Raw genomic sequence first — 57,671 nt, 5'->3', positions numbered from 1 at the left:
GGCGCAAAAGCACAGCGGCAAGGCGTGGGTTTCGCGTGGCGGATACGCCCGCCATGATGTCGCCCTCCGTAAGGCCCTGCGCCAATCCTCCCGTGGAGATGAACTCGATGCGATTGGCGAACACGTTGATGATAATGGGGGCGTTGTAGTCGTAGTCTTTGTGCATAACGGCATTGAGCAGGGCTTCACGCATTGCTCGGGGTGGTACGGCATGGGAATCGTTGCGGCGCAGCCCTTCGAATGACGCATGAAGCGTGTTGTTGAGCTCAAGAAACGAGAGGGCATCTTGCATTTGAGAGAAAACCGACCCCGTAAACTCCCGCCTGTCATGGTAGTCCAGGCCGTCCTCGTCGTCATAAACTGCGCATTTGATTGAGAAAGGGCACTCGTCCGAGAGCAGTAATCCTAGATTCGTGCAATACCCGTCAAGGCCGATGGCATGGAGCGTTTTCAGGTTTTCGCGAGTGCACGACACGTTTGCGTCGGAGAAAAAAGCCTGTGCCGCATTGAACGTGATTTGCTGGTTTTCACTCCGCCGATTTTCGAACACGTCGCCATCATTTGTTCGGATCATAGATCTGATGGCGTCAACGCTTGCGGGGGTATTGCCCGATCCCTTGCGCAGATAAACGCCTGCAGGGGAGAATCCCTTGTTGGCGAGGCAATAGGGTTTTCTGTCGCCTTCTTCCACAATGACCTCAACGACAGGTTTGCCTTCTATCTCAAGCGTGTTGATGGAAACGAAGGGGAGTATCTCTGGGCATATAGAATCTGCGATTGCGTGCGACGCTTGGAGCATGACGACATCGGGATTTTCGACCCCTAATGGCGTGCCGCCGTCGCTCACACCCACGAGAATACGCCCGCCGTCGCTATTGGCGAATGCGACAACGGTGGTACAGAACGATTTGGAAATCTCGCGCTTGAATTCCAAGGTGGCCGATTCTCGAAGCAAGGTACCCACGATATATCCTTTCGTCGAAAATACGTCGTAATCATATCATATACGACGAAAAATCGACGAAACAGATTCTTTGCGAAATGAAGTTCCAACTTCCCTCAATCCATAGGTTCTATGCCGTTTATCGGACGCTCTTTTACGGTAAACTCTATACATTCGAAAATACGCCGCCCTGCGCAAGGGAGGCTTGGTGCTCTTAAGTATGTCGATTTGCACGATGTTCGCAGGAGGTCAAGCAATCCGCAAGGGGGCGGCTTGCAGCTCGGGTTGGCGGCGCTCCGGCTTTGCTTCTGCAAGGCGGATGCGCAGCGGGCGTCAGGCTTATCGGCGCGACCCCGCCCGTCCCCTGCAAACCGTCCTCGGCGCCACAGCGTGGGGCGCGTGAGTTCTATGCGGCCGCGCGCCGCGACGGGGGCGCATGCCCCAGAAAGGGACGGTGGTAACAATGGCAGCACCTGAGACCTTGCATGTCCGCAACATCGTGTTGGTCGGACAGGATGGTGCGGGCAAGACCTCTCTGGCTGAAGCGATGCTTCATATTTCCGGCCAGACTCCGCGCATGGGAACCACGCACGACGGCAAGTCTTACATGGATTACGACGCGGAGGAAATCAAGCGCAAGTTCACGCTGGGCACCTCCATCGCCCCCATCCCTTACAAGGATTACAAGATCAACCTGCTTGACACCTCGGGCCACCCCGACTTCATCGGCGATACGCTTGCCACCATGCAGGCGGCCGAGATGGCTATGTTCGTGATCGACGCCGTGGCCGGTCCGCAGGTCATGACCACCAAGCTCTGGCACGAGGCGGAGAACATGCGCCTGTCGCGCTCGGTGTTCATCAACCACATCGACCGCGAGAACGCCAACTTCGACGTGATCATGGCCACGCTGCATGCGCGTTTTGGCAGCCGTTTGGGCGCGGTCACCATTCCCATTGGCGTGGACAAAGATTTCAAGGGCGTCATCGATGTGCTGCGCATGAAGGCCCGCTACTTTGAGGGCGACACCGAGCGCGTTGAGGAGATTCCCGAGGAGTATGCCGATGCCGCGCAGGCCGCCCGCGATAAGCTGTGCGACCTGGTTGCCGAGGCCGATGACGACCTGATGATGAAGTACCTGGACGGCGAGGAGCAGCTGACCCAGGAAGAGCTCGAGGGCCTGTTCGACAAGGCCATCGCTCAGGAGCTCTTCATTCCTGTGTTCGTGGGGTCCACCATCATCAAGCAGGGCATTCAGGGCCTGATGGAAGACATCTGCACCTACTTCCCGCATCCTACCGCGCACGGCCCCATTCCTTTGGCCGACGGCGGCGAGATCATGGTGACCAAGGAAGACCAGCAGGCCGCAGGCTTCGTGTTCAAGACGCTGGCTGATCCGTATGTGGGTCGTCTGAGCTTCGTGAAGGTCATCTCCGGCGTGTTCGCGCCCGGCCTGGAGCTGGTGAACGCGCGTACACGCAAGAAGGAGCGCCTGGGGCACGTGTGCATCATGAAGGGCAAGGAGACCACCGACGTGAAGAGCGCCATGGCGGGCGACATCATCGTGATCCCCAAGCTTTCCGAAACGCGCACGGGCGATACGCTTTCGCATACCGGCGATATCGAGGTGGCGCCGCTGCCGTTCCCGGTGCCGCAGTATCCGGTTGCTATTGAGGCCGTGAACAAGAACGAAGAGGATAAGCTGGGCGCGTTCCTCGCTCGTGTGGCCGAGAACGATCCTACGGTGCGCATCAACCGCAGCGATGAGACCCATCAGACCGTGCTCACCACCATGGGCGACGCCGCGGTGGAAACCATCCTTAACCGCCTGAAGGATCAGACGGGCGTCGAGGCGCGTCTGGTGCCCGTGCGCATTCCGTATCGCGAGACCATCCGCAAGCCTGCCGAGGCCCAGGGCCGCCATAAGAAGCAGACGGGCGGCGCGGGTCAGTTCGGCGATTGCTGGCTGCGCCTTGAGCCGAATCCGGGTGAGGGCTACGAGTTCGTGGACGCCATCAAGGGCGGCGTGATTCCCGGCGGTCTGATTCCTGCGGTTGACAAGGGCGTGCAGGAGGCCATGACCGAGGGCTTCTTGGCGGGGTATCCCATGGTGGATATCAAATGCACCGTATTCGACGGCTCGTACCACTCGGTCGACTCCAACGAAATGGCGTTCAAGACCGCCGCGCGCATTGGCTTCCGCGCAGCATGCGAGAAGGCCGACCCGGTGCTGCTTGAACCCATGGTGAACATGGATATCACGGTGGGCGAGGAATACGCTGGCGCCGTGATGGGCGACATCTCCACGCGTCGAGGCCGCATTGTAGGCACCGACTCCGACGACGAGGGCAATACCGTCATTATGGTGCGCGCTCCCTATGCCGAGGTCATCACCTACACCAAGGACCTGCGCTCCATCTCGCGCGGTTCCGGCAGCTATACGCTTGAGGACAGCGGCTACGAGCAGGCGCCCTACGATGTGCAGCAAAAGCTGGTGAAGGAATATCAGGAGAAGCGTGCTTCGGGCAACTAATGACGCAGAGCAGGGATTTCTTCGATCTGAGTTTGCGCGAGCAGATTGAGCAATGGAACCTTTCCGGTGGCGTTCCGGCGATGTATATGGCGCTTGCCGAATCGCTGGGGCGCATGTCCGACGACGAAGAAGACGCTGCTCGTGCCGCTTTTGACCAGCGGTGCATTTGCCATTCTTGAGCGGCACGGCGGAAACGACCTGTTCGTGGCGTTCACCGATGTCGACTCGCTCAAGACGTTCTTCGGGCAGTCTTTTGCCGATATTGGAGAAGGCAGAGGCTTCGAGGTCGTGAAGATGGCGGTGCATGATGTGTTGCAAAACGTACTTGCCGTGGGCTACGACGTAATCATCAACCCGTCGAACGATGGGGAGAGGGGTGGCGCGGTCACCGGCGGCCTGATCGTTGACAGCCGTATGGCGATCATGGCGATATAGCGTTCGACCGCTGCTTTGCGTGGAATTGCGGGGCGGGAGGCGGAGGCCATATACGGATACAAGCCGAAGGGCGTCGGGATATCCCGACGCCCTTCGTCGTGCTATGGCCCGATGCGATTCGGGCTATCGTCCGCGCTTCATGCCGCCGTGGCCGCTCTTGCCCCCGTTCGGGCGTCCGCTGCGGCCGGGGCGGAACTCGCTCTTCCCGCGCCCATGAAGGTCGCCGTGAGATGCGCCTTAGCTGTGTTGTCCAGCTTATGGGTGTGCGTTTTTTGGAATGACGACGCTCGTCCAGTCGCTGCCTGCGCATCATTTGTTCGCATTTCGACTCATTTTTGCCCTGCGGTAGGCAAGTCAATTGTAGAATTTCACAGTGAGCGATAGTCTTGGTCCTGATGATGCACGGAGGGGAGGGCATCAATGCTCCTGGCAGCAATCTGCGTACTGATGTTTTATTGGTCCTTCCTTGCCTCCCCAGTTTTTCCTGAGGAGCTATTTCCTTCTTCATCTTCTGCGTTATCTACCTGCGTGCAGTCATGCATTTGCTGCGTTGTCATCTTTATCTGTCAGATTTGCCTTTTGAAGCGTGCCCAAAAGGTTGAGCGGATAAGCCGTGTGGCGACGGTTGTATCGCTTGTCGTGCTATGCATGTTGGCCGCGGCGCTCATTATCCTGTCTTTAGTGGGCGTCGAGCCCCCGAATGTTCTGTTTATTGCGTTTCCAGTCGCTGTGGGATTTTGCGGATTCTTCGTCACCCTTCGTATTGCCAAGGTGATGCGAAGCATGGACGGCGGCAAGATTGCCATCGCGGTGCTCGGTTCGATGCCGCTTGGCTTATTCGTTGGAGTAGCTGTTCCATCTGTCTTTCCGCTTGCTGGGCTTACGGCAACAAGCTCCTGCTATCCGATGCTAATCGTTGCCGGTGTCATCTCTCTTTTGCCTTTTGGGCTCAGTAATCGTCAGGAGGCGGATTTTGCTTCGCGGCGAGAGGGGGCTACGGCGAAGTACATGCCGCTCGTCGTCATGCTGCTCCTCTATCTGTTTGCAAGCGCAGCGTTCATGGGAACTCATGTTGCTGCAACAAGCGGGGTTTGGTTTACGGATAATCCTCTGCATTTTATCGTGGGATTGCTCCTGTACGTGTTATGCGCGCTATATGCAGTTGCTGAGTATAGGGGGAGCGAGCGTTTCCGGCTGAATTTTAAGAATTGGACCGGGCTTTGGTTTTGGGTCGCTTTCGCCCTTCTGCTTACCGTGTTTTTGTACTGCGTCGCTCTTTTGAACCCTGATCACTCAGACTTGTGCGCAGAACTAATCCTCCCTAGTCGCCCTCTTGCGATGACCTTGCTCATGCTCCTTGCTTTTTTGTGGGGCTCGGGGCTTGACGGACGCTCGAATGCAATCATCGTATCTTCCGTTCTTTCAGCAATCATGCTTATCAACGCCTTTGCGGATGTGCTGGCGGTGGATCCTTTGATAAAAGGTGAATTGGCGCTCATCGTCAATTTGGTGGCGCTGGCAACGGCCTTTGCTATGACTGCGTGTGTTATCGTTTGGATTGCGGGGAACATGAAGAAGGACGAGGGCTTGCCTGCGACCCAAAATGAATCTCCAGAGTCCCAGGGCATCGAGCGCATACATGAATTAGCCGAGTCCTTCGGCCTAACAAGGAGAGAGCGAGAAGTCATGACCCTTCTTGCTCAGGGCAATACCCAGAAGCGAGTTGCGGAAGATTTGGGGCTGTCTCTCAACAGCGTGCAGACTTATGCGAAGAGCCTGTACAGGAAACTCGATATCCATTCTCGCCAAGAGCTCATCGATTTGTTGGGGAAAAGCGGCGATTCTTCTCGTCCAAGAGTGTGAGGGCGGTGCCTTCTGAATAAAGAGGCCGGGAATATTTTCCCGGCCTCTGGAGGGGAGGTGTTGTTTTACCAGGTGACGATGGCGGAGGCGCAGGATGGGTCATCCCACATGTACGATCCGTCGGGACCTGCGAAGTATTTCTTCACTTTGTCAAATCCGCTCGGATTCGAAGGGGCGGTATCGCCCGTGAGCGCATGTATGACCGTGTAGCGGCCAGCCGTAAAGATATGAGAATTCGAAAAACCGCCGGGCATGTTCCAGTTGATGCCTCCGCACGGGTTGCCCGCCTGAATGCCTGCAGCATAAAGACCAGGAATCGGGTTGTCATTCTCGTCGATGACGCGATATCGGTCATCCACCATGACGCCTGCATTGATTCCCGACATGCCAACGTCGCCCTTGATGCAATAATACGGAGGCGTGTCCATGGCTACAAGGTAGTCTCCCGGTACGCCAAAATCGTCGTCGCGTCCCTGGGCGCACATTTCGTTGTAGCGCTTGATGCTCTCCATGCCGTCAGAAACAGGGATGCCGGCGTTTTCGCAAAGCTCTTCAAGGGTGTTCCCCGAAACAAGAATGCTGGGATCCATCCAAGCGGACCCTTCTCCGACAAGCGTGGCGGGCGAAACGCCCAGGCCGTTCGGGTAGTAGTTCTCTTTCTTCGAGTCGAAAAGGCGGAAATGCTTTCCGGCGTCTTCCGGCCTTGTCGTATACGACATGGGGATGTTGAGGCTCGACATCCCCACCGTTTCGTTGCAGAATCGCTTGCCTTCGGCGCTTAGCGCTAGGAACGGGAAGAACATGAAGGGCCCGATGTAGTTAGTGTGTATCTGGCGAGCATGTCCCAATGGGGCCATGCGCCCACCGGCGAGAATGCCGAGGATGTGCCCATCTCCCGTATGGTTAACGAGGACTTTAGGATACATTTTCGCGTCGTGCATGTTGCGATCTACCATGGAATCGTTGTTCATGTAATCGCCTGCTGCAAGGATGACGCCCTTGTTGGCATTGAGCTTGATATACTTGCCGTCAGAGGTCTTTCCTATCGCGCCCGTCACTGTTCCGTCGTCAGATTGGACGAGCTGGACGCAAGGTGTTTCGTAATAAAACGTAGCTCCCTGCGCTTCTGCCCGCTTCGCGAGTGCCACCATTAGGTCTTGGTTCGATTCCTGCGTAGCGTCGCAGACCGCAACAATGCCGCCATCGTCATAGCGAACCGAACTGTCTGTGAGGAATTCGATGGGGGTAATGCCTTCTTCAATTCCTCGCTCAATCACCCAAGGGACTGCTTCTTCGGCAAAATCAATGTAGTATTGGAATAAGGCGGGGTTAATGCGCCAGTCGTTGAGCTTCGCCCAATCGCTTCGCCATCTCATGATGCCTGCGGCGTTTGAGGCGGCCTTTACGACAAACGAGCATCCGTTTCCGTTTGCGGATACCGTGGCCTCTTTTTGCAGACACGCAACGGAAGCTCCTTCTTCCACGGCGGTAAGCACAGCGGGAACTCCCGCGCATCCCGCTCCTACGACTACGATGTCGTAGGTTTCCTCTGTATCGAATTCGCTAATGGGGTCGAGTTCGACGACGCTATACTCGAAATCCGCATTCCTAAGATCCGGTGGAAGTTCGGAAGAATTGGTCTGCGATGCGCTCTCTTTCGTTGTTGGCGCGCATCCCGCAATGCCCGCAATGGCTGCGCCCGCTGCGGCTATTGCGCCGCCTTTTATAAGGCTCCTGCGAGAAATGTTTCCCCTCATAGTTCCTCCTTGTGTTTGATATTGACGAAACTTTCGATCCGCGCCGTGTATTGTCGGAATATGCGGCTCTTTTGTCTTCACAGGAAACGGTGACAATCGTCTAGATTGGTTCACATAAAACATGGGGATATGCCCTTATCGATCGTAATGCCCGCAGATGCTGCAGCCTATGCGGCTTATTTTTCCGGTGGCGATGCCTTGTGCGGGGCTTCGGAGCTGTACCGGGTGAGCGTGTCGGCGGAAGACGAGAGAACGCTCCGACGCGAGCTCCGTGCGCTGTGGGAAGTGATGAGCGAAAACGGTATAGGCAGCGGCCGCGCTCATCGTTGGGTAGGGAGCCGGTGGAATACGAGCAGGGCGGAAGGACAATCCGGTAGGCTCCCGCTTGACGTTGGCGCCGGAGGGGCGGGCGACGGGTTTCGGGTTTGCGCATCTCATCGTGCATTTTGGGAACAGGGCAAATTGACATTCCTTACCTCGATGAACTGTCTCTACACCAAAGTTGGGATTAATGCCCGTCAAGAGCTATTCGACATTTTAGCCATCAACCCCAAAGCAAAAGTTCAATAGTGCGATTGAGAATTGCCTGGAATCAGGAATAGAAAGAGGGCGATTCTCTCCGCGAACTCACGAAGGAGCCGGCAGCCGGGAGGACTTCATAATCGAAGCGGCAACCGTACCATTCGTTTCCTCTATTGTTAAATAAATTTTTGTGAGATAGAGAACAAAATTTGTGAGATACTGTACAAAATTTGTTCAGTAGAGGTGGAAAAATGCCTTATCAGCGTTCAATAGTATCCACAATCAAGCAAAGAATAGAAGAGCCAAGGCGGTTCATGCAAATTGTCGTAGGCCCCCGGCAAACGGGAAAGACCACAGCGGTGAACCAAGCGGTGGCGCAGGTGGACCTTCCTTGCCTGTTTGCGGAGGCAACGAAGAACGAATCGACGCAGGATTGGATCAAGGCGCAATGGTATCGGGCGAGGAACCTGTTCGCCTCTCAGCATCGACCTGTTCTCCTTGTTGTAGACGAAGTGCAATTCATTAGAGGATGGCCTGCCGCCGTCAAAACGCTTTGGGATGAAGATACGAGTAACCGGATTGAAGTAAAGGTGGTGCTCACGGGGTCTTCGGCCACGCTCATTCATGACGGTCTCAATGAATCGCTGATGGGAAGATTCGAGCTTATCCACTCACCCCACTGGTCGTATTCGGAATGCGCAGACGCGTTTGGCTACGATTTGGATGACTATCTCTATTATGGCGGCTACCCTGGTGCCGCGTCCCTCAAGGATGACGAGGGACGATGGCTTAATTACGTGCGGAATTCTATCATCGAGCCAAGTATCGCCAACGATGTGCTCCAGCTTGCCGATGTGAGGAAGCCTGAGCTCATGCGCCGGTTATTCGAGGTTGGCACCCCGTATTCGGGACAAGAGGTTTCATATCGGAAACTGCTGGGGCAGCTTGACGATAAGGGCAATGCTGCGACGATTGCTCACTACGTGAGTCTTTTGTCCAGGGCGGGCCTTATGAGCGGCCTGCAGAAATACGACCCCAAACTCATCAGGGAGAAAGCGAGCTCTCCGCGCCTTGTGGTACACAACACCGCGCTCATGGTTGCTGAGTATGGGCGGCGGCGAAAGGCTCTGTTGACCGATCCGTCGCTTCGAGGGCATTTGGTCGAAAGCGCCGTCGGGGCGTATCTGATTAACCGGGCTTCAATAGAGGGGTTTTCGGTGTTCTGGTGGCGTGACGGCAACGACGAGGTTGATTATGTTATCGCCGATAAGGATGCGGTTACTGCCATTGAAGTGAGGAGTGGCAGGGTGAAACCCACAAACGGAATGACGCGGTTTCTTGTCGAGAATCCGCACGCGCATCCAATCATCATTGGCTCAACGGGATGCGGCATTGAAGAATTCCTGCGTGGAGAGATAGAGCTCTTTGGCTGAAGGGCTTATTGTGAAGGGCGTCGGGGTATTCCGACGCCCTTCGTCATGCTATGGACCGATATGATTCGGCTTATCGTCCGCGGTTCATGCCGCCCTTGCCGCGGCTTGCGGGACGCCCGCCGCCGGTGCGATTGCTGCGGCCGGGGCGGAACTCGCCCTTGCCGCGTCCATTGAAGTCGCCGCGCTGGGTGCGGCCGCCCTTGCCGCGGCCACCGTCGAAGCCGCCCTTACCGGAGCGCTGGAAGCCGCCCTTTCCCGCGCGCTTGCCGTCGCCGGCTGCGGTACGGAAGCCTTCGCCGCCGCGGCCGGTCGAACGGATGCCTTTACCCGCATGGTTGGCAGCGCCTTTGCCGTAATTCTTCTTGCCCGGTTTAGCGCCGCGGCCATCCGAGTACTGCTTGCTGCTGTACTTCTTGCCGCGCGGCTTGCGGTCGTTTTCGCTTTCAAAGTCGCCCTCGAAGTCGCGCTCCTTACGCCCGCCGCGACGGTCGAAACCGTAAACGCGGCCGCGCTCATGACGCGCCTCGGCGCCCGCCTGGCCCTTGCGCTTGCCGCGCGAGAACTGCTCGTAAGAATACGTGCGCTCGCCGCTGCGCTTGCCTTTGCGTTTCGCCTCCTTGGCGTCGCGTCCGGCCTCTTTGCGTTTGCCGTCCTCGATGTTGGGAATATCGAACATCGCGTTGAACTGCGCCTCGGCACGCGCCTGGCGCTCTTCAAGCGACAGAGGTCGGTCGCTCTTCTCGCGTTTCGGGCGCTCGGGCGCCACGTATTCGCGACCTTCCGCCTCGGCGGCTTTGCGCTTCTTATGCTCCTCGGCGCGCTCGATGTCGCGGCTGCGCATCTTGCGCCTGCGGCCTCGCTTGCCCTCGGTCTTGCTGGAGCCGCGCTTTTCGGCGGCAGCGCGGCGCTCCTCCTCGGCAATGCGCGCCTGGTTCACAACGCGCGGGTCGTCAGAGGGCAGCGGTTCGAAAGCATCTGCCGGAACCTTGTAGTCCATCTCGTCTATCTTTTTGCCAATGAACTTTTGGATGCCTTTGAGCAGGCTCTTCGTCTCAGGCGTGACGAGGGAGATGGCCAAGCCGTCGGCGCCTGCGCGGCCGGTGCGGCCGATTCGGTGCACGTAATCCTCCGGCATCATGGGGAGGTCGTAGTTCACCACATAGTCCACGCCGCTCACGTCGATGCCGCGTGCCAGCACGTCGGTGGCAACCAGCACGTTGGTTTTGCCGATGCGGAAATTCTCCAGAGCTCGAGTGCGCTGCGCTTGCGAGCGGTCGGCGTGAATGGCTTCGGTGGGAATGCCCGCGCGCCTCAGGCGCTTGGTTGCGTTGTCTGCGCCGCCCTTGGTGCGTGTGAACACAATGACGCGGAAGCCGCCCTTCTCTTTGATCAGGGCATTCAGCAGTTCGGGCTTCTGACGGCGCGTGGTGTGGATGACGTACTGGTCGATCTTGTCGGCGGTGTCGCCACGATGGGCGATTTCCACAATGGCGGGGTCGTTGAGCAACGAGAACATAGTTTTGTCCTGGCTGCGGTCGATGGTCGCCGAGAACAGAAGCGTCTGGCGATCATCGGGCGTTTCCTTCACGATGCGCTCCACCTGGGGCCAAAAGCCCATGTCGAGCATGCGGTCGGCCTCGTCGAGCACAAGCACGCGCACGGCGGAGAGGTCCACCGCCCCGCGATCCATGAGGTCGATCAGACGGCCGGGCGTGGCAATGGCAACATCGATGCCGCGCTCGAGCTTTTTGATTTGCGGGTCGTATTTCACCCCGCCCACGAACATGGCAACAAAGTGCTCGGTGCGCTTGCCAATGGGCATGCAGGTTTCGCCGATTTGGCTTGCGAGCTCGCGCGTGGGGGTGAGCACCAGCATGAAGGGGCCGCTCTCGCCAATGGCGCGGTGGGGGAGCGTGTCCATGCTGGGCAGCGAGAACGCGGCGGTTTTGCCGGTGCCGGTCTTGGCGGCGGCAATGATGTCGCGGCCCTCAAGCATCAGGGGAATGGCCTGCTCCTGAACGGGGGTGGGCTCGGTGTATCCTAGGTCTTCAACGGCGGCCAGGGTTTTTTCTGACAGGCCGAGCTCTGAGAATGCGGTCATGGTTCTCCTATCTTAGTTTGTCCCATCACGTTGCGCTGGGCTTTCTCTGCGTCCGATTGTGCGAAGCATGCGCGTGAGGCGCCTGCTGCAAGCGGAGGCGAAGCGACTCATGGCGCTTGTGGACGCAAACGCGCGTGCGGCGTCTGCAAAGCGCAGAGAGGCATCAGGCCCGACGGGTCTGCTTCATGCGATGGCAATGTATGCGCAGGACAGCATCATGCGGCGCAAAGATGCGCGGCGTGCGATGAGCGAAGATCATCGCCATGAGGCTTCGTCTCAAAGTGAGCCTCAGGCGAAATACGGAACGTGCGAAGGCGCAAAGCGCGCTGGCCGAAAGCGATTCTACGGCCACCAAAGGGCTTGTCGAACTACGCTTGTCCGCCGATGCACGAGGAGCCGCCAAGGCTCGTGGCGCTTTTCGATTGCAATCGAAAAAGCTGCGGATAAATACAAGGGGCTATTATGGGCGTTTTCGACGCAGAGTCGGCCGAGAAGCCCCAAAAAGATGCTCCCCGCGCGGTCTGGCTACGGAATCTCCACGTTTGCTCTGCGGCAAGGTCGACTCGGCGGGTGATAGGCGACTTCGCATGGGCCGCTTGCCTTGCGACAGTGGCGACCCGAGTCGGCTTTTCAGGCGCTTTTGCGTGGCACCGCCTCGTTCGGTATCGGCAATGGGGCGGTACGTATCACGCCTATTTGCTGCGCACGAGGCTTACCAAATCGTCGTAAGAGTGCACATCGAGCTTGTTGTACACCCCTTGCACATGCGTGCGTACGGTGGCCACGGACACCACGAGTTCTTCGCTGATCTCCTTCGGCCGTTTTCCTTGAGCAAGCATCAGGAGCACTTCGCGTTCGCGCGCCGTTAGGCGGTTGTCGTTAGCGAGTTGCTCGCATCTTGCGTTCAGATTGCGCTGATAGAGCGCCTTGGGGCTCTCTTTGGGCAAGATGCCCCAGGCGGTTTTGGCGTATTTCTCACCGTTCACGTTGAACGTGACCGTTACCAGCAGCAAAAACACGGCAATGCCGATGGCGCTGAACACTTCGGTTGTCATGGGCGCAAATTCATGGATGAGCATGGCGATGAAGTCACCGACGAAAAATCCTACGTAGCGAGCAAGAAACGCATGGGCGAAGATCTGCGAAGACTGAACTCCGGTGGTCTTGCATACGGCAAAACACGCGATGGCGAGAAGCATGTCGAAGAAATACTGCGCGCTTTCGGCACATGCGAGCGAGGGGATGAACCCACTGCCGCCCGTGAACGAAATGAGCAGGGCAGCCAGCGTGACGAAGGGAAATACCAAGCGGTACATCCTGTTCCAAATGAGGGTAGTGGTAATTTCGCGCTGGGGGAGCGATATCTTGATGAGCGCCGTTGCCATTACCATGCCAAGCAGGTTCGCCACTACGCGCGAGAACTGGGTCGCCGGAAGCCCCAGGGGAATAACGTGGAGCACGCCAAAAACCAATCCGTATGAGCACAGGGCAATCCAGAGGTATGTGAACGGAGGCACTCGTTTGGTGCGACCTGCCGTCGTCCCTCCGTCGTTTGAAAGTTGAACGGAGGGGGCGGAGCAATCGACGAATATGGCAGATGTGACGGGGTTTTTAAAGGCGAGCCATAAAAAGAGGACCCCTCCGGCAACGACCAGCGCCAGGTGAACCGAAGCCACCGCTGCGACGAGAGCAAAAGAGTCGAGGATGCTGAATAGGCCGTATATGATAAGCGCCGTTCCGGCGGTGTAGGCTATTGCTCCAAAAATGAATTCGCCCGTTTGCAAGCGGCGTGCAATGCGCATCAAGCTTATGAAGAACACAGATCCCAGCATTCCGCTCAAAAGCTGAATGATGCACGTTGCGGTGGCGTCGCCGAATGGGTGCAGCGTTATGTAGAACCCCATGCAGAGCAGCGCCTGCATCATGAGCATTGCAACCCAAACCCAGCGTTTTGCAACGTCGAGGGAATTCGTCTTCGCATGCAGGGCCCCGATCGCCCCGAAGCCCACCACCACGCCCAGGGCGTGCGCAAGGCAGGATATGGCGCGCGCGTTTACCGCGAAGCCCAAAAGGGTGCCTTGGGCGAGAAAGCGGTTTCCCAGCTCATGGATGAGAATTGTTGAGGAGAGCAGGAACATGAGGCAAAGCACAAGAACGGCAAGCTCCTGTCTGCTGATGCCACGCCCTTGGCTTTCCTGGGTTCGTTTTCGTATCACCGCTGTCCTTTCGGCTGCATGCGATTGCGGGAGGCGCCTAAGCTACTGCTCGGACTCCGCGTTCTCGGATTCTGCGTCTTCGGCTCCATTGCCTTCGGATGGGGCATCCTCAGGATTTGCGTCCTGCGCATCTTCTTCCGCATTGGAGCGGGCGAGCTCGGTCACTTCTCCGGTGCTTGCATCGACCGTAAATGCGCGCGGTTCGAGATCTTGCGTCGCGCCGGACTCCTGCGTGGTTTCGTCCTCTTTCAGGTCGGCGGCATCATCGGGCTCGTTGAAGGAGAAAAACCACTTCATGGCGTCTGCTGTGGGGTCTTCATCTCCCTCTACGAACGTCATTAGATATGCCCGGCACGTAGCGAGTTTTCCGTCGCCTTCGATGGATTCCGTGAGCAGTTTGTATGCCGCATCGACATCGTAGGCGAGGCCCGTCACGTCCGGGACCGCCTCGAAATCGTCCTGCGTAAATGATAGCTTGCCCGTTTCTCCAACGGTAGCCGTTCCGTCAACGACAAACACGGTGTAGGAGTTCGCGTGCTTCCACGAGTAGAACAGATACATCCAATTGGGGGTGGAGCCTTCAAAGGCGTAGGCGGAGGTGCGTATGGCTATGAGCTTGGCGTCATCGGCCTGCTCCCGCACCGCATCGAGCGCCGCCTGATATTCGTCGGCGCATGCCGCCTTGAAGGCGATCTTTTGCGCGCTCTGTGCCGCGGCGGATTGGGAGCATCCCGAAAGCGCGACGGCGCATAGGGTCAAGCATGCTGCCAAGCAGATTCCGACCACGATTTTCAAAGGCGATGCGAGGCTGGTGTTTCTCATTGCGGTGCCTCCTTACGGGTTAGGAGCGGTTTTGGCCCATGTGCGCCATGCGAGCGCTCCTCCTGACTTTTCCATGCCGAATATCCTATTCGCGCACGTTGATGAGCACTTCATCAACAGTTGATGAGATTGGGGAAGGAGCGTCAAATTCTTTCAATAACGCTTGCCGATTACAAAATACGTCATTCAGCGTACATTCGCTTCGGGCCTGTCCATAGGGATGCGCCCAGAGGCAGCAAGGGGGATTGAAGGAAGGAGAAGGAGATGAAGGCGAATGCAGCAAAGCCTGTCGGAAGATCGCGGACAAAGCGTATTGTTGCAGCTCTGGCAACCACGGCGAGCATAGCGCTCGTTGCGGCAGCATGCTGGGGATGCGCTCCGCAAGTCACGTCGTCAACCGACACCTCGTCCGACCAAAGCGTTGGTGACGAGGAGATCTTGGAAGGATACCCCAACTTCCTCAACAATGATTCGGGGATGTTCCCGGATACGTACACAAATACCGATTTGCTCAATACGGGCAACCGCGGGTGCAACTCGTGCCATCCCAACCTGTTCGATACCATGAACCTCAAGGAAGGGTATAAGCACATTCTCACCCATACGGGCTACGATAAGAACCTGACGTATAAGGACTGCGAGCCGTGCCATCGCGGGCACACCCAGCTGACCGGTCCGTACTTGGGTGACCTTATCCATGCCAGCCACTACAGCAACGAGACGTTCGTTGCCTCCAACGGCAATTGCTGGAGCTGCCACGCTGTTAACTCCGATGGCAGCCAGGGCGACTATCAGTTCATGCTGTGGGATGACTTCTTCGATCAGGCGGCCGTGGGCGGCTACGTGTGGGCCGAGCAGAACACCTCCAACGTGCGCGAATGGGCCGAGTCCCGCGGTTTCTCGGGCGGTTACATGACCGAGGTCACCCTTGATGCCGAGCCGCAGGTTGAGGCTACGTTCGACCAGGAGGTCACCGATCACGAAGATGTGTTCATCGTGAACAACTGGGGTCCTGAGGTCACCGAGAAGAACGGCGAACCGTTTGACTGGGATGCCGTTTGCAGCGATGAGAACACGCTCTCCATCACGGGCGTGAACGACCCCAAGACCTTCACCAAGGAAGAGCTTGAGACCATGCCTCAGACCGAGTTCACGATGCAGCTTTCGTGCGCCACGAACGGATCTGGCGGCTCGCTTGTGTCCAACATTCCCATGACGGGCGTTTCCATGGAGTACCTGATCGAGCAGTGCGGCGGTTTGGTGGACGGCAACAACGCCGTTAACGCCACGGCAGCAGACGGATGGACTGCATTCGTCATGCCGCTTGAGGCGAGCACCTATTCCAAGGACGCCTACATCGTGACGAAGTTCTATGGCGAGGACCTCACCCCCGACGACGGCGCTCCCATGGTTCTGGTCTCGAAGGGCAACCCCGGTGCGCGCCAGGTGAAGCACGTGACCTCTGTTGACTTCACATATGCCGAGGCTCCGTTCACCGCTCCCACGATGGCCATGTCTGACGAGCCTTCGCCGAGCTACGCCATCAACGGCATGTGGTTCCAGAACGACGGCAACACCTATAAGGTTGGCGAGCCCGTCGACCTGAGCGGTGCCGTGTATACGTGGAACAGGGTTCAGGGCAACCTGGAGACCATCAGCTTCAGCTTTGATATGGGCCAATCCTGGGTTGATTACGACGTCAACTCCGAGATTTCCGACTTCGACCCCTATCAGTGGGTGCGCTACTCCCTGAGCTGGACGCCCACCAAGGCCGGCGTGTATCAGATCAAGATGTCTGCTACCGACGACCAGGGCAACCAGATGAAGCAGCCCGTCACGCTGTTCGTAACCGTCGAGGAATAGAAGGAGGCATGCAATGAGTCGCAAGAAAAACGTTGTCGCCGCGCTGGCAGCGGTTACGATGACCGCCATGCCTGCCGCATCCGCTTTCGCCGCCACCGTGGACGACTCTGCTTCGACCGCCTCGGTTGGCAACGCTTCCGCCGTTCTGGTGCAGGCCAGCGGACAGGATATCCAGACCGAGACCCAGGTAGAAGGCACCTTCACGTGGGATCAGGGCACCATTACGCCCAATGAGGTCATCAAATCGGTGTTCCAAAAGGCATCCATCGCCTTGTGCGACGCCGCAAGCGAGCTGACCGTCGCGGATGCCGAGGATTGGGCAATTTCTGTGAGCGGCGATGTTCAGCAGGCGTACTCCGCCACGCTCGGCGAGCTCGCCGATGAGAGCGAAGGCACCATGATCATGGGCTGCACGTGCGTTTCCAATGGAGCGGGCGGCCCCGCATCCATCAACGCCCAGGTCACGGGCGTGCCCCTGGCGTCCATCATTGCGCGCGCCATGCCTGCGGCCGATGCCAATACCGTGACGTTGGTTTCCGAGGACGGCTATGAGGCTTCCTTGCCTTTGAGCTACGTGATGTCTCGCAGCGCCGTGGTTACCTATGAAATCAATGGCGAAGATTTGTCCGAATCCGTTGGAGGGACCAATCAGCTGTGGATAGACTCTACCGCTGCGAAGTATTTCACGCGCAACATCGTGGAAATCAAGGTCACTCACGAGGACGTGGTTCCCGCTGCGCCAGGCGCCGAGCAAGCCGCCGATGGCGAATACGTGAATCGTCCCAACGCCGGCATCACTGCCGTGCAGTAGTTCGAAAGGGGATACGCCGGGTTTTTGAATCGTCTGCCTGTTGGGCAATTCCCCTCCCTCACCCCGGCGTTCTCCGATAGCAGTGCGGGGTCGGGCACACCTTCTGGTATGCTCGACCCCGCCTTTGCGTTTGAGGGCCCTTGCTTATGCCCGTCATCCGCGGCAAGCGACGGGTATAAGCAAGGGCGAATGAGCAGGAAGGAGCTGCCATGCTTCCCATGCAGTTTGGCACCGTTGGAAAAGAGATGGTGTTCGAAGGCTACGCCACGGACTACGACCGCGCCATTACGGCAGTGCAATTCTCGATAGACGGAGGCGTAAGCTGGACGACCTATGAAACGCCTGGGGCGACAAGCGATAAGCTGGTTCATTGGCGTTTTGCCTACACGCCAAAGGCGCCCGGCGAATTCCGCTTGCTGGTTCGTTCGGTGAACGATCGCGGACAGGCGAGCCCCACTCCCGATGGGGTATCGTTTTTCGTGGAAGAGGAAGACGCTTCTGCGGAATAGGGCATGAGGCGCCAGGAAGGAGTGGCGCCGGTTGCATGAAGCCGGTTGCATGAAGCTGCATGAAATACGCCTGGCACGGACCCCGCGCCGCACCAAGCGGATAGCTCATGCGGGTTGGGCCTTCAAGCACGGGTATTCTCGAAAGGCTTTTGGGATGGGTGCTGCGTCGTTGCGATTTCGGCGACGACGGCAGGCGAATCGAGCCGCCCGGTAAAGGCTTGTGGGCTGGATGCTGCGTCTGCCGCAATCGCCTCTCTAATTGTTGTCCGCACCCGTCACGGAGCTCAAGATAGAGCTCACTATGCTTATCACGATGCTCGCCACAAAGGCGCTTCCAAAACTGCTTATGACGATTCCCGTATCAAAAAGCCCCGTCGCTATCCATGATGCCAGGTAGAGCATGAACGTGTTGACTACGAGGTAAAAGATGCCCAGCGTGAGGCAGGTGATGGGCAGGCTAAGAACTTGCAGTATGGGCTTGATGGACATGTTCAGCAACGCCAAAAGCAGGGCGAACACGGCAACCCCCACCCAGGATTCCGTGGCGGAGGAGACCTCGACGCCGGGAACAATCCAAACGGCGGCCGCAACCGCGATGGCGGTAACGATCCAGCGGAGTATGAAGCCCATGTCTGTCCTTTCTCTTTATGCGGTTCCTGATTGCTGCGCACTCAGGAACGTGTCGCGCAGACAAGCAGCGATTCCAGCCACGGACTAAACATGCCAGAGGGCATGTTTACCCTTTCTCGTGCTTGCGGGCACTGATGCTTGGCGATTGGGGCGTGGCACCTTAGGCAGCGGCATCCCCAAGGGACAATCTCTTGTTTACGAGAGGGTATCGCAGTGCTCGATCGGCGCGGTGGGTCGGGTTTGTTCCGTCATGCTGCCATTGCCGAGCTGTTACCAAAACGCAATAAACGAGCGTGACACGTTGGAGCGCAGGTTCGGGCGCGCGTAGCGCATCGAGCGCTCCTGCGCTTTGGGCGCATGCGGCTCTAGGCGTCCGGTCGCTTTTGCCGACACTGCCGCCTTGGCGTACGGCCGCTTCTCCGGCCGAGCCATTGCCTTATGCTCGTCGCGTTAATTCGGCCGCTGCTTCGGATGGGCGCACGGCTTCCTGCTTGGTGTCTTTTCGGCTTTGCTCGACCTTGCTAGGCTCCGCTCGGTCTTTCGTTGTCCACCGCTCCGTCTACTCTTCTTTTGCGCGCGCAATCGAAAGACATTGGCGAAGCTTGCGCAACGTGGAGGTTTTTTCGTAGGCGGGCTTTTCAACCTCTTCGCTCAGAAGCTCCTCAACGCAAGCGCGCTCTACGCTATCGCCAAGAGCAAGTCGCTTAACGGCTTCTTTGAGAAGCTGGTGCAGCGAACCCAAGAGCGACTGGATGGGCGCGGGGCCGGTTGCTCCCCACTCATGTTCAGCGCTGACGACTGCGCGTATGCATGAAAGGGCGGTGTCGAATTGCGCCACGGCATCGGGGCACGAGAGGAACGGCTTGAGCGCTTTATACACCGGCTTCGCGTTTTTATTGAGCTGCTTGTTCGTGGGGAAGCTCGTCGGCGGTTCGGGTGCGCTCTTTGCGAGGTAGGTCGCAAGCTGCTCTTCGAGCGCGTCTCGTGCCGTCGCCCAATCAATGGTTTCATCGATTTCGTGCGCCCTGCTCTTCTTCTCTTCGGGCTCGTGTGCGCGCTTGCTTTTCTCCTGGAACGCCTCGGCGCAAGCGTGCTCGCGCTCCTCCTGAGACGCCTCGGTGCAAGTGTGCTCCCGTGTCGCCTCGGACTCCTTGGGGCAAACATGTGATTTCGAATCTGCTTTTGCCGCGGTAGCTGTATCGATGCGGCCGGAATCGTGCACGGCGGCGGCATGCTCTTTCGTGATGCCAATGGCTTCCGGGAGTCCAGAACCTTCGTTGGCGGGGACGGTAATATCCGGGGCTTCGTCGGCTGCGCTGGAGGAGCCGGTGCAGCTTTGGGCTGTAAGCGTTGCGTTCTGTTCACCGTTGGCATTTGTTGCGTTTGTTGCGTTTGTTGCGTTTGTTGCGTTTGCCGCGATCGCCTGCGCTTTCTTGTGGCGCCTGCCTCCGCGTTTTCCGCGGCGGCGTTTCGGCTTGGGGGATTCCGGCTCGCAGCGCTCTTCGGCAGGGCTTGCCGGAGCGTCGTTTGTCGCCTGGGCTTGGTCGGATTCGGCGTTCGCTTTGCGGCGACGAGTGCGGCCGCGACCCTCCTCGGCCTCGCTGGCGGTGAGAGGAGCAGAGGAGGCGAGCATCGCAAGCGCATCGTCGCGCGTGCCCGAGAGGGCGCAAGGCCCCATATTGTGGATGCGGATGTGGTCTTCGTGCGTGAGCACCAGCAAGTTTGCCAATCGGTCGTCGGTGCGGTAGCCGTTTACATGATGGATTTCGTGCGCAGTGTCGCCCTTTTTGAAATCCAGAAACGCCATCGCCACCAGCATGGAACGATAAACGCGCTTTTTATGGGTGTGTCCATTTTTGCCGCGTCCGCGCGCATCCTCGGGCTTGTATTGAATCTGATAGCGACCGTTGGCAAGGAACAGCTTGGCGGGGCTGCCGTCAATTTGCTTCACGTTGCCCTTGGTCGAAACCAGGAAAGGCGTTAAGCCGCAGTAGATCTGCTTCCATTGTTCAGCATCGGCCGCGTCAAGATAGGCAACGGCGTCTTTGGCGCGCTTCATGCGGCCGGTGCCATTGGCGCGCCATCCGCATGCATGAAGCGATACGCGGTCATTGCCGCGCACGAACTCGACGGGGCGAAACCCCTTGAAGTACAACCAGAGGAATTCAAAGAACTCCTTAATTCGAACAGCCATGCGAGACCTTTCGGTCGGTGAGATACAGGTATGCAAACGCACAATGCCTCGCAAATCGTCAGCGAGATCTTGTCGGGTAGCCGAAACTCCGCGAGAGCGCGGGATGCGTAACGCACTATTGTAGCCCATGGCGTGCATGGGGGCGATGATGTGCGCAAACGGGATGAGGTTGTGGAGGAGCGATAGAGGCATGCAGCGGGTATTGGGGCGATGGTACGCGTAGAGGAGCGGGGTTTGGCATGCTCGGCTGAAAAAGAAGGCGATTTGCTGCAGTTTTCGAGGGATGCTCCGAGTACACTGCCATTCGGCTCTGCGTTTTCCCAGGTCATGGCATCGCGCCGATTGGGCTACTTCGGGAGAAGCGCAAAAACTGCAGCAAATTGGCTTTTGTTGCACCATGCTGCGTCGTGCTGTGTCGTGTTACATCATGTTGCGTTGTGTTTCGTCATGTTGCGACATGGCGCGCTGTGCTGTGCCGTGTTGTGTCGTGTTGTGTCGTGCCGCATCGCGCTCCACCATGTCGCGTCGTGTTGCGCCGTGCCACATCATGCCACGTCATGCCCGCTGCATTGCGTCGTGCTGCCGTTGGCCGCGTTGTGCCGCGCCATACTCATCAGACGGCCGAGATGGCCCAGGCGATAATCCCCAGCACGGCTGCCTGGGCGAAGCTCACCGCAAGCAGGGGCTTGAGCATTTCGCCCTCCCTTCCGGTTGCGCCTACGGTTGCGGCGCCGAGCAATATGGTGGAAGGCCCAATCGCTGCGCCTGCAGCTCCGCCTGCCGTTTGCGCTGCAAGCAAAAGCGCCGGATTTCCCCCTAGGCTATTCGCCATGGCATGCTGGAATCCTGCGAGCAAAATGTTCGAGGACATATTCGACGAGGTGATGAACGCTCCGAACGTTCCCAGGGCCGGAGCGAATGGGAGGTACGCGCTGCCTGTCGCGGACGCCACCCCTTCGGCAAGAATCTGCATTTGCCCGGTGGTCTGCATGACGCGCGCCATGATGACAAGGAGGATGATGCCGGCCGATGCGCTCCATAGCCGTCTAAGTGCTTCGCGGCAGGCGTCTATGCGTTTGCGAGCGTCAAGACGATTTGCGCGCGTCATGACGATGCTTGCGAACAGGCACGACGCAAGAAGCGCGAACCCCGCATGCCCCACGATCTGAATGCCGCCTACCTGCACGGTCGAGACGGATTCCCGTACGCCGGGCACAACGAAAATCACCAGCGAGATGGCTACGAGGAATGCGAAGGGGCTAGCGCATAGCGCCGCTTCGTGCAGCGAAGGGGTGCAGCCGCTTTGGCGAATGGCGCCTTCGTACCGCAACTGGGCCGTTGAGCGGGGCGAGGCTTCGGCTTGAGGCTCATCTTTACGATTCAGAACCGTAGCCTCCTCCTGATTGCCCGCGTCTCCGCTTCGGGCGTCGTCGGAGTATATGGTTGCAGGGTCGATTTCCGACACCCAAGAATCGCAATGCCATGGTTTCTTGTAGAAACCAAATTTAATAAGGAGAGCGAATGCTACAAGGGCAATGGTCGACGGCAGAAAACACGCGACCGTGGTGTCAACGAGCGATACCGCCGTCTGCCCTCCGCCCATAATGATGGACATAAGCAGGATCAGAGGCAAGCCGTGCCTGAGCGCACGTCGGCCTCCGTATATCCCCGTGACAATCATGCCACCCGACAGGTTGACCACCCAAAGCAGTCCCCCTGCAAAAAGCGCCGTTGCGCTCGTGTTTTCCACGGGCCCCATCTGAACGAGGGCATCCCATGCCATTCCCAGCGTGCCGAACGTATTGCCCCACGAATGGCCAATGAGGGTCATGGTCACGGCGGGTACGGGCCTTATGCCGAGTGCCACCAAAAACGGCGCGCACACCGCCACAGGCACTCCGAATCCCGTGATGGACTGCAGAAAGCTGGAGAACACCCACGCAAACAGCAAGACGAGCGCCAGCATGTCCTGCGTGAGAGACTGGGCAAACGTGCGCAAGGTTTCGAACGCGCCGCTTTCGCGCAGGATGTCGTACAAGAACATGGCAGGCCACACGGCGTACAAGATGGAAAGCGCCGAAGAGATGCCTGTCTCTGCCCCCTCGAGCACGCGGCTCTCTCCTATGCCCCCGATTATTGCCGCTGCGACAAGCGATACGATGAGTCCCGTTCCGGCGGCTGCGGGGATTTTTGCGCGAACGAAGGTTATGCCCACAAACAGCACGGCGACAGGCGCAAAGCAAACAATCCATTCCATTATCGGTTGCGCCTCGGGCGGCATGGGCTCGATCCTTTCTGGGCTTGGGGTATGGCGTGGTCGCTTGTGGAGTCATCGTTGAGCGTTGCGGTGCTCGATGGCACTCCATAGTACAATTCTCGTATGAAAAACGGAAATAGACAAAACCAAAACCATGCCCAGTCTGTGCGCGGGTCAGCCACGGCTCGCCGCAAGCCGTCTGCGCGCCCCGGCAAACTCAGCACGCGTCCTGCGAAGCGCGGAAAGCAGGCAGCTTCGAAAGGCGCCGTTAAAGCGAAGCGCCTGGCGGAGCACGACTCTTCGGGTGCGATGCGCCACAAAGGCTCCGGCTTTTCGTATCACGGTGCGGCTGGAAAGCTGCTGGCAGCGAAGGACTTCAATTCGAAAGGCCCGCGTGCGAAAAAGGCCTCGGCTAGGCAGGGCGGTGCGCTAGATGCGCATGCGCCTCGAGCCGAGCTTGCGCCGGGCGCCCTCTACTGTCCCATCGACGGTCAGTGCGGTGGATGCCAGCTGCTAAGCGTTCCTTACCCCCAGCAGCTGCGCGAAAAACAGCGTCGCATGGAGGCCTTGTTCGCTGGCCTTATCGACGACCGAGGCGTCGTATACGAAATCATTGGCATGGCCGATCCTACCCACTATCGCAACAAGGTGGTTTCGCCCTTCGTGGGCGTGTATGACAAGCGCGCGCGTCGCCGGCGCATTCTTTGCGGAATGTATGCACAGGGCACGCATCGCGTGATTGATTCCAGCGAGTGCCTGATCGAAAATCGCATTGCCAAGCGCATTATCCTCACGATTCGCAACATGATGCCGCGGTTCGGCGTGGCGCCTTATGACGAAGATGCCGATACCGGGTTTCTTCGCCACGTTCAGGTGCGCGTGGCGCATGCCACAGGCGAGGTCATGGTCACGCTCGTCACGCGCGATGACCAGTTTCCGGCGTCGCGCGCATTCGTGAAGGCGCTGGTCAAGGCGCATCCGTGCATCACAACGGTGGTGCAAAACGTCAATACGCGCCAGACCAACGTCATCATGGGCGATAAGGAGCGCACGTTGTATGGCCCGGGCTTCATTCTGGACGAGCTGTGCGGGCTCACATTTCGCATTTCTTCCAAGTCGTTCTACCAGGTGAACGTGGTGCAGACGGAGGAGCTGTATCGTCGCGCGGTGCAAATGGCGGCGCTGACCGGTGGCGAAATCCTTATGGACGCCTATTGCGGCACGGGCACAATAGGCCTGGTGGCAGCGCGTGGGGTAGACGGCGCACCCGGCGCGGCGCGAGTGATTGGTGTGGAGGAGCGTCCCGATGCCGTGGCGGATGCCCGCAATAACGCGCGGCATAACGGCGTGGAGGCGGCGGAATTCGTCGCGGCAGATGCCGGTGCCTACATGCGCGATCTGGCGGCTCAAGGCGCATCGCTCGACGTGCTGATGATGGACCCGCCCCGTGCGGGTTCCACGCCCGACTTTCTCAAAGCTGCCTGCACGCTGGCACCGCGGCGTATCGTCTACATTTCCTGCAACCCCCAAACGCAGGCGCGCGACGCTCAATACCTGGTGGAGCACGGCTACCGTATAGCGGAGATGCAGCCGGTGGACATGTTCCCCCATACGCCCCACGTGGAAAACATCGTGGCGTTTGAGCGCATGGATCGCTAGGGATGTCTGGCTACCGCGGAAGGCCAGGAGCGTTTTCGCGCTCCGTGCATATGATGCAAAACGTGTCGCATTTATTTGTTGGTCATGTGATGGCACACTTTAGTGTGGTGCAGTGCCGCATTCCAGCGCTATGATGGCCGCGAATTATAAGCGCGCGCGGCAAACGCGCCCGGCTCTGCGCCCGCTCGTTTGCCGCGCCCAACGCGGCGCGCACTGCGCCGCGGAAGGAGTGATTGTCATGTCCGAAGAAATCAGCGCCGCCATCGGCACCACGCCGCTCATCAAGCTAGAGAAGCTTTCGGCGGAGGTGGGCGCGAATGTCTACGTGAAGTACGAGGCCGCCAACCCGGGCGGCTCCATCAAAGACCGCGCTGCACGCAATATGCTCGATGCGGCCGAGGCACGTGGCGAAATCGAGCCTGGCAAGAGTGTGCTCGTGGAGCCTACCAGCGGAAACACCGGAATCGGCATTGCGATGATCGGTGCGGCGCGTGGGTATCGCGTGATTTTGACCATGCCCGAGTCCATGAGCGTCGAACGCCGTAAGCTGTTGGCGGCCTATGGCGCCGAGCTCGTGCTGACGCCTGCCGCAAAGGGTATGGCGGGCGCCGTCGCCGAGGCTGAGCGCATCGAGCGCGAAACGCCAGGCGCTTGGATTGTGGGCCAGTTCACCAACCCCGACAATCCCGCGGCGCATGAGCTGACCACCGGCCCCGAGATCATGCAGGCATTGGGGCATGCTCCCCATTACGTCGTTTCGGCGGCGGGTACCGGCGGCACGGTGTCGGGCACCGCGCATTACTTCAATGGCGGCGGCACGGCGGCGACCGAGCCCGCGTCGTCTGACCATGTGTCAATCTATGCGGTTGAGCCTGCGGAGAGCCCCATTATCGGTCAGGCTTTGGCGGGCGAGGAGCTTACTCCCGGACCGCACGGCATTCAGGGGATCGGGGCTAATTTCATCCCCGACACGTTGGACCTGAAGGCGCTCGACGGCGTGATTCGCGTCACCACGCCGGAAGCCCTTGAGGCTGCGCGATGGGTTGCGACGCAGGAGGCCCTGCTCGTGGGCATTTCCAGCGGCGCGAACGTGGCTGCCGTGCGCAAGCTTGTGGCAGAGCGCCCCGAGGCCAAGGGCAAAGACATCGTGACGTTCGCCGTGGATACGGGCGAGCGCTATCTGTCCACCGCGCTGTTCCAGGAGTAAAGCGCAGACTTTGCGACAAATCGCCCCGCTCGGCATTGTTCGAGCGGGGCGATTGTGTATTCTATGGTCAAAGAACAGGTATTTGCGCCGCGCCGGCTCGCTTTGGGTGCGGCAGGGAAGCAAGGATGAATTCATGAGCCAAAAAATCGACATCATTCTGGCAAGCGGCAGCCCACGCCGCAAGGAGCTGCTCGAGCGCGAGGGCGTGCCGTTTACCGTGCGCACCTCCGAGGTGGACGAGACGCTGGAGCCCGACATTCTCCGCGATCCGCACGAGGCGGCGAAAAAGCTGGCGGAGCGCAAGGCTGGCGCCGTGGTGCAAGAGGTTCTGGGCGCTGACTATGTAGGCGCGGCGGCCGTTATCGGCGCCGACACCATGGTGGTGCTGAACGGCCGCATCTACGGCAAGCCTGCCAACGAGGAGGAGGCTAAGCGAATCCTTCGCGAGCTTTCGGGCCGCGTTCACCAGGTGATTACGGGTGTGTCGGTGTGGCTGATTTCCGCTCCCGACAAGGAAAACGTCTCTCTTGGCTTTCGTACGCTCACCGAAACGAGCCACGTGACCTTCAGGGAGCTTTCCGATGAGGAGATCGATGCATACGTGGCGACGGGCGAGCCCATGGACAAGGCGGGGGCGTATGGCATCCAGGGCGAAGGCGGCGCGCTGGTCAAGGGTGTCGCGGGCGATTACGATAACGTAGTCGGCCTGCCCGTGAAGCGTCTTCTCAAAGAGTTCTCCGAGATTTTCGAGGCGGCGATGTAGGGAGTGGCTAAGCGACTTGCATTGCCGGAGCGTGTTGCGCGCGTTATCGAAGGGCGCGGCATGGCAACGGCCGATACTCCGGTGCTGCTCATGGTGAGCGGCGGGTCGGATAGCACCGCGCTTGCGTATTTGGCCGCCGACCTGGTGGCGGCTGGGCGCTTGGGTGCGGTCACGATGCTGCATGTGAACCACAAACTTCGCGGCGAGGCGTCCGACGGCGACGCCCGCTTTGTGTCGGATTTGGCCAATGGCCTGGGATTCCCGCTTTTCATGTGCGACATCGATGTCGCAGAACTCGTGGCACGCAGCGGCGGCAACATGGAGGCGATCGCACGGGCCGAGCGATACAAGGCGGCGCGCGAAGCGCTGGAGAGCACCTGTCTACATATGGGGTTCCCTTTCGAGGCGGGGCGCGTTTTCACGGCGCACACCGCTGACGACCGCATGGAGAACTTCTATATGCGATCCATCGTGGGAACAGGGCCGGGCGGGTTTCGCTCCATGCGGCATGATGTGATGCTCGAGGGCTGCCGCGTGTGCCGACCGCTTCTCGAAGAGGGGCGTGATGATTTACGAGCCTACATCAAAGTACGTGACGGCGTGATTTCCGATGAAGCGGGGCAGCTGTGGCGAGAAGATGCCACGAACGCTGACACCGATCGGTTTCGCGCATTCGTGCGCCACGAGATCATCCCGCTCGCAAAACAGCGCAACCCCAAGCTGCTGGAAACGCTCACCCGCACGATGAACCTGATTGCCGATGAGGACGATATGCTGGACGCAAGGGCACGCGAGGTTTTGGTAACGCTCGCCACGCCGCTTGGCTCGACCATTCGCGATGGCGTGCTGCTTGCGCCTGAGTTGCGCGAGCAAGAGGGCCCACTTGTTCGGCGCGTGCTCGACAGGCTGCTTTCAATGATGCTGCCACACGACGAGCGTGTCGAAAGCGCCTCGATCAAAGCGTGCATGAAGGGTCTTGGGGAGTCGGGGTATGTGGCAAATATCCAGGGTGACCTGGCCGTAAGCTATAACAAGCACGGCCTGCGCATAGAGCCCATGAAAGCCTTCCGCGCCCGTCGCAAGCGTTGACAAAAGGCATGTCCTGTGGCAGGATATGCCCAACGGTTCGCCCATGCTGGGTATGTGGGCAGCGCCGTTATAAGGTAGACCGCTAAGTTATTCACTTAGCGGTTTTTCTTTTGGCGTCTACCCCGTGCTTCGGTCGCGGTGACAAGGATTTGGCGCTTGCCGGCTTCAGCGAAAAACCTGCTGCTGTCCTTACGAAATATCGCCGATGAATGCGCGCGTGCGTTCGGATTTGGGATTGCCGAACACCTGGTCAGGCGCTCCTTCCTCGACAATCACGCCGCCTTCCATGAACACCACGCGGTCGGCCACGTCGCGGGCGAATCCCATCTCGTGGGTCACGACGATCATGGTCATGCCCCCGCGCGCAAGCTCTTTCATGACATCCAAAACGCCGCGCACCAGCTCGGGGTCAAGGGCGCTTGTCGCCTCGTCAAACAGCATCACGTGCGGGTCCATCGCCAAAGCGCGGGCAATGGCCACGCGCTGCTGCTGGCCGCCGGACAGCTCGGAGGGATGATGGTCCATGCGGTCGGCCAGCCCCACGCGCGCAAGCTGCTCCTCGGCGACTTTCGCCGCCTCCTCTTTTGATCGCTTGAGCACCTTGCGCTGAGCGAGCATCACGTTCTCTTTGGCCGTGAGATGGGGGAACAGATTAAAGCTCTGAAACACCATGCCCACGTGCTCGCGCACCTTGTTCAGATTGGTCTTGGGATTGGTGATCTCTACGTCCTCGAACCAGATGTGCCCGCTGGTGGGCTCCTCCAAGCGGTTGATGCAGCGCAGCATAGTGGATTTACCCGAGCCGGATGGCCCCAGAACAACTACCACTTCGCCGCGATGCACATCAAGATCGATGCCTTTGAGCACCTCGGTGCCGCCGAAGCTCTTGTGAAGGTCCTGGATGCGAACGATGGGCTGCTCGGCTCCCTCGACAGGAGTTGAAGTGTTGATGGTCTCAGTGGTCATATCGTCATCTCTCCTGGAGTCTTAGAAATAGTCGGGCTGCTTGACTTCGAGCTTGGTGGAGGTGCCGTCAGTGGCGGGCGTCCAGCCGCCTTTTCCATCGGAGAGCTTGCCGGAGCGCTTGCCCTTTTTGCCCGACGTTTTCTTGGTCGAGCCCGTCTCCATGCGGCGCGTGATGGCAGTCATGGGCAGCGTCACCACCAGGTAGAACAGGGCCGCCACGATATAGGGCGTGATGTTGCCGGTGGCCGCGGTGATGGTTTTGGCGTACATAACCGTTTCCATGATGCCCACGGCGGCGAGCAGCGAGGTGTCTTTGTACAGCGTGATGAGCTCGTTGGTCATCGTGGGGATTACGTTGCGGAACGCCTGCGGGATGATCACGTTCAGCATGGTCTGGGGCGCCGTCATGCCCAGCGAACGCGCGGCTTCGAACTGCCCCTTGTTGATGGACTGGATGCCGGCGCGGAAAATCTCGCATAAATACGCGCATGAATTGAGCGCCATGACGATGCAGCCTAGTGCGAAATTGTCGATGTTCACGCCCAGAAGCGGCAGGCCGAAGAACGCGATGTAGATCTGCAAAAACATTGGCGTGCCGCGCACGATGTTGACGTAGAACGAGGCGATGGCGCGCAGCGGAAGAAGCTTGGACATGCGCAGCAGTGCGAGCAGAAAGCCCACGACAATGGCAAGCGGGAACGCGATGATCACGATGCCCAGCGCGGTAACCCAGCCCTGTGCTACGCTCGGGACGCTTGTCACGATGAGCGTGGGGTCGAAGAACATGTGCAGGAAGCGGTTGGAATTCCATGCCTGCACCCATTCCTGGCCTTCGAGCCACGAGGAAATTTGCTCGGATTTGCTGAGGCCTGCCACCTGGATCTCGCTCGACGGCCCCAGGTCGGTCACGGTTCCGTCGGCATCGGTGATCTGGGTCGATACGGTGAATGTGCCGCCCTCGGCGGGGAAGGTGGCGCCGTAGGTTTCTACGAGGAACGAAAGGCCGGCCGGCGCGGGTTCGGGAAAGTCGATATGCATGGTGCCGTCGCCGGGGATGGTGACCTGCGCGTTCAGCTCTACGCGATCAAGGTCATCAAGGCCGGTCACTTTGACGCCCTCGGCATCGAACTGCAGGCCTTCGGGCATGGTGAGCACGATGGATGTCACGCTTTCGTCCTCGGCTGCCTGGCCGCGCCAGGTGATGCGCGTTTCGGCGCCGCCGAGAATTTGGTTGCCGCCGTCTTCGTTGGGCGCTGCGGTGCACTGCGTGACCTCGAGGGCCTGTGCCTGGCGGGGCGCAAGGAGCGAGCCCGCGGCAAAAAGCCCGAGGACGAGCGCAATCGCGAGCGCGAGACGCGCGATCGGGGATGCTTTCGGGATAGACGTGTTCATGTCATGCCTTTCGGTGGTGGAAGGATTGGACGCGACGGTTGAAATCGCATCGCCGGCATCGAAGCGCCGCAGGTGCGCGCCGATGCCGAGGATGCGCAAGGGGCGGGAGCGTGCGGGATGCTCCCGCCCAAGCGTAGGGAGCCGCGCGGTGTCGCACGGCTCCCCGGACGGCGTTAGTCGGTGGTGCCGAACCACTTCATCTGAATCTCTTCGTAGGTGCCGTTGTCCTTGAGCGCCTGGAGCGCCTCGTTGATGGCGGCGGTCAGGTTCGGGTTGTCCTTGCTCACGGCGATGCCGTACTGCTCGCCGGTGGGAATGGCCTCAACAACCTCGCAATCCTGGTAGGCGTTAAGGATGTAGTAATCGGCCACGGGCTTGTCCATAACCACGGCCTCCACCTGGCCGGACTGCAGGGCGGCCAACACGGCGGTGTATTCGTCGAAGGTCTTGATTTCGGCGTCGGGCGCATTCTCCTTAGCCCAGTCGATGCCGGTGGTGCCGCTCTGGCCGCCGATGGTCTTACCGGACAGATCAGCGGAGCCGGTGATGTCTGAGCCCTTCTTTACCACGATGCACTGGTTGGAGTCCATGATTGGATCGGAGAAATCGACCTCGGCCTCGCGGTCGGGAGTGATGGTGATGCCAGCAGCGGATACGTCGGCCGTGCCGCCGGCAGCGATGGCGGGCACCAGCGCGTCGAACTTCATGGTGGGCAGGTAGTTGATCTCGAGGCCCATCTGCTCGGCGATGGCGGTCATCAAGTCAACCTCGAAGCCCTCGGGCTGGCCGTCCACCAGGTTCTCGAACGGAGGGAAGTCGATGGAGGCGACCACGGTGAGCTTGCCGTCCTCCACGAGGGTGTAGCTGCCGTCGTCGGTGGCGGCGGTGTTGGTGTCGGTGGACTCGGCGGCCTCGGTGTTCGCGGAGGTGTCGGTGGAAGTGTCGCTGTTCGACGAGCATCCCGCCAGCGCGACCACGGCGCACAGCGAGAGCGCCGCGATCAGGCACAGCAGAAACTTAGATAGGTGGCTTGCGTAGGTTTTGGCTTTCATGGCATTCCTTTCTGTTACGCAATTCCCTTTACATCCCCTGTCTCATCCCCAGAAAAGAACAGCGCCCGTACGTTGAGAAACGACGAGCGCTGCTAGAGACAGTGTTCAAGCACGGGGCTAAAGCAGGCTCCTCTTTCTTCGGCGTCGGATGTTGAGGCGTCGCATCATGGTTGTTGGTTCCTTCCTTTGGATGCTACTCTGCTTTAGCGTACTGAAGTATCTGCCATTATCGACCACGCCTGGGCGAAAATCAATGCACAATGCAAAATATTCTATATTCTTTGGTTTTATGCATTTTAAATTGTCCATCATTCATATATCACCAGGAAATTTGAAGAAATCTTAGAAGAATATGCAAAACGCGGTGCCAAATCCGGGTTCGGCACCGCGTATGGACGGGTCTATTTTGGGTGTATAAGAACTAAGCTTGCGGCTTACTCCTGGGAGCCGAACCACTTCTCCTCGATTTCGGCGAAGGTGCCGTCTTCCTGGAGGTCGGCGATCGTCTGGTTGATGGCGGCGGTCAGGTTCGGGTTGTCCTTGCTCACGGCGATGCCGTACTGCTCGCCGGTGGGAATCTCCTCAACGATCTCGCAATCGCCGTAGGCGGAGTTGATGTAGTACTCGGCAACGGGCATGTCCAGCACCACAGCCTCTACCTGACCGGACTGCAAGGCGGCGAAAACGGCGGTGTACTCGTCGAACGCGGTGGTCTGGGCGGCATCGGGCACGTTTTCCAAAATCCAGTCATAGCCGGTGGTGCCGCTTTCGGCGCCGATGTTCTTACCGGAAAGGTCTTCCTGGCTGGTGATGTCGGAGCCGGCGGGAACCACGATGCACTGGTTGGTGTCGCAGATGGGCGTGGAGAAGTCGACCTCTTCCTCCCTCTCGGGGGTGATGGTGAAGCCGGAAACTCCCACGTCAGCGGTGCCGCCCGCGGCGATGGCGGGAATGATGGTATCAAACTTCATGGTGGGCAGGTAGTTGATCTCGAGGCCCAGCTTTTCGGCGATGGCGGTCATCAGGTCCACCTCGAAGCCCTCGGCCTGGCCGTCTACCAGGTTCTCGAACGGCGGGAAGTCAAGCGATGCGGCAACCGTGAGCTTGCCGTCTTCCACGAGGGTGTAGCTGCCGTCATCGGTGGCGGCAGCATCGCTCGAGCTGTCGGATGCGGTATCGGCGGTGCCACCCGAGGAACAGCCGGCCAGTGCGAACACGGCGGCCAGCGAGATGGCGGCAAGCAGGCCTAACAGGAAGGTGGGGAGGCTTTTGGATGCGGGTTTGGCTTTCATGGAATAATCCTTTCGGGCGATTGGTGGGAAAAAGAAAAACGCTCGACGTTTCTGACGGAACGAGCGAGCGCTGAGAGCAATCAAAACAAAACGCGAGGATTGAACCAGGCTCATCGTCGTCGGCGTCGGAAGCTATGGCGTCGCATGGTCATATCGAATCCCTTCGTTCGCGTATGTGGCGGTTCGTTCTGTCGGGTCTGTCGTTTGCGCGGCAGACCCCAAAGGCGGGCTCCAACACTTTACCGCGTTGGAGTAGTGGCATTATCGAATACTTATTCGCAAAAATCAATAAGATTTTGTTAATATTCAGTTAATTGAGTATTTATGCATAATTTATCGTTCAAGCGCCCCATTAAGGGCGTTAAACGGCACATTGTATGCAGCGATATGCATTTCGATGAGTACCCCGTCCGATGGCGCCGCGAATTTCGCCCCTTCGGTTTTTGCCGCCATGACGTTCGGCTCAGTTCGCAGTACCATAGAAGCGGCAGAAAGAAACGCGGGCGTCAAATCGTCTGGCACGCTTCGGCTTCGGGCGTTCCTGCGCATGTGGCAGCAAACGGGCGTCGAGGCAAACGTTGAAGCGTGGACGGCCATCTTCGACGGCGCGCATGATTGAATGGAAGAGTGGGCAGCTATGGGCGATCTACATGAAGGCATACCTATAGGAAACGGGGGATTGTGCCAGCAGATTCATGACGCCCCCGACGTCTACCTCATTCGTGTGCCTTATCCCAATATCACAACCGACTCAACGAATTGCTACGCTTTCTGCGACGAGGGGGAGTGCCTCGTGGTGGATACGGGGGCACCGAGCGAAGAGGGCTTGGCGGTGTTCTCGGAAGCTTTGAAACTGATCGGCGCCACCCCGGAGCGCACGTCGTTTTTCCTCACTCATCTGCATAAGGATCATACTGGGCTGGTAAAACGCGTCGTGCCTTCCGAACGGCCTCTCTATATAGGTAAGCGCGATTTTCAGCTGAACGAGGAGCGCGCGGCTCCGGGGTTCAAAAAGCGTATTTTCGACCGCTTTGTCGCAGAGGGGATTCCCGAAGAAGAAGCGTCTGTCTACGCTTCGTTCGAGGATCACGAGGGCAAAGAGCATTTTGAAGGCAAGAGCGTCCGTCTGGTCGAGCCGGGGAATGCGATTCGCGTGGGCGGTTATACGCTTCGCGTGGTGGACACGGCGGGGCATACCTCGGGTCACTTGTCGCTCTATGAGCCAAAGTGTGGGCTTTTCTTCGGCGGCGATCACATTCTCTTTGTCGTGTCGCCTGTGTTGGAGCTGCACCCGTCGGCAAGCGGCGTGATGGATTCCTACCTTCGCACGTTGCGAGCGGTTGCCGATATGGATATATCGTTGCTCTGCCATTCCCACGGGCCGCTTTTACCCGAGTGGCGCGAGCGCACGCTGCATCTGATCAGGCATCACGAGAAGCGCTTGGCCGAGGTCAAAGGCTACGTGGGCGAACACCCCGGAATCACGGGCGAGCAGGTGGTGAAAAGCATCAAATTCAGCGTGGACACGAGCGACTGGATGGCGGTCAATCCCGCGTTGCGCTGGTGCATCGTCAGTGAAAGCTTCGTGATTCTCGATTGCCTGGTCGAGCGCGGCGAAATCGTGCGTCGCATAGACGAGCGAGGGCTGTTCAGGTATTACTCGGCATAGGCGCAACAGGGGCAAGAGGCGTGTCGGCTGTGCGGGCGCGCCCCTTGCCGCCCACTTTACATTCCCTTGACAAACAATTTACATTTGCGCACGTCATTCGCCAAAAATGCCGTTGTCGGCTCCCATTTTGTATGAAACAATTTCGCTAACAATATTCTCCCCGATAAGAAAGGGGAGAGGCGACCTTTGTGTTCGCAAGGTGGAGCTTTTGGCTTTCATCCTCGCGCGCCGCCGAGTTCCGCCCGACGACGCGAAGGTTCACAGCACAGAATTGCTTCTGGGCCTACGAGGGGATGTGAGAACTATGACCAAGAAGCGACTTACCGTTCTTTTGGCCGCGACGCTCTCTTTGATGCTTTGCGGCGCGCTGATTGCGGGCTGTGCGCAGCAGGCTTCTGCGGAAAACTCCCAAGCAATCGCGTCGGGCGAAGCCGCCGTTTCCTCGGCTGAGGACGAGATCTACGGCACGATCGTATTGCGCGTGAATCCTGAAATCGCCGTTTCTTACGACAAGAGCGGCAACGTGGTCAAGGTCGAAGGCCTCAACGACGACGGCCGCGCCCTTGTTCCCGACGACGCCGAATTCATCGGGCAGCCATGCCGCAGCGTGGTTGAGGCCCTGCTCGGCAAGTTCAACGAGGCGGGCTACCTCGTTGAAGAGGTCGAAGGGGAAGGCCGCCAGGTGCAAATCGAGCTCGAGGATGGCTCGCACATGCCGACGCACAATTTCTTGAACGATATCGTCGAAGGCGCCGATTCCTATGCTCACACCAACAAGGTGAACGCGGTGTTCGCCGTGTCGGGGACCACCGATTATGGCTGGTCATACTACGATGACACCGACTACGGCCCCAGCAACGACGGCGTGACGGATTACGACGACACCGATTACGGCCCCAACAACGACGGCGATTCCAGGTACGACGACAAAAACGACGGCACCACCGACTACGCCGGCAAGACCGATTACGACAAAGACAACACCGATTACGGCAATTCCAACTACACCAAGCCTTCGAGCGGCTCGAACTCCGGCGGGTCTTCCTCTGCCGGTGGATCTTCGGGCGGTTCGTCCGGCGGCGCCTCGGGCGGCGGCGATTCCGGCTACAGCAATTACGGCGACTCCAATTACACCAAGCCTTCGACGGGCGGATCGAGCGGCGGCTCCAAGCCTTCGGGCGGCTCTTCTGGAAGCTCGGGCAGCGGAAGCTCTGGCTCCTCGGGTGGTGGAAGCTCTACTCCTGCACCCGAGCCCGACCCCGCTCCGGTGACCCCGCCTAGTGGCGGTGGCGGAGGCAACTCCGACTACGGCGATTCCAACTACGGCGGAGGCGGCAACTCCAACTACGGTGGCGGCGGAGATTCCGGATACAGCAATTATGGCGATTCCGGCTACGACGATTAGCGCATATGCGCCTTGCACGTTCCGCCACGAGCTGAAGCACCAAGTGAACCATGCCGAGGCGCGCGTTTTGTCTGCGCGCCTCGCGCTTCTGTTCGGCCGCGACGCACATGCGGGACCCGACGGAACCTATCGCATCACCAGCCTCTATTTCGATACCCCCTACGACGAGGCCCTGCGCCAGAAAATCGAGGGCATCGATCGCCGCGAAAAATTCCGTCTGCGTTACTACGGCGGCGCCCCCTCGTTCGTGAAGCTGGAAAAGAAAATCAAGCAGGGCGGTCTGTGCAGCAAACGGTCGGCGCGCCTGACCCTGAGTGAAGCGCGTCGGATAATCGAGGGCGATACGGCGTTTCTCATTGAGAGCGACGACCCGCTCAAGGTGGAGCTGTACAGCAAGATGCGCGGCAAGTTGCTTGCGCCCCGCATCGCGACCGTTTACGACCGCGAGGCGTACACGTACGCGCCCGGCAACTGCCGCATCACTATCGATCGCAACCTGCGCCGCGCCACGCCCGAGCATTTCCTCGACGCGGCGTTCAGCCTGCCGGTAAACGATGGCATCGTGGTGGTCGAGGTCAAATACGACGCGTTTCTGCCCGATATAGTGCGCATGGCGGTGCAGATTCCCAACAGGCGTCATGCGGCGTACTCCAAATACGCCGTGTGCCGAAAATTCGGATAGGGAGTTCAATGACCACGTTCCAGGACATATTCAACTCAAGCTTTCTCGAACGCGTGGGGTCGGTTTCTGTGGTGGACACCGCCATCGCGATGGCGCTCGCGCTGCTCGTGGGCATGTTCATCTTCCTCGTGTACAAGCGCAGCTACTCGGGCGTCATGTATTCCGCGAGCTTCGGGGCGAGCCTTATCGTGCTGACCCTGGTCACCACGCTCGTGATCTTGGCTATCTCCACCAATGTGGTGCTGTCGTTGGGCATGGTGGGCGCGCTGTCCATCGTCCGCTTTCGCACGCCGGTCAAAGAGCCCATGGATATCGTCTTTCTGTTCTGGAGCATCGCGGCGGGCATCGTGTTGGCTGCGGGGCTCATTCCTCTCGCGGTGTTCGGCAGCATGTTCATCGGCCTCGTGCTGCTGGTTATCTCTATGCGTAAAACGGTCGAGAGGCCCTATATCTTAGTGCTCCACTGTGCCGACGAGGCGGCGGAGGAGCGCGCGTGCGCCTTCGTGAAGGAGCGAGCCCGGGCGACATCGCTCAAAAGCAAGAGCGTTCTTCCTGGGGCAATCGAGCTCAACTACGAGGTTCGTCTGAAAGACGGCTCCTCGGCGTTCGTCAACGATCTTGCCGCCATGGAGGGCGTGACGCATACTGCGCTCGTGTCCTATAACGGCGACTACATGGGCTAGCAGACGTTCAATGCTCAGGGCGCGCGGATTCGAGATAGCATGCGTCATTGCCATGGTTCTTGCCGTGGCGGTTGCCGCCGCCTTTGCCGCGGGATATACCTTTGGCCTGTCTCCCGCGTCCGCATCCCCTCCCTATATGAGCCGCCTGTTCGACGACGGTCGCGTGCACGAGGTGGATATACGCATCGACGATTGGGATGCGTTCATCGCCGCGGCACCCGAGGAGGAGTACGTCGAGTGCGATCTTGTCATCGACGGTGAGCTTATCGAATCGGTGGGTCTGCGCGCCAAAGGCAACAACTCACGTCGTTTGGTTGAGGAATACGGATTGTCCCGTTACAGCCTCAAGGTGGAGGTCGACCATTTCTCGCAAGGCGCGAGCTATTATGGGCTGGACAAGTTCTCGCTCGATGCCGCTTTTCAAGACAATTCGTACATGAAGAACCACCTTGCGTTCGACATGATGGAGCACATGGGCGTGCCTACGCCCGCTTCGAGCTATGCCTGGGTGACGGTGAACGGAGAGCCGTGGGGGCTGTTTCTTGCCATCGAAGAGCCCGAAGAGGCATTTGCGCAGCGTAATTTCGGCCCTGACTACGGACAGCTGTACAAACCGGATTACAAGTCGCTTGAAGACGAGAACCACGATGTCCATCTGCGGTATGTGGGCGACGATCCCGCGCTGTATGACAATATATTCCGCACGGCGAAGTTCGACCCCGATGATGCCGACCGGGCTCGGCTGGTCGAATCGCTTCGCGTCCTATCCACGGGGGAGAATCTGGAGAACGTCGTAAACATCGACGAGGTGCTGCACTATTTCGTAGTGCAAACATTCGTGGTGAACATGGATAGCTATCTTGGGCGCACGGGGCATAATTATTTTCTCTACGAGGAGGATGGTGAGCTTGCCATGATTCCGTGGGACTACAACCTGGCGTTCGCCACATATTCGCTGGGCATGCCCGACCCCATCAATGATGCCGAGCTCTACGTGAACTATCCCATCGACACGCCTGCCGAAGGCGAGGTCATGTTTAATCGTCCGCTGTATCACAATCTCATGAAATACGGTGAAAGCTTCGATGCGTACCACGAGCTCTACGCCGGTTTCTTATCGAGCTATTTCGATAGCGGCGCTTTTGAGGCGAAGGTGGCCGAGACGTTTCGCATGATCGCCCCCTACGTGGAGCGCGACCCCACGGCGTTCTGCTCGTATGAAGACTTTGAGCTCGCGGTGGACACCATCGAGAAGTTCTGTCTTCTGCGTGCCGAAAGCGTGCGCGGCCAGCTGGAAGGAACCATTCCCTCCACGATCGCCGGGCAGGCGGAACATCCCGATGCGCGCGTGGATGCCTCAAGCGTTTGGATTCCCGATATGGGAGAGATTGCGGATTTGGAGGATTGAGCACGAGCGGGGAAGGGGCGTTCGGGTGTCGGTTCGTCAACTAATCTAACCCCGGGTCGCGCGAAATGGCTTGGTGCGGTATCATTGCAACAGCTTGAAGATACTTATATGAAAGCATGTGGCGCATTCGGGCTTGCTCGGGCGCCGCAGGCGTTTACCCAAGGAGGAGAACAATGAGCTTTCTGCCCATGGAGGCAATCTGGATCATCGCCGCTATCATCGTCGTCATTATCGTCGCGTTCATCGCGAAGGGCTTCATCGACGAGATGAAGAAGAAATAAGTGAGTACCCACCCCGCTCATTGGGCAGAAATGACGCGGAGGTTTGGCAAAGCGATGTATTCGGGCGGGATATGTCCTTTTAGGGGCATGTCCCGCCTTTGCGTTATCTATCATAGGAGCCACTATGAACTCACGTGACGAACAACCGTATCGCGGCAGGCACGCACGGCCCGCTTCAGGCGCGTCCCAGGACGCCCGTCGCGGCGCGTCCGCCGGCGCTCCACAAGGGGGGCGCCGTATGCCGCCCGCGTCAGACGCTTCTCATTCGGCGGATTTTGGCGCGCGTCAGACGAGCGGTGCGCGACCGCCGTATGGCCAGCCGGCGCAGTCTCGTTCCGGCGATCGGGCTCGCCCCGGCCAGGTTCGCCCCGGCCAAGGCTTTGATCGGGCTCGCCCAAGTCAGGATCGCCCCGGCCAGGCTCGCCCCGCCTCGCGTGGCGTGCTGCCTCCTGTCAATCCTCCTGCTGACCAGTGGGACGTGAGCGGCGTTTCTACCAACGCCGCGCAAAACTTCAATACCTACTCGCGGGCCAATTACGGCCGTCAGATGATGGATTCGCGCAACCGCGGCAAGCGTCGCATATGGACGGTCGTATTGGTGATCGCTTCGCTCGTGCTGGTAGCGTGCCTGGCAATTTTGGGCGTTATCGCTTGGGGCTATTACAGCGGTACCAAGACCTACGACGAAATCGCCCAAAGCGCTAACGTGGCCACCGAGGCAAATGCGCTTGCCGACATGACGGTGGATTGGGATGCGCTTCTGGCACAGAATCCCGATACCGTCGCATGGATCTACATGCCGGGTACCTCTATCGACTATCCCGTGGTGCGGGGCGATTCCGACGAGGAGTATCTACGCAAAGATTTCGCCGGAAACGAGGGCGGCATCGTGAGCAAGGGCGCCATCTTCCTTTCCGTGGTGAACAGCCCTGATTTCTCCGACGACAACAACTTCATCTATGGCCACAACATGAACGACGACACGATGTTCGCGCATCTCGTGGCCATGGAGGACCAGGCGGCTTTCGACGCGGCGCGCACGTTCTACGTGTTTACGCCTACCTGCAACTACCGCTGCACCGCGCTCGCGCTCGACGTGGTGGCCAATACCGAAACGTCCATCATCCAGCCGACGTTCGCCGATTCGGCGACGCTGGCCCAATACGCCCAGGAACGCATAGATGCGGCTACCGCTAAGGCGACCGATGTCGACCTGGGCAGCATCTCTAAGTTGTTCACGCTCATCACGTGCGGCGACGATTATGCGACCACGCGTGCGGTGCTGTTCGGCGGCGTGGTGGAAACCGCAGTTCCCACGAATGCCCAAACAGCAGAAACGCAGGAATCGAGCGATCAGGGTGACGAGGCCGGCCAGCAAGAGGGCGACCAGTCCGGTGACGCTTCGGACGAGGGCCAGGATGCCGCATCCGACGAGGCGTCCAATAACGGCGGAGAGGATCAGCAGGCAGCCTAGCGCGCCTATTTGATATCTGAGAGAGAAAGAGGGTAGACACCTGTGGCGACGTCCATCTTTCCCGGCGAGGCGCCGGACCGTCCCGAGGAGGAATGCGCGGTATTCGGCGTGTATTCCCAGACCGACGATGTTGCAAGGCTTACGTGTTTCGGCTTGCAGGCGCTGCAGCACCGTGGCCAGGAGAGCGCGGGTATCGCGGTGGGCGATGGCGAAACCGTGACCGTTACCAAGGATTTGGGGCTGGTCACGCAGGTGTTCGACGAGAGCGCGCTCGCGGCGCTCAAGGGGCGCGTCGCGGTGGGCCATTGCCGCTATGCCACCAGCGGAGGCGCCTCGTGGATGAGCGCGCAGCCTCATATGTCCGCCATCGACGAAGTGCTCATTGCGCTCGCGCATAACGGCACCCTCGTGAACACGAACAGCATTCGAGCCGATCTCATTGCCAAGGGAGTTCAGTTCCGTTCCAACACCGATAGCGAGGTGGCGTGCCAGGTCATCGGCTACGTGACGCGCGAGACCCATCACCTGACCGACGGCATCCAGCGCGCCATGGAAACCATTGAGGGCGCCTACGCCATGGTGCTCGCCAGCCCTACGGCGCTCTACGCTTTCCGCGATCCGCACGGCATCCGCCCGCTATGCTTGGGCAAGCTGCCCGGCGATCGCGGCTGGGTGGTGTCGTCGGAGACCTGCGGCCTCGATATCGTGGGCGCCGAGTTCGTGCGCGACGTGAACCCCGGCGAGATCATCCGCATCAATGAGACGGGCATCTCAACGCTGCAAGCGGTTCAGCCCGCCGAACCGCGCGGCTGCATTTTCGAGTACGTGTATTTCGCCCGCCCCGATTCGGTGATAGACGGCCAGAGCGTGTACCAGGCGCGTCGCGCGATGGGCCGCGTGCTGGCGCGCGAGGCTCCGGTCGATGCCGATCTGGTACTGGGCGTACCTGACTCCGGCGTGCCGGGAGCTTTGGGCTACGCCGAGGCGAGCGGTCTCGAATTCACCGACGGCATCGTGAAGAACCGCTATGTGGGTCGTACGTTCATCCAGCCCACCCAGGAAATGCGCCAGATGGGCATCCGCATCAAGCTCAACCCGCTGCCGAGCGTGCTGCGTGGCAAGCGCATCGTGGTCATCGACGACAGCATCGTGCGCGGCAATACATCCAAGCAGCTCGTGAGCATGCTGCGTGCGGCGGGCGCTATAGAGGTGCACCTGCGCATCGTGAGCCCCGAGGTTATGTGGCCGTGCTTCTACGGCATCGACACCGCCACGCAGGATCAGCTGATTGCTGCTAATATGACCAATGAAGAAATGTGCGCGTTCATCGGGTGCGATTCGCTGGCGTTCATCTCGCTTGCGGGCCTGCGCGAAGCGTGCGGAAACGCCCAGCATAAGACGTTCTGCGAGGCGTGCTTTACGGGCGAGTATCCCGTGGCGCTGCCCGAATCCATCACCAAGACCGCGTTTCTGACGAAAGGGGAATAAGTCATGAGCCAGATCACGTATGCCGATGCCGGCGTTGACATCCAAGAGGGCGCCGCTGCGGTAGACGCCATCAAAGAGGCGGTGCATTCCACCTATCGCCCCGAGGTCATCGGCGATATCGGCGGGTTTGGCGGTCTGTTCAGCGCCGCAGCCTTCAAGGGCATGGAGGACCCCATCCTCATCTCCGGAACCGACGGCGTGGGCACCAAGCTCAAGCTCGCACAGCTTTTGGGCAAGCATGACACGGTGGGCATCGACCTGGTTGCCATGTGCGTGAACGATATTCTGGCCGCCGGCGCCGAACCCCTGTTTTTCCTGGACTACATCGCCATCGGCAAATTGCGCAAGAAGCATGTGGCAACTGTGGTGGGCGGCATCGCCGAGGGCTGCCGGCAGGCGGGCTGCGCGCTCATCGGCGGCGAGATGGCGGAGCATCCCGGCGTGATGGATCCCGATGATTACGATCTGTCCGGCTTCACCGTGGGCGTGGTTGATCGTCCCAAGATGATCGGCCCCGAAAAGGTGTGCGAGGGCGATGTGATCATCGGCCTTAAGTCAAGCGGCTTTCACTCCAACGGCTATTCGCTCGTGCGCAAGGTCATGGTGGAGGGCAAGACGCCCGAGGATCTGGCCGCCTGCCCGCCTGAGCTGGGCGGCGTAAGTCTGGGCGAGGCCATGCTGGCCCCCACGCGCATCTACGTGAAGCCCGTGCTCTCCTGCCTGTGCGCACTGCCGGGTGCGGTGCATGCACTTGCTCACATTACCGGCGGCGGTATGACCGAGAACCTCAATCGCGCGCTGCCGAGCACGTTGGACGCCTTGGTGGATGATGCATCTTGGCCGGTGCCGCCCATCGTGCAGATGGCGGTGGATGCCGCGGGGCTCACGCGCGAAGAAGCGCTCAAGACCTTCAACCTGGGTATCGGTATGGCGTTGATTGTGGACGCTTCCCAGGTGGACGCCGTTATGGCGCAGCTGCGCGAAGACGGCGAGGACCCGCTGGTCATCGGCGAGATTGTGCCGGGCAAGGGCGAGGTCAAGTACCAAAAGTAGAGGCGCAATACGATGCAGCCAAAAGGGTGGACGCGAGTCGTTCACCCTTTTTCGCATAGGAATGCCGTTTGTGCCCATTTGCGGCGCGAATCCCATTCCATCCGCCTCATTGGCATGCGAATACCAACATGGGCGATAATATGCTCAGCCATAGCGAGGGCCGCTTTGCGGCAATCATGAACGGAGATGCACATGACAGTCAAACTGGGCGTTCTTATTTCGGGATCGGGAACCAATCTGCAGGCGATCATCGATGCGATCGCGGAGGGCTCGCTTGATGCGGAAATCCGCGTGGTTATCTCCAGCCGTCCCGATGCGTACGGCCTGGTGCGCGCCAAAGAAGCGGGCATTCAAACCATCGCGCTGTCCAAGGATGTCTATGCCGACCCCGATATCGCCAACGAGGTCATCGCCACCGAGCTTGTACATGCGGGTTGTGACTACGTGGTCATGGCAGGCTATATGCGCATGCTCGGCGAGGCGGTGCTGGTGGCGTTCCCCGATCGCGTGCTCAACCTGCATCCTGCGTTGCTGCCTTCGTTCAAGGGCGCGCACGCCATCCGCGACGCTTTCGATGCGGGCGTGAAGGTGACGGGCGTTACCGTGCACTTCGCCAACGCCGAATACGATAAGGGCCCCATCGTGGCGCAGCGTGCGGTTGACATTGCCGAGGACGACACGTTGGAGTCGCTCGAGGAAAAAATCCATGCCGTGGAGCATGAGCTGTACCCTGAGGTGCTGCGCTGGATAGCCGCCGGTCGCGTAAGCGTAGGCGACGATCGCAAGGTGCATATTTCATAACCATGCCGCGCGCAGGTTCCAGCGTGAACTTGACGCGCCGGCATCCGTTGAGTTCAATACTTACAGCAAATGCAGTTCGTCTTCGCTTGAATTAAGTATTGAACTGCGGTGGCGTGCAATTCCGGCTTTTTCGCTCATTGGAAAACTGTGACCTGGTGTTTTGCCGTTTGCTGAAATGAAGCCAGTTCAAAAAGAGTTCAATTCTTGCGTTATTCGCCAACGCGTATCGCTCAATGTAAGTATTGAACGCTCCAAGGCCAGTTGAGCTCGCTTGGGTCCGTTGTAGGCAAGCACTTGAGCGGCAATACAAGGCGAGCGCATCGGCAACGCAAGGCGAGCGCATCGGCAGCGCGCGTATTGAACGCCCCAAAGCCGGTTGAGTAGTGGATTATCGAATAGAGGGAGATGCGCAATGCTTCGAAATACGTTGCTTGCGATTGCTGAAGACCTGAAGGCCGGCTGCACGCCTGAACTGAGCCCTGAAGATTTCCCGTGCTTTTCTGCCGAGGCTGCCAGTGAAGATCCGCGCACCTCGCCCGAGGCGCTTGCGCGCATCGCCGCGTCGCTCGGTCCGGAAGATGCCTGCGTGTTCGAGCGCGCCGCCCGCGCCATGGACGAAGGCGATATGGCCTGGATCGGCTTCAAGGTGGTAACCGATGCCGCCGCCGCGCAGGCTAACGTGGATAACGAAGTCACCAAGAAGTACGGCGACGTAGGTAGCGCCGACGGGTGCGATCTGGTGTTTTTCTGCAACGACGCCAAAGAGGTCGTTGCAGGCCGCCCGTGCTCTCCGCGCGACCTCTTCCAGATGAAGGATGTCACGCGCGGCCCCTCCATGCACAACGATCAGTTCGAAGGGCTCACCTGGGTGTCGACGCAGCTGTTCGATTCCGTGAAGGTGTGGCTTGCCGGTGCGAGCGACGTTGCCGTGGAGGTTGCTGCGCTTGCTCATCACGTAGGCTTTGATGTGGAGGTGATCGACGATGATGCGAGCTACCTCTCTGAAGCGCGCTTCCCAGATGCCGAACGCACGCTGCTCAATTCCTTCGATGAGCTCGATTCGCATGCCCCGTCGCAGGATGACTACGTGTGCGTGCTCACGCGCGGTCACATGCACGATCCCGAGAGCTGCCTGTGGGCGGTGCGCCACGGCGTGCATTATGTGGGCATGATGGGCTGCAAAGGCAAAAACAATCGCGTGCATGACCTATGCATCCAGGAAGGCATGACCGAGGAACAATGGGATGGCGTCAAGCGCCCGATTGGGCTGAAGTTCGGCGCCAAAACGCCCGCAGAGCTGGCCATCGCCATCGTGGCCGAGCTCGTGGACGTGCGCTATCGCCAGCGCTACAGCGAAGAGGCTCGCGCCAAGCATGAGGGCGATGTGTGGTAAACGCTATGCCATCGGCGGCTCTTCGTGGTGAAACGTCAATCTAAAATCTTATAAGTGTTTGTTGACCTGGTGATAGCTAATATTTCCAGGTCAATTTTGTATCAATGGAAATGCGCCCGGTGTTTATGTTCGCTCCTTTATGCTGTCGTGTCTCCGTGCACCGCACATGGGGCTTTTTCGCGCACTGGTGCGCTGCGCCGTTTCTGAGCCTGCTCACCGCGTATAATCGTGGGGTCAGAGCAATCACAATCAAGAAGGGAAGGCGGCGGCATGGGAAATCCCCAAATCAAGCGGGCGCTCGTATCGGTCACGGATAAAACCGGCGTGGCTGAATTCGCGAAGGCGCTCCATGATGAGTTCGGCGTTGAAATCGTGTCCACGGGCGGCACGGCAAAGGCGATTGAGGCGGCGGGCGTTCCCGTTCGTCCTATCGACGATCTGACCGGCTTCCCCGAGATGATGGACGGTCGCGTCAAGACGCTTCATCCCAAGGTGCACGGCGGCCTGCTTGCCAAGCGCGACAATCCCGAGCATATGCGCCAGGCCGAGGAGCACGGCATCGGCATGATCGACATGGTGGTGGTCAACCTCTACGCGTTTGAAAAAACGGTCGAGTCCGGCGCCGATTTCGATACCTGCATTGAGAACATCGACATCGGAGGCCCCTCCATGCTGCGTTCTGCGGCGAAGAATCATGCTTCCGTTGCGGTGGTCACCGATCCCGCCAGCTATGACGCCATCCTCGAGGAGATGCGCGCCAACGACGGATGCACTACGCTGGAAACCCGCCGCAAGCTGGCGCTTCGCGTGTTCCAAACCACCAACGCCTACGACGGCGCCATTGCGCGCTGGCTTGAGGGCCAGCTGGGCGAAGGGGTGGCGTGGCCTACCGAGCCTCCGGCGGAATGTGACCTCCATCTGGTCAAGCAGCAAGGCCTGCGCTACGGCGAGAACCCGCATCAGACCGCTGCGTTCTACCGTCTGGACGATTTCGCTAGCGAGCACAGCCTGGTGAACGCCGAGCAGCTCAACGGCAAGGAGCTCTCGTACAACAACATTCTGGATACCGATGCCTGCTGGTCGCTCGTGCGCGAGTTCGACGAGCCTGCAGTGGTTATCCTTAAGCACCAGAACCCCTGCGGCAGCGCCGTGGCGGCCACCGTCGCCGAGGCCTACGACAAGGCGTTCGCATGCGATCCCAAGAGCGCGTTTGGCGGCATCATTGCGGCAAACGTGGAGGTAACGCTCGAGATGATCGAGCACATGAACGCCAACAAGCAGTTCGTCGAGGTGCTTATTGCGCCCTCTTACGAGCCGGCGGCGCTCGAGCTTCTTCAGCAGAAGAAGAACCTGCGCGTGCTGCGCACCGGCGGTGTGGATGCGCCCGCGGCGATCGAGTTCCGCAGCGTTGACGGCGGCATGCTGGCCCAGTGCGTGGATCGCGTGAACGAGGACCCCGCTGAGTTCACCGTGCCCACCAAGCGCAAGCCCACCGATGACGAGATGCACGAGCTGCTGTTTGCGTGGAAGGTGTGCAAGGGCGTGAAGTCCAACGCCATTCTGGTGTCCAAGAATCATGCCGGCATCGGCATGGGCCCCGGTCAGCCCAACCGTGTGGATTCCGCGCGTCTGGCGTGCGAGCGCGCACATGAAGCGTGCGAGCGCATGGGCGTTGAGGCTACGGGCCTGGTTGCAGCATCCGACGCGTTCTTCCCGTTCCGCGACAATATCGACACGCTGGCGAGCTTTGGCGTGACCGCCATCATCCAGCCCGGCGGCAGTGTTCGCGACGAGGAGAGCATCCAGGCGTGCGACGAGCATGGCATCGCCATGGTGTTCACCGGGCACCGCCACTTCCGTCACTAGTGTTCGTTCTGCCGGCTTGCCAGCCGGCAGAACCCCCAAGCAGGCAATGCGACGTTGCCCGGGCGGTGCACGCCATCTTGGCCCTTCTGCTCCCTTCGGCCCGTGCGGTGCCGCCAAGCGGCACGCACCCTCTCGGGCGCATAGTTTGAGACTGAGCAGGCCACTGGCCTGTTCGCTGGGGCTGCGGTGGGCCAATGCGACACACCCCGCACCCGCTCGTTGTTCCGTCTAGCGACTCGAAGGCTTTCTACGCAAAACGAGCTCCCAAATGGCGGGAGCTCGTTTTGTTTGAGGACGGTATGGGGCTCCGTTACTCCATCGCCTCTTCTACGGCTGCGGCGAAATCGTTGTACATGCCGCTGGCTTTCGATCCGCTGAACGCTTGCACCACGTTACCCTCTGCGTCGATGACCAGGGTATACGGAATACCGCTGGTGGGGTAGGTGCTCTGTACTGCGTAATCCTCGTCAAGCGCCCACGTAAAATCATAGGAATTCTCCGCCATGAAATCTTCCACGGTTTGCGCGTCTTCGCCGCAATTCACCAGAATTGCCTCTACGCCTTCATAATCCTCCGTGATTTTTTGGATGTCGGGCATCTCTTCGATGCAGTAGGGGCACCAGGTGGCCCAGAAGCTCAAGATGACCACGTGTCCTCGTGATTCGGAAAGCTGTTTCTGCGTGCCGTCAACGAGGTTCAGCGTCACGTCGGGCGCTTCGGAAGAGCTCGAATCGCTCGCGGCTTGGGAGCTTTGCGTGCGTGAACCCATGCCGTCATAATCATCGTTCTGTGACGCGTTTCCTCCCGTGAATTGGGAGATCACGATGAACGCCACCACGAGCACTACGGCGACTGCGGCGAGGATGATTTTAGGGTTGGCGCTGCCGGCCTTTCGATTCTGCTCGTTATTCGTCATGATGGGTCCTTTCGACTGATGGGGCTTGCGGTGAAGCGTCGCGCTTGCGCATGCCGACGCTAAACCGGATGGCTCCGAATTCACAGGCGTCTTTGCACGCTCCGCATTGGATGCATTCGCGGTCGCTCACTTGCCTAACGTCCATACGGCATGTCTCTACGCATGCGCCGCAGTTGGTGCACGCGGTAGCGTCTACGACATACCTCAAAACGCAGAAGCGATTGAAGAATCCGTAAAGCGCGCCTAGCGGGCAAAGGAATCGACAAAATGGTCGATATAGAAACAGGGCGGCTGTTACAAGGGCAAGCAGCAGGCTCACTTTCCAAGAGAATAAAAGCCCTACCATGCCCTGAAGCGAAGGGCTCGAGGCCACGAGCGCTATGCCGGGTAGCGTTCCGGCGGGGCATACCAGCGAGCAGAAGAGGGGCTTGCCCAGGCCGTCGTTCGCGAGCGTGATCAAGGGCCCTGCGATCACCAGGGCGAGCATGACGTATTTGAACCACGAGAGCCTTCGGCTCCATGTGCCTTTGCGCACCTCGGGGATATGCAAAGCCCGCCCCAGCTTGTCGAGCATGTCCTGCAAAAACCCGAACGGGCACGCCCAGCCGCAAATAGTGCGACCCGCTAATGCGCCAAATGCAAGGAGCGTGCCACCCACATAGAATCCCATGGGAAGCGACGAGGAGGCGAATGCCTGTTGCAGCGATCCGATGGGGCAGGCGGCTGCGGCTCCCGGGCACGAATAGCAATGCAGGCCAGGCGCGCATACGCTTTTCGAAGGCGCACGTCCCACCGAAAGGGTTGCGATGCTCTGAAAATCGAGGTTGTAGAGGAGGGCGGCCAAGAGCTGAATCAGGTGCCTTTTGGCCCCCGGCCCCTTACCCGAGCGTCCCTTGTTGTTCCCGTCCGCCATCAGCCAATCCCTATGCACTCATAGCACACCATGGCGGCTCGTTGCCACACATCATGCGGTGCTTCGCCCAAGATGCCCAACGCAATGAGGGCGCACGCGATGGCAAGAACGGCGATGACAACGCCACATGTTGCAAGACTCGTCCTTTTGGGTTGCGCGTCTGTGCGCCGGGTATGTTTGTCTTTATAAATCATGCGCGTATTGTACAAGAGCGCCGGTGTTTCGTGCTGTTTTGTGCGCGATTGGAGCCAAAACAAGGAATCCGGTGCGTCTAGTTGTATGCGAATGCGAAACAAAAGGCGATTTGCTGCAGTTTTTTGCCCAACGGCTCAGTAGGGCGCAATCGTGCACCCATGTGAACTGGGGATACGCAATTTTCAAATTCGATCTACTTTGCAAGCTCCGCGCAAACTGCAGCATATCGGGATTTGTTGCATTCTGGGCCGATTCCGGCCCGCGAATTCATCTGCCGCACCGCCAGGGCCGGCTCCACCGTACCGCCAGAGCCGGATCCTTTTACGCTGCGTTTTCTCGCGCGATGCCCACGGCCATCGGCTTGTGGCGCCTCGCATGAGCCTTTGTGGTCTATACTGCGACATTATAAAATCAAGGAGGGAACCTTGTCAGTCGCCCAAGCAAAAGGAATCGTTCGGAGCCTGAGGTGGTATCACCTGGGCTTCTGCTTCTTCTGGGCAATCACATTCACGGCGCTTTCGGGCCCATCGGCCCAATTCGGCGACGAGTACGAGATGTATTCCACCATCAAGCAGGTGACCACGCTGATTACGCTGTGCGTTGCCGCGGCATGGTCGCGTCGCCATCTCGCATTTCCCCCTTCTGCTGCCATTGGCTCCGGCGTGGTCCTTTCTGCCGGTTCGCTTCTTTATTACCTTGCTTTTTTCTACGGCTCGTATTCGTTTGCGTCGGCGTTCGTCTCGGGCGTGCTTGTGGGTGCGGCTGTCGGCGCGTTCTACGTCATGTGGCAAAGCTTCTATGCTTCCGAAGGATCGTCGCGCACCACGGTATACATTCCTCTTTCCGCTGCGGTTTCGGTGGTGTTGTGCGTGCTCGTCACCATCATTCCATTCGAATGGACCGTGCTGTGCGCCGTCGTCGTGCTTCCGTCCTGCGCGGTGTACACGCTCTACGTGAGCCTGCGCGAGGTCGAGCCTTACGAAATCGAGCCCATGACGCCCGCCCGTTCGCGCATGCTCGCACGCGACATGTGGAAGCCTGTGTTCTGCGTGTGCGCGATTGGTTTCGTGTGGCGTCTGGTGGGGCACCTCTCGGGCGATTCGAATGACACTTCCTTCGTCGCCATCATGGCGGGCATGAGCGTAGCAACGCTCGCGGTATCCGCCATCGAGCTTTTCTCAGACAAAGGCTTCGATGTGTTGCGCGTGTATCAGGTGCTCTTTCCCGTGGTGACGGGCGCCTTCCTGCTGCCGACGTTTTTGGGCTCAACGTGGCTGCCCGTGGCTTCGGCCTTCACGATGTTCGGCTTCGAAGTGGTAAACCTTCTGCTTCTTATCACATGCGCCGTGTACGCGAGTCGCTTCGCTATGCACTCTTCTCTGCTCTATGCCACGTGCGTGGGTCCTACGCTGCTTTCGTTGCTCATCGGCGACCTTGTGGGGCAGTGGCTCGATAGGAGCATGCTGTACGATTTGACGTTTGTCGTGGACATTCTGTTCGTGTGCATCTACGTGCTTGCCGTGGCCATGTTCGTGATTTCGATAGGCAGGGGAAAGAAGAGGGAGCCTCGTGCCGTGGGCGCCTCTGCTCACGGGGAGCGCGAGGCGCTTGATGTTGGCTCCCGTGTCGAAAGTGCTCAAGCTGCGACAGACGCTGCGTACGCACATGTCGCCGCCGACGATATGAAAACGGACCATGCGTCGTCTGCCAAGGGCGAAGGCTCCCGTGGCGCGGATGCGCCCGCTCCGGAAAAGAAAGCGCGCTCGCGTAGCTCCGCGTCGCGAAAGGACGACGCGCGGCGGAAGGGCGCTGCCGTCATCGCGGCTTCAGTCGACGAGACGAACCTTGATGACGTGATCGAATCCAACCTCGAGGAGCGCCTTTCCGCTCTGAACCTCGTGGAGCCTTTAAGTCCGCGCGAGACGGAGGTGGCGTCGCTTATGCTGCGCGGCAACACGGTTCCCGCTATTGCGCGCAAATTGTTCATTTCCGAAAACACGGTTCGTGGCCATACCAAGGCCATCTACCGCAAGCTTAACGTGCATTCAAAGCAGGAGCTCATCGATCTTATCGGATAAAATAACCCATTTCTGACCTGGCCTTACATAAAAACGACATACTTTATGGGGTGTGGCTTCGCGCCTTGGGGGGTATGGTGTGCCTCGTCGCATCCAAAGGGAGGGTGCGGGTCGGCCGCAAGGCGGTTGGCCACGTTTACGGGGTTCGTGTTTCGCGGGCTTCGTTGCGTGTCGGGCGGGAGGCCCGGCGCGCATGATCTGTAGGAGGGAACAATGGAAGAGCTTAAGAAGGGCATCTCCCGCCGCAACCTGCTCAAAGGCGCAACGATCGGCGCCGCCGGTGTGGCCGCTCTGGGCCTGTTTGGCTGCGCTCCCGCGTCGAGCGGCGGCAGCACCGATTCCGGCTCCGGCTCCGCAACGGGCGAGGCCGCATCCGGCCAGCACACCTGGGAGGTCAAGCCCGAGCCCATCACCGACATCTCCGAGACGGTGGAGACCGAGGTCCTGATTATCGGCGCCGGCTATTCCGGAACCTGCTGCGCGCTTTCCGCTGCCGAGAACGGCACCCAGGTCATCCTGGTGGAGAAGGACAACGTCCCCAACGGCCACGGCGTGGGCGGTACGGGCGCTGTGGGTTCCCGTGCGCTCGACGAGCTGGGCATCAAGGTCGACAAGCCCATCGAGATGGAGCGCTGGGTTGCCACGTGCGGCGGTCGTTGTCGCGAGTCCCTCGTGGGCAAGTGGTTCCGCGAGTCTGAGCGCTGCATGAACTGGCTGCTCGATGTCGCCGAGTCCGATGGCGCATCCTGCATGGTTACGGTTGGCTCCAGCAGCGCTGTGCACCCCGAGGTCGATTGCTACCACATGATCTTCGGCGGCCAGACCACCGGTGAGAACGTTTCTGTCGCCACCTATGTGGAGTACCTGTTCTTGGCCAAGGCCGAGGAAACCGGCAACTTCCAGATCGTGTACAACAGCCCCGCCGTCCAGCTGGTGCAGGACGATTCCGGCGCTGTGACCGGTGCCATTTGCGAGACCGAGAACGGCTATGTGCAGTACAACGCTTCCAAGGGCGTCGTACTTGCCACCGGCGACGTGAGCTACAACGACGAGTACATCAACGAGTTCTGCCCCATCGCCAACAAGGTCATGACCCGTCTGTGCTCCGACCAGGGCAACACCGGCGATGGCCACAACATGGCTGCTTGGGTGGGCGGCGCCTTCCAGGACGGCCCGTGGCCCACGATGATGCATCCTCAGGCTGCTGGCATGTTCTCCGGCCCGTTCCTGTTCATCAGCCCCGACGGCAAGCGCTTCATGAACGAGGCCACCTGGGTGCAGGGCAAGTGCGTGGGCACCATGGTCAACGGCGGCTACGACCACTGCTGGTCCATCTTCGATGCCAACTGGGAGGCCGACAACACCGCTTCCCTCGAGTTCGGCGGCGGCATGTTCTGGGACAGCTTCCGCGCTGTGGGCACCAAGCCCGAGGACGCCACCGCGTCTCACAAGGAGACCATCGAGGCGGGCCTGACCGACACCCCCGACAACTACAAGCGCGCCGACACCCTCGACGAGCTCCTGTCTCAGCTCGACGTTGACGTAGAGACCGCCAAGGCCACCATCGAGCGCTACAATGAGTTGTGCCATGCCGGTGAGGATGTGGACTTCTATAAGGAATCCCATTACCTCTTCCCGGTCGAGGAAGGCCCCTTCACCGCCGTCAAGCTGGGCCCCGGCCTGCTGGCTATCGTGGGCGGCATCCACATTTCCGATAACTTCGAAGTGCTGAATGCCGAGAACCAGCCCATCCCCGGCCTGTATGCCATCGGCAACTGCGCAGGCGACATTTACGCCTACGACTATCCCATCAACATCCAGGGCAACAGCCACGGTCGCTGCCTGGTAGAGGGCAAGTGCCTGGGCGAGCAGCTCGCCGGCGTCTACGACGAAGTCAAGGCTTAGTGCTGGTTCGCCGGCCTGCCAGCCGGCGAACTACTTGACGCTGCGGCCGAATCCGGCAGCCGGCTTGCCCCTTGCTTCCCTCGGTGCGCTAGCGGCGCCAGCGCTCTCTCGGTCGTATAGACGGGAAGCGAACAGGCTTCAAACCTGTTCGCTGGGGCTGCAGCGGGCCAACCCGACGCGCCGGATTCGCCCTTGCCGACTTTTTCGGTGATCTGTATTCCGCGGCGTTGTTGTACCGAAGTTTCTCCCCTCCCTCTGAAGGCCCGTTTCGGCGGGCCTTCTGCTATGCTGGGGCGCATACGAAATGGGTTTGCGTTTGCTGCGGCCCAGCAATTAAGAAAGGCGATTCATGAACGATATGAAACCGACCGCCGCGCAGGACATCGCCCCCGATTCTCCCGAAGCGGATGTGTTGTTCGACCACATGAAAGAACTCGTCGATGCGCTGCCCGCCATGGAGGCGGAAGGCGAGAAGCTCGTGCGCGCTCGCGCCGCACGCGAGGTGGCACGCCTTGAGCGGTATCGTAAGGGGCAGGAAAACGAGCTTCGCTTCCTCCAGGAGAAGTTTGATGAGCAGATGGCAATCGAGCGTGCCGCAAAAGAGGCGGGCGACGATGCCGTTGAGGAAAACGCTCGCTATAACGCGTTAAACCTGGGCAATCAGAAAAGTATCCGGTATGGCGCCGAGCAGAACGCCGCCTATCAGGTGCAAGAAGCGCTCAAATCGGGCGGGTTCGCCGATTTGGACGAAGCCCATGCAGCCGAGCTCGACGATGAGGAATTTGCCGCGCTCGAGCAAAAGGTGGAAGCGTACAAGGCTGACTACGCCGAAACGCTCGTCACGTGCCAGGCGCTCGTCGGCGACGAGGACGATTCCGAGTAATCGCATTTCGCTCGCGCGATTCACAAGAGCGCATCAAAAACGCCGTCCGGGTTTCCGGGCGGCGTTTTGCGTGTCGTGGTCGGTTTTGTTATGCGCGTTTATGCGCGGTGTGTACGGCGACGATGCCGCCTGCAAGATTCTTCCAGGAAACGTCGACGAACCCTGTCGCTTCGAGCATGCCCGCAAACGTCTTCTGGTCCGGGAACGCTCGGATGGAGTTTGCCAGGTACACGAAGCCTTTGGCGTCTCCCGTGAACAGTTTGCCCCAGAATGGGATCATCGTCTTGAGATACATATAGTAAAGGCCGCGCCACAGCGGATTCGGCGGCGTAGAAAACTCCAGGCAGGCAAAGGTGCCGCCCGGCTTGAGGACGCGATACGTCTCCGCGAGCGCTTGCTCGCGGTCGGGTATATTGCGGATGCCGTATGCCATGGTGATGGAATCGTATGAATTGTCTTCGTAGGGAATGTTCTGCGCATCTACCACGTCGAAATCAACCGGCACGCCACACGCCGCTCCCCGACGTGCGCGGTCGCGAGCAACATCGAGCATTTCGGGAACGAAGTCGGTCAACTGAATGTGAGCGGGGGGAGTGCGCCTCGCCGCCGTGTAGCTGACATCGCCGGTGCCTCCTGCAAGGTCAAGAAGATTGCTTTCAGGCGTCAATGCGGCGGCGTCCGTGGTTGCCCGCAGCCAGCGCTTGTACAGGCCGAAGCTTGAGGCGGCATTGAAGCGGTCGTATTTCTTGGCGATGGCTCCGAAGATTTCCTTTACGCGGTCTTCGGACACGGCGGCGGAGGCCTCCTGTCCGGTTGCGGTATCGACCACCGTATGGCCGGCGTGAATATCGTTGGGCGCATCGCCTGCAACGGAGGCTTTTGCGGCTTCGCGCAAATACTCTCCAGAGGTCTTCTCACTTGCGGCGGGCGTCGCGGCGTTGGTCTGCGCGTTCGTTTCGTTAGTGTCGGTGCCGTTCGAGAGGCTCGTGGTCATAATCGGGTGCCTTTTCGTGGTGTGCTCGGATGATGATTCTGGTTTTTTGGGCGATAAACCCGTGCCGTGCACGGTTTTAACCCGGCTGCCAAGTATAGCTTAAACGGGATGCGCTATTATATCCGCATGCTATTACTTGCCGAACATATCATCCCCGTCACGTCCGAACCTATCGATGATGGTGCGGTTCTGGTGCGCGATGGGCGCATCGTCGAGATCGGCGGTGCCCAACGCATGAAGTCACGCTATCCCCAGGAGGAGGTGCGAGACTTCGGACAATCCGCCATCATGCCCGGCTTTGTGGACTGCCATACTCATCTCGAGTACACGGTTCTGCGCGGCATCGTGCATGACGTTCCATACGCGGAATGGCTTGCCATGGAGCACACCAAGGCTGACATGATGAGCCGCGATGACCGCTACGATTCAGCGCTCGTCGGCTGTATGGAAATGCTTTCCGGCGGCGTTACCACCGTGGCAGACTTCACCAGCACGGGTGCTTCGTGCGAAGCCGTGAACGATATGGGCCTGCGCTCCGTCGTCTACCGAAGCGTCGGCGCTCCGGAAAAAGCCAAGGTGGATAGCGTGATTGAGGCCGCGGTGAACGACGTTCGCTCGTGGCGCGAGGCATCTGATGCCGACCGCGTCACTATCGGCATCGCGCCCAAGGCTCTACATGCCTGCCATCCCACGGTGTTTTCCAAGGTGAATGCCATCGCCGAGGAGATGGGCCTGCCGGTTGCCATGCATGTGGCTGGTAGCTACGAAGAGCTTCGCTACATCCGCGACGGCGCCACGCCGCTTTCGGTGCGCGGCATCTCGGGTGGAAACGACAGCCTGACCGACCGCCCCATGTGGCTTCCCACGGGTGTGACCCCGGTCAACTACGCTCTCAACTGGGATGCATTTAACAGCAAGGACGTTCTCGCTGTTCACTGCGTCCATGTGGACGACATGGACATTTTCAAGCTCAAGGAACACGACGTCGCTATCGCCGTATGCACGCGCTGCAACGCGCAGCTTGGCATGGGTCTGGCGCCGCTGCACAAATTCCTGCAAGCCGGTATTCGCGTTGGCCTGGGCACCGATTCGCCTGCCGCAACTGACTCGGCGGATATGTTCACCGAGATGCGCCTGGGCATGCTCATCCATCGTTCGGTGTATCGCGATGAGTTCTTGAGTGCTGCAACCATGCTCGAGCTCGCCACCATCGGCGGTGCTCGCGCACTGCGCATGGATGACGAAATTGGCAGCCTCGAACCGGGCAAGCGCGCCGACATCATCGCAATCGATCTGTCTGGCTCTCGCCAGACGCCGCTTGTTGATCCGGTGACCGCTGTGGTCACGGGCGCTGCTTCTGCCGACGTTCTGTTCACCATGGTGGGCGGTGTGCCTCGCTACGAGCGCGGCGGCGTGTGGTACAACGATATCGACATGTCGTCTGTCGGCCATCGAGCTGTTCAGATTCGTGGGAAGTTGAGGGACTAGCATGGCCCAGCAGAAGTTGTCTGCCAAGCAAAAAGCTGCCCGCATCGAGGCGGCGAAGCGCCGCGAAGAGGCGGAGCGCGTTCGCCGCGTTGCCGCTGAACGCACCAAGAAGATCTTCACGATCGTGGTGTGCATCATCTTGGTGCTTGCGCTTGGTATTCCCACGGTTGCCATCATGGCCATGGGCGGTGGCATGTAAGCATTCGCGTTCCACTATTTCATTCGTTCCAAAAGCGACCCGGCTCTTGCGCCGGGTCGCTTTCTTTTTAGCGCTTGTCTGCGGCAGTGTCTCTCGGTATTGTCAATCAACCAATGACCAAGGGGTAATGCGCATCTCTCCGCATGAATTTGAGCCCTAAGGGCTACCGGGCGTCAAGTCGCATAGCAGCTCTGCGCCAAAAGGCGGCAACCTGGAAATGCTCCTGTTGCCGTCTTTAGTCTATCTATATATGTATATGCTTTCATTTACTGCAGATAAGCCAAATACGGCACGTACTCCTGCGCGCTCTCCGGTACGGAAAGGGTGAGGCTTTGCCCGTAGGCCTCAACAGTAATATAGGACGGGTTTTCGTATGTGGTGATGTTCGCAGACGCTCCGTCGAACGAGGCGCTGTAGCTCCCCGATGCTTGCGCATCGCTTGGAAGCGAGGTTGCCTGCCACGATGCTACATCTAAATTGCTTATCATGTCACGAGCATCCTGGACGCTCACGCCTAGCGCCGATGCAATGGACTCGGCGTTCGCATCAAGAGCGTTCTGGATGGTTTCCTTGATTCCAGAAGCATCGATGGCCGCATTGGTTACGCTGGCAGTTGCTTGATCCACTGCGTCGTCAAAGAAACTTGATCCGGAGAAAAGCGAGAATGCTCCTATTCCCACAACGGCTACGAGTGCTAAACCTATAAGGGTCTTGGCTAAACGAATCATGTCGCACCTTCTTACATAATATATAGGGGAGATGCACGTTCTTTTTTCTACTGTATCTGATATGACGGTTAGTCACGCAAAGTGCGCCAAACCAGCATGCTCGCTGCATAGTGATAAAAGCAATCTAAAAGGCAAGAAAGTCATTTGTGAAGATAATTCACAATTGCATCAAGCAACATGCAAAAAGAAACTAAAGGAATCCATCAGGCATTATTAATGAAATAATAGTTGAGTCAGAAAAGTATTTTGAAAATAATTGCCCCAAATCGAAGATTTTCGTTGACTCGGATAGGGGAGGCGCGTATTATACCTCCTTGCGCCGCGGGGGACCGCGGAGCACCCGCCCGAACCGGCAAGCCGGGGAGGGGCCGGGGGAACCTTGAGAACCGGATACTGTGGAGTGAGAGATATAAGCCAGGACGGAGCATACAGCTCCGGGGAACCCGGATCGATTCTTGAAACGTTGCCGGACGCAAGTCCGGACCTTCAACGGAGAGTTTGATCCTGGCTCAGGATGAACGCTGGCGGCGTGCCTAACACATGCAAGTCGAACGAGTAAGGCGCCTTCGGGCGCGTATAGAGTGGCGAACGGGTGAGTAACACGTGACCAACCTGCCCCCCGCCCCGGGACAACCGCCCGAAAGGGCGGCTAATACCGGGCGAACCGGAGAGGACGCATGCCCCCTCCGGCAAAGCTCAGGCGGCGGGGGATGGGGTCGCGGCCCATCAGGTTGACGGCGGGGTGACGGCCCACCGTGCCTACAACGGGTAGCCGGGCTGAGAGGCCGATCGGCCACATTGGGACTGAGACACGGCCCAGACTCCTACGGGAGGCAGCAGTGGGGAATTTTGCGCAATGG

43 protein-coding genes and 1 rRNA gene (1 of these 44 running past the window's edge) are annotated in these 57,671 nt (G+C 59.3%); 28 read left to right on the top strand and 16 right to left on the bottom strand.

Annotated features, from left to right (window positions below; genetic code table 11):
- Positions 1-964, bottom strand: the 5' portion of a protein-coding gene (locus DMP06_RS05805) for an RNA-binding domain-containing protein (protein ID WP_123208805.1). 485 nt of this gene lie to the left of the window's left edge; the window shows 964 of its 1,449 coding nt (coding positions 1-964); the start codon lies at positions 962-964; its stop codon lies off the left edge, out of view.
- A 442-nt stretch (positions 965-1,406) separates the two neighbouring features.
- On the opposite strand from DMP06_RS05805, the gene fusA reads away from it, so the two are divergent.
- The 3 genes from fusA (at position 1,407) to DMP06_RS05785 (ending at position 5,774) form a co-directional block, all read left to right on the top strand.
- Positions 1,407-3,476, top strand: coding sequence for an elongation factor G (gene fusA, locus DMP06_RS05800; protein ID WP_123208804.1), 2,070 nt, complete (start codon positions 1,407-1,409; stop codon positions 3,474-3,476).
- A 141-nt stretch (positions 3,477-3,617) separates the two neighbouring features.
- On the top strand, positions 3,618-3,911 hold the full coding sequence (locus DMP06_RS05790; protein ID WP_148042497.1) for a hypothetical protein: 294 nt from the start codon (positions 3,618-3,620) through the stop codon (positions 3,909-3,911).
- A 420-nt stretch (positions 3,912-4,331) separates the two neighbouring features.
- On the top strand, positions 4,332-5,774 hold the full coding sequence (locus DMP06_RS05785; protein WP_123208801.1) for a response regulator transcription factor: 1,443 nt from the start codon (positions 4,332-4,334) through the stop codon (positions 5,772-5,774).
- Positions 5,775-5,839: 65 nt separating this feature from the next.
- On the opposite strand, the gene DMP06_RS05780 is transcribed toward DMP06_RS05785, so the two are convergent.
- The gene (locus DMP06_RS05780) at positions 5,840-7,531 is read right to left on the bottom strand and encodes an FAD-dependent oxidoreductase (RefSeq protein ID WP_161957842.1); all 1,692 of its coding nucleotides are present in this window, start codon (positions 7,529-7,531) and stop codon (positions 5,840-5,842) included.
- Between the two features lie 836 nt (positions 7,532-8,367).
- Between DMP06_RS05780 and DMP06_RS05770 the strand changes: the two genes are divergently transcribed.
- Entirely contained in the window at positions 8,368-9,486 is a 1,119-nt protein-coding gene (locus DMP06_RS05770) for an ATP-binding protein (protein WP_245962399.1), read from the top strand.
- A 70-nt stretch (positions 9,487-9,556) separates the two neighbouring features.
- On the opposite strand, the gene DMP06_RS05765 is transcribed toward DMP06_RS05770, so the two are convergent.
- From DMP06_RS05765 to DMP06_RS05755, 3 genes are all read right to left on the bottom strand, one after another.
- Positions 9,557-11,587 (bottom strand): DEAD/DEAH box helicase, encoded by a 2,031-nt coding sequence (locus DMP06_RS05765; protein ID WP_123208797.1) that lies wholly within the window; start codon positions 11,585-11,587, stop codon positions 9,557-9,559.
- A 692-nt stretch (positions 11,588-12,279) separates the two neighbouring features.
- Complete coding sequence (locus DMP06_RS05760; protein ID WP_123208796.1) at positions 12,280-13,803, bottom strand: response regulator transcription factor; 1,524 nt, start codon at positions 13,801-13,803, stop codon at positions 12,280-12,282.
- A gap of 42 nt (positions 13,804-13,845) precedes the next feature.
- Positions 13,846-14,625 (bottom strand): hypothetical protein, encoded by a 780-nt coding sequence (locus DMP06_RS05755; protein WP_123208795.1) that lies wholly within the window; start codon positions 14,623-14,625, stop codon positions 13,846-13,848.
- 264 nt (positions 14,626-14,889) lie between these two features.
- Between DMP06_RS05755 and DMP06_RS05750 the strand changes: the two genes are divergently transcribed.
- From DMP06_RS05750 to DMP06_RS05740, 3 genes are all read left to right on the top strand, one after another.
- A complete protein-coding gene (locus DMP06_RS05750) occupies positions 14,890-16,488 on the top strand; it encodes a molybdopterin-dependent oxidoreductase (RefSeq protein ID WP_123208794.1) in 1,599 nt (532 codons plus the stop codon).
- 13 nt (positions 16,489-16,501) lie between these two features.
- Complete coding sequence (locus DMP06_RS05745) at positions 16,502-17,299, top strand: molybdopterin-dependent oxidoreductase (protein WP_123208793.1); 798 nt, start codon at positions 16,502-16,504, stop codon at positions 17,297-17,299.
- Between the two features lie 209 nt (positions 17,300-17,508).
- Positions 17,509-17,808 (top strand): molybdopterin-binding protein, encoded by a 300-nt coding sequence (locus DMP06_RS05740; protein ID WP_123208792.1) that lies wholly within the window; start codon positions 17,509-17,511, stop codon positions 17,806-17,808.
- Positions 17,809-18,063: 255 nt separating this feature from the next.
- Here DMP06_RS05740 and DMP06_RS05735 read toward each other — a convergent pair whose 3' ends face one another.
- The 3 genes from DMP06_RS05735 to DMP06_RS05725 all read right to left on the bottom strand — a co-directional run bounded on the left by DMP06_RS05735 (position 18,064) and on the right by DMP06_RS05725 (position 22,889).
- The gene (locus DMP06_RS05735) at positions 18,064-18,438 is read right to left on the bottom strand and encodes a phage holin family protein (protein ID WP_123208791.1); all 375 of its coding nucleotides are present in this window, start codon (positions 18,436-18,438) and stop codon (positions 18,064-18,066) included.
- A gap of 559 nt (positions 18,439-18,997) precedes the next feature.
- Complete coding sequence (locus tag DMP06_RS05730) at positions 18,998-20,632, bottom strand: HNH endonuclease family protein (protein WP_161957838.1); 1,635 nt, start codon at positions 20,630-20,632, stop codon at positions 18,998-19,000.
- Between the two features lie 613 nt (positions 20,633-21,245).
- Positions 21,246-22,889: an L-lactate permease gene (locus tag DMP06_RS05725; protein ID WP_161957837.1), complete on the bottom strand. Its 1,644-nt coding sequence runs from the start codon at positions 22,887-22,889 to the stop codon at positions 21,246-21,248.
- A gap of 309 nt (positions 22,890-23,198) precedes the next feature.
- Between DMP06_RS05725 and rlmD the strand changes: the two genes are divergently transcribed.
- The 4 genes from rlmD to tilS all read left to right on the top strand — a co-directional run bounded on the left by rlmD (position 23,199) and on the right by tilS (position 27,607).
- On the top strand, positions 23,199-24,548 hold the full coding sequence (gene rlmD / locus DMP06_RS05720) for a 23S rRNA (uracil(1939)-C(5))-methyltransferase RlmD (RefSeq protein ID WP_123208846.1): 1,350 nt from the start codon (positions 23,199-23,201) through the stop codon (positions 24,546-24,548).
- A gap of 232 nt (positions 24,549-24,780) precedes the next feature.
- A complete protein-coding gene (cysK, locus tag DMP06_RS05715; protein ID WP_220092541.1) occupies positions 24,781-25,755 on the top strand; it encodes a cysteine synthase A in 975 nt (324 codons plus the stop codon).
- Positions 25,756-25,888: 133 nt separating this feature from the next.
- On the top strand, positions 25,889-26,518 hold the full coding sequence (locus tag DMP06_RS05710) for a Maf family protein (protein WP_123208845.1): 630 nt from the start codon (positions 25,889-25,891) through the stop codon (positions 26,516-26,518).
- Positions 26,519-26,578: 60 nt separating this feature from the next.
- Positions 26,579-27,607 (top strand): tRNA lysidine(34) synthetase TilS, encoded by a 1,029-nt coding sequence (tilS, locus tag DMP06_RS05705; RefSeq protein WP_123208787.1) that lies wholly within the window; start codon positions 26,579-26,581, stop codon positions 27,605-27,607.
- Positions 27,608-27,796: 189 nt separating this feature from the next.
- Here the strand turns inward: tilS and DMP06_RS05700 are convergent, their stop codons facing one another.
- From DMP06_RS05700 to DMP06_RS05685, 4 genes are all read right to left on the bottom strand, one after another.
- A complete protein-coding gene (locus DMP06_RS05700; RefSeq protein ID WP_123208786.1) occupies positions 27,797-28,573 on the bottom strand; it encodes an amino acid ABC transporter ATP-binding protein in 777 nt (258 codons plus the stop codon).
- A gap of 21 nt (positions 28,574-28,594) precedes the next feature.
- Positions 28,595-29,965, bottom strand: coding sequence for an amino acid ABC transporter permease (locus DMP06_RS05695; protein WP_123208844.1), 1,371 nt, complete (start codon positions 29,963-29,965; stop codon positions 28,595-28,597).
- 173 nt (positions 29,966-30,138) lie between these two features.
- Positions 30,139-31,017: a basic amino acid ABC transporter substrate-binding protein gene (locus DMP06_RS05690; RefSeq protein ID WP_123208785.1), complete on the bottom strand. Its 879-nt coding sequence runs from the start codon at positions 31,015-31,017 to the stop codon at positions 30,139-30,141.
- A gap of 434 nt (positions 31,018-31,451) precedes the next feature.
- Positions 31,452-32,309 carry an ABC transporter substrate-binding protein gene (locus tag DMP06_RS05685; protein WP_123208784.1) on the bottom strand — a complete coding sequence of 286 codons (858 nt, stop codon included), beginning with the start codon at positions 32,307-32,309 and terminating at the stop codon, positions 31,452-31,454.
- 637 nt (positions 32,310-32,946) lie between these two features.
- Between DMP06_RS05685 and DMP06_RS05675 the strand changes: the two genes are divergently transcribed.
- The 11 genes from DMP06_RS05675 (at position 32,947) to purH (ending at position 46,512) form a co-directional block, all read left to right on the top strand.
- Complete coding sequence (locus tag DMP06_RS05675; protein ID WP_161957836.1) at positions 32,947-33,978, top strand: MBL fold metallo-hydrolase; 1,032 nt, start codon at positions 32,947-32,949, stop codon at positions 33,976-33,978.
- Positions 33,979-34,282: 304 nt separating this feature from the next.
- Positions 34,283-35,383, top strand: a complete 1,101-nt coding sequence (locus tag DMP06_RS05670) for an anti-sigma-I factor RsgI family protein (protein WP_123208781.1) — start codon at positions 34,283-34,285, stop codon at positions 35,381-35,383.
- The gene (locus DMP06_RS05665; RefSeq protein WP_123208780.1) at positions 35,358-36,065 is read left to right on the top strand and encodes a polyphosphate polymerase domain-containing protein; all 708 of its coding nucleotides are present in this window, start codon (positions 35,358-35,360) and stop codon (positions 36,063-36,065) included. The genes DMP06_RS05670 and DMP06_RS05665 overlap by 26 nt, the downstream gene beginning before the upstream one ends.
- 8 nt (positions 36,066-36,073) lie before the next feature.
- Positions 36,074-36,748, top strand: coding sequence for a DUF4956 domain-containing protein (locus DMP06_RS05660; RefSeq protein WP_123208779.1), 675 nt, complete (start codon positions 36,074-36,076; stop codon positions 36,746-36,748).
- A 10-nt stretch (positions 36,749-36,758) separates the two neighbouring features.
- Positions 36,759-38,156 carry a CotH kinase family protein gene (locus DMP06_RS05655; RefSeq protein ID WP_123208778.1) on the top strand — a complete coding sequence of 466 codons (1,398 nt, stop codon included), beginning with the start codon at positions 36,759-36,761 and terminating at the stop codon, positions 38,154-38,156.
- A 519-nt stretch (positions 38,157-38,675) separates the two neighbouring features.
- Positions 38,676-39,911, top strand: a complete 1,236-nt coding sequence (locus DMP06_RS05650) for a class B sortase (RefSeq protein ID WP_161957834.1) — start codon at positions 38,676-38,678, stop codon at positions 39,909-39,911.
- 42 nt (positions 39,912-39,953) lie between these two features.
- Positions 39,954-41,399, top strand: a complete 1,446-nt coding sequence (gene purF / locus DMP06_RS05645) for an amidophosphoribosyltransferase (protein WP_123208776.1) — start codon at positions 39,954-39,956, stop codon at positions 41,397-41,399.
- A 3-nt stretch (positions 41,400-41,402) separates the two neighbouring features.
- The gene (gene purM / locus DMP06_RS05640; protein WP_123208775.1) at positions 41,403-42,452 is read left to right on the top strand and encodes a phosphoribosylformylglycinamidine cyclo-ligase; all 1,050 of its coding nucleotides are present in this window, start codon (positions 41,403-41,405) and stop codon (positions 42,450-42,452) included.
- Positions 42,453-42,638: 186 nt separating this feature from the next.
- Complete coding sequence (gene purN / locus DMP06_RS05635; protein WP_123208774.1) at positions 42,639-43,253, top strand: phosphoribosylglycinamide formyltransferase; 615 nt, start codon at positions 42,639-42,641, stop codon at positions 43,251-43,253.
- Positions 43,254-43,665: 412 nt separating this feature from the next.
- Positions 43,666-44,646, top strand: coding sequence for an XdhC family protein (locus DMP06_RS05630; protein WP_123208773.1), 981 nt, complete (start codon positions 43,666-43,668; stop codon positions 44,644-44,646).
- Positions 44,647-44,916: 270 nt separating this feature from the next.
- Positions 44,917-46,512, top strand: a complete 1,596-nt coding sequence (purH, locus tag DMP06_RS05625) for a bifunctional phosphoribosylaminoimidazolecarboxamide formyltransferase/IMP cyclohydrolase (RefSeq protein WP_123208772.1) — start codon at positions 44,917-44,919, stop codon at positions 46,510-46,512.
- Between the two features lie 310 nt (positions 46,513-46,822).
- Here purH and DMP06_RS05620 read toward each other — a convergent pair whose 3' ends face one another.
- Entirely contained in the window at positions 46,823-47,428 is a 606-nt protein-coding gene (locus DMP06_RS05620; RefSeq protein WP_123208771.1) for a TlpA family protein disulfide reductase, read from the bottom strand.
- Positions 47,418-48,341 carry a 4Fe-4S binding protein gene (locus DMP06_RS05615; RefSeq protein WP_123208770.1) on the bottom strand — a complete coding sequence of 308 codons (924 nt, stop codon included), beginning with the start codon at positions 48,339-48,341 and terminating at the stop codon, positions 47,418-47,420. The genes DMP06_RS05620 and DMP06_RS05615 overlap by 11 nt, the downstream gene beginning before the upstream one ends.
- A 620-nt stretch (positions 48,342-48,961) precedes the next feature.
- Between DMP06_RS05615 and DMP06_RS05605 the strand changes: the two genes are divergently transcribed.
- The 3 genes from DMP06_RS05605 to DMP06_RS05595 all read left to right on the top strand — a co-directional run bounded on the left by DMP06_RS05605 (position 48,962) and on the right by DMP06_RS05595 (position 53,402).
- On the top strand, positions 48,962-50,614 hold the full coding sequence (locus DMP06_RS05605; protein ID WP_123208768.1) for a helix-turn-helix transcriptional regulator: 1,653 nt from the start codon (positions 48,962-48,964) through the stop codon (positions 50,612-50,614).
- A gap of 213 nt (positions 50,615-50,827) precedes the next feature.
- On the top strand, positions 50,828-52,519 hold the full coding sequence (locus tag DMP06_RS05600) for an FAD-dependent oxidoreductase (protein WP_123208767.1): 1,692 nt from the start codon (positions 50,828-50,830) through the stop codon (positions 52,517-52,519).
- Between the two features lie 349 nt (positions 52,520-52,868).
- Entirely contained in the window at positions 52,869-53,402 is a 534-nt protein-coding gene (locus DMP06_RS05595) for a DNA repair protein Rad50 (protein ID WP_123208766.1), read from the top strand.
- Positions 53,403-53,490: 88 nt separating this feature from the next.
- Here DMP06_RS05595 and DMP06_RS05590 read toward each other — a convergent pair whose 3' ends face one another.
- Positions 53,491-54,396 (bottom strand): class I SAM-dependent methyltransferase, encoded by a 906-nt coding sequence (locus tag DMP06_RS05590; RefSeq protein WP_123208765.1) that lies wholly within the window; start codon positions 54,394-54,396, stop codon positions 53,491-53,493.
- A 108-nt stretch (positions 54,397-54,504) separates the two neighbouring features.
- On the opposite strand from DMP06_RS05590, the gene DMP06_RS05585 reads away from it, so the two are divergent.
- Positions 54,505-55,884, top strand: a complete 1,380-nt coding sequence (locus DMP06_RS05585; protein WP_245962398.1) for an amidohydrolase family protein — start codon at positions 54,505-54,507, stop codon at positions 55,882-55,884.
- A gap of 1 nt (position 55,885) precedes the next feature.
- On the top strand, positions 55,886-56,083 hold the full coding sequence (locus tag DMP06_RS05580) for a CASC3 protein CASC3 (RefSeq protein WP_123208764.1): 198 nt from the start codon (positions 55,886-55,888) through the stop codon (positions 56,081-56,083).
- Positions 56,084-56,349: 266 nt separating this feature from the next.
- Here DMP06_RS05580 and DMP06_RS05575 read toward each other — a convergent pair whose 3' ends face one another.
- Positions 56,350-56,811: a hypothetical protein gene (locus DMP06_RS05575; RefSeq protein WP_123208763.1), complete on the bottom strand. Its 462-nt coding sequence runs from the start codon at positions 56,809-56,811 to the stop codon at positions 56,350-56,352.
- Positions 56,812-57,297: 486 nt separating this feature from the next.
- Here DMP06_RS05575 and DMP06_RS05570 point away from each other — a divergent pair.
- A 16S ribosomal RNA gene (locus tag DMP06_RS05570) occupies positions 57,298-57,671 on the top strand; the annotation flags it as partial.

This window comes from Slackia equolifaciens (assembly GCF_003725995.1).
In the GTDB taxonomy this organism is placed as follows: domain Bacteria; phylum Actinomycetota; class Coriobacteriia; order Coriobacteriales; family Eggerthellaceae; genus Slackia; species Slackia equolifaciens.
This window is presented reverse-complemented; position numbering and strand designations above follow the sequence as displayed.

Excerpts from the sequence above, each read along its gene's own strand:
- DMP06_RS05780 (WP_161957842.1), bottom strand. The coding sequence starts at position 7,531 with ATGAGGGGAAACATTTCTCGCAGGAGCCTTATAAAAGGCGGCGCAATA.
- DMP06_RS05650 (WP_161957834.1), top strand. The coding sequence starts at position 38,676 with ATGCCGCCCGCGTCAGACGCTTCTCATTCGGCGGATTTTGGCGCGCGT.
- DMP06_RS05590 (WP_123208765.1), bottom strand. The coding sequence starts at position 54,396 with ATGACCACGAGCCTCTCGAACGGCACCGACACTAACGAAACGAACGCG.
- DMP06_RS05730 (WP_161957838.1), bottom strand. The coding sequence starts at position 20,632 with ATGGCTGTTCGAATTAAGGAGTTCTTTGAATTCCTCTGGTTGTACTTC.
- DMP06_RS05710 (WP_123208845.1), top strand. The coding sequence starts at position 25,889 with ATGAGCCAAAAAATCGACATCATTCTGGCAAGCGGCAGCCCACGCCGC.
- DMP06_RS05665 (WP_123208780.1), top strand. The coding sequence starts at position 35,358 with ATGGCGATTCCGGCTACGACGATTAGCGCATATGCGCCTTGCACGTTC.
- DMP06_RS05660 (WP_123208779.1), top strand. The coding sequence starts at position 36,074 with ATGACCACGTTCCAGGACATATTCAACTCAAGCTTTCTCGAACGCGTG.
- DMP06_RS05745 (WP_123208793.1), top strand. The coding sequence starts at position 16,502 with ATGAGTCGCAAGAAAAACGTTGTCGCCGCGCTGGCAGCGGTTACGATG.
- purN (WP_123208774.1), top strand. The coding sequence starts at position 42,639 with ATGCACATGACAGTCAAACTGGGCGTTCTTATTTCGGGATCGGGAACC.
- DMP06_RS05630 (WP_123208773.1), top strand. The coding sequence starts at position 43,666 with ATGCTTCGAAATACGTTGCTTGCGATTGCTGAAGACCTGAAGGCCGGC.
- DMP06_RS05675 (WP_161957836.1), top strand. The coding sequence starts at position 32,947 with ATGGGCGATCTACATGAAGGCATACCTATAGGAAACGGGGGATTGTGC.
- DMP06_RS05595 (WP_123208766.1), top strand. The coding sequence starts at position 52,869 with ATGAACGATATGAAACCGACCGCCGCGCAGGACATCGCCCCCGATTCT.
- rlmD (WP_123208846.1), top strand. The coding sequence starts at position 23,199 with ATGCGCCACAAAGGCTCCGGCTTTTCGTATCACGGTGCGGCTGGAAAG.
- DMP06_RS05685 (WP_123208784.1), bottom strand. The coding sequence starts at position 32,309 with ATGAAAGCCAAACCCGCATCCAAAAGCCTCCCCACCTTCCTGTTAGGC.
- tilS (WP_123208787.1), top strand. The coding sequence starts at position 26,579 with ATGGCAACGGCCGATACTCCGGTGCTGCTCATGGTGAGCGGCGGGTCG.
- purM (WP_123208775.1), top strand. The coding sequence starts at position 41,403 with ATGAGCCAGATCACGTATGCCGATGCCGGCGTTGACATCCAAGAGGGC.
- DMP06_RS05580 (WP_123208764.1), top strand. The coding sequence starts at position 55,886 with ATGGCCCAGCAGAAGTTGTCTGCCAAGCAAAAAGCTGCCCGCATCGAG.
- DMP06_RS05755 (WP_123208795.1), bottom strand. The coding sequence starts at position 14,625 with ATGAGAAACACCAGCCTCGCATCGCCTTTGAAAATCGTGGTCGGAATC.
- DMP06_RS05620 (WP_123208771.1), bottom strand. The coding sequence starts at position 47,428 with ATGACGAATAACGAGCAGAATCGAAAGGCCGGCAGCGCCAACCCTAAA.
- DMP06_RS05750 (WP_123208794.1), top strand. The coding sequence starts at position 14,890 with ATGAAGGCGAATGCAGCAAAGCCTGTCGGAAGATCGCGGACAAAGCGT.
- fusA (WP_123208804.1), top strand. The coding sequence starts at position 1,407 with ATGGCAGCACCTGAGACCTTGCATGTCCGCAACATCGTGTTGGTCGGA.
- DMP06_RS05735 (WP_123208791.1), bottom strand. The coding sequence starts at position 18,438 with ATGGGCTTCATACTCCGCTGGATCGTTACCGCCATCGCGGTTGCGGCC.
- DMP06_RS05770 (WP_245962399.1), top strand. The coding sequence starts at position 8,368 with ATGCAAATTGTCGTAGGCCCCCGGCAAACGGGAAAGACCACAGCGGTG.
- DMP06_RS05575 (WP_123208763.1), bottom strand. The coding sequence starts at position 56,811 with ATGATTCGTTTAGCCAAGACCCTTATAGGTTTAGCACTCGTAGCCGTT.
- DMP06_RS05655 (WP_123208778.1), top strand. The coding sequence starts at position 36,759 with ATGCTCAGGGCGCGCGGATTCGAGATAGCATGCGTCATTGCCATGGTT.
- DMP06_RS05700 (WP_123208786.1), bottom strand. The coding sequence starts at position 28,573 with ATGACCACTGAGACCATCAACACTTCAACTCCTGTCGAGGGAGCCGAG.
- DMP06_RS05600 (WP_123208767.1), top strand. The coding sequence starts at position 50,828 with ATGGAAGAGCTTAAGAAGGGCATCTCCCGCCGCAACCTGCTCAAAGGC.
- DMP06_RS05695 (WP_123208844.1), bottom strand. The coding sequence starts at position 29,965 with ATGAACACGTCTATCCCGAAAGCATCCCCGATCGCGCGTCTCGCGCTC.
- DMP06_RS05670 (WP_123208781.1), top strand. The coding sequence starts at position 34,283 with ATGACCAAGAAGCGACTTACCGTTCTTTTGGCCGCGACGCTCTCTTTG.
- DMP06_RS05585 (WP_245962398.1), top strand. The coding sequence starts at position 54,505 with ATGCGCTATTATATCCGCATGCTATTACTTGCCGAACATATCATCCCC.
- DMP06_RS05740 (WP_123208792.1), top strand. The coding sequence starts at position 17,509 with ATGCTTCCCATGCAGTTTGGCACCGTTGGAAAAGAGATGGTGTTCGAA.
- DMP06_RS05690 (WP_123208785.1), bottom strand. The coding sequence starts at position 31,017 with ATGAAAGCCAAAACCTACGCAAGCCACCTATCTAAGTTTCTGCTGTGC.
- DMP06_RS05725 (WP_161957837.1), bottom strand. The coding sequence starts at position 22,889 with ATGGAATGGATTGTTTGCTTTGCGCCTGTCGCCGTGCTGTTTGTGGGC.
- purH (WP_123208772.1), top strand. The coding sequence starts at position 44,917 with ATGGGAAATCCCCAAATCAAGCGGGCGCTCGTATCGGTCACGGATAAA.
- DMP06_RS05615 (WP_123208770.1), bottom strand. The coding sequence starts at position 48,341 with ATGGCGGACGGGAACAACAAGGGACGCTCGGGTAAGGGGCCGGGGGCC.
- DMP06_RS05785 (WP_123208801.1), top strand. The coding sequence starts at position 4,332 with ATGCTCCTGGCAGCAATCTGCGTACTGATGTTTTATTGGTCCTTCCTT.
- DMP06_RS05765 (WP_123208797.1), bottom strand. The coding sequence starts at position 11,587 with ATGACCGCATTCTCAGAGCTCGGCCTGTCAGAAAAAACCCTGGCCGCC.